This is a genomic window from Mycobacterium sp. 1245111.1, assembly GCF_001673405.1.
In the GTDB taxonomy this organism is placed as follows: domain Bacteria; phylum Actinomycetota; class Actinomycetes; order Mycobacteriales; family Mycobacteriaceae; genus Mycobacterium.
Genome location: NZ_LZLV01000074.1, coordinates 1 through 41,985, shown reverse-complemented (window position 1 = coordinate 41,985; position 41,985 = coordinate 1). Strand labels below are relative to the sequence as shown.

Genomic DNA, 41,985 nt, shown 5'->3' with positions numbered 1-41,985 from the left:
CACGCCTACAAGCGGTTGGTGCTCGGCGGCGAGGCGCCCACCGCGGCGTCGTGGGGTGCCGCGAACCGCTCAGCGCTGGTGCGCATCCCGATGTACAGCCCGCACAAAACGTCGTCGCGGCGCGTCGAGGTGCGCAGCCCCGACTCGGCCTGCAATCCGTATCTGGCGTTCGCGGTGCTGCTGGCCGCCGGGCTGCGCGGGGTGGAGAAGGGCTACGTTCTGGGGCCGCAGGCCGAAGACAACGTCTGGGACCTCACCCCCACCGAGCGCCGCGCGATGGGCTATCGGGAACTGCCCTCCAGTCTCGACGAGGCGTTGCGGGCGATGGAAGGCTCCGAACTTGGCGCAGAAGCGCTGAGCGGTTCGCGGCACCCCACGACGCCGCGGTGGGCGCCTCGCCGCCGAGCACCAACCGCTTGTAGGAGTTGACCCATTGGTTGGTTACGGCGCTGATCTCGCTGGCGTGCTCGAGGATTCCGGCGATGAACGACTTGGCCACGTCGGAGAGCTGTAGCGGGTCGTCGGGGCTGTGGAACGCGTTGACCTCGCCCTCGAACAGGCTCATGTGAGTGTGCATGGCCGAGCCTGGATATTGGCCAAAAGGCTTGGGCATGAACGTCGCCCGCGCACCCTCGTTCAACGCGACCTCTTTGATGAGATAACGGAACGTCATCACGTTGTCGGCCATCGACAGCGCGTCGGCGAAGCGCAGGTCGATCTCCTGCTGGCCGGGCGCGCCTTCGTGGTGGCTGAATTCCACCGAGATGCCCATCGATTCCAGGGCGTCGATCGCGTGGCGCCGAAAGTTGGAAGCGGAGTGCACGGCCTGGTCGAAGTAGCCGGCGTTGTCGGCCGGCACCGGTTCGGTGCCGTCCTCGGGACCGGCTTCGAGCAGAAAGAACTCGATCTCGGGGTGCACGTAGCAGGAGAAGCCCAGGTCGTTCGCTTTACCTAGCTGACGACGCAGCACGTGGCGCGGGTCGGCCCACGATGGCGAGCCGTCCGGCATCTTGACGTCGCAGAACATCCGGGCTGAGTGGTGGTCGCCGCCGGTGGTGGTCCAGGGCAACACCTGGAACGTCGACGGATCGGGATGGGCGACCGTGTCGGACTCGGAGACCCGGGCGAAGCCTTCGATGGACGACCCGTCGAACCCGATGCCCTCTTCGAATGCGCCCTCAAGTTCCGCGGGCGCGATCGCGACAGACTTGAGGAAACCGAGCACGTCGGTAAACCACAGCCGGACGAATCGGATGTCCCGTTCCTCCAGCGTGCGGAGCACGAATTCCTTTTGTCGATCCATACCCCGAACAATATGCATGCAGCGTTAAATTTGTGTTACCAGCGCGGCTTAACACCTTAAGTTTCCTGGCGCGATGCCGTCGACCAAGTAACGGACCACCGCGTTGTCCACACAGTCGTTTCCGTTGAACGTCACGGTGTGTTGGGTGCCTTCGAAAGTGATCAGATCGGCGCCGAGTTGGCGAGCCAGGTTGACGCCGGCTTGGTACGGGGTGGCCGGGTCGTGCGTGGTAGACACGACGATGGCCTTGCCCGGGGCCGCCGGCGCGGCCGGATGCGGCGACGACGTCGCGGGCACCGGCCACAGCGCGCAGAGGTCGCGGGGCGCGTGACCGGTGAACTGTCCGTACGACGAGAACGGCGCGACCTGACGGATCCGCTGATCGGTGTCGGCCCATGTCGCCGGGTCGGTCGGCTCGGGCGCGTCGACGCAGCGAATCGCGTTGAACGCGTCCTGGGAACTGTTGTAGTGCCCCTTGGCGTCGCGGCCGTAGTACTCGTCGGCCAGCACCAACAGGTCGCCGGGATCGGTGCCGCGGCGCAGACCAAGCAGTCCGCTGGTGAGGTATTTCCAGAACTGCGGGGTGTAGAGCGCGTTGATGGTGCCCGTGATCGCGTCGGAATAACCGAGGGGACGGCCCTCGGGGGTGGGCGCGGGCCGGGCCACCAGTGGGTCGATCAGTTGGTGATAGCGGGCAACCCATTGGTTCGGGTCGGTGCCCAGCGGGCAGTCCGCCGAGCGGGCGCAGTCCGCGGCATAGTCGTTGAACGCGGTCTGGAATCCGGCCTGCTGATTGATCAGCGTTTCGATCGGGCCGACGCTCGGGTCGACCGCGCCGTCGAGCACCATCGCCCGGACGTGGTCGCCGAAACGCTCCAGGTACGCGGTCCCCAGTTCGGTGCCGTAGCTGTAGCCCAGGTAGTTGATCTGGTCGTCGCCGAGCGCCTCGCGTATCGCATCCATATCGCGTGCGGCAGAAGCGGTTCCGACGTTCTCGAGGAATGCCGAGCCGTTGCGCGCGACGCAGCGCTGCGCGATCTGCCGGTAGATCTGCTCGATGTGCGCCACACCTGCCGGGCTGAAATCGACCATCGGCTCGCGGCGGTAGGCGTCGAACTCGGCGTCGGTCTGGCAGTGCACGCCGGGTGTGGAATGGCCGACGCCGCGCGGGTCGAAGCCGACGAGATCGAACCGGCGGCTGACTTCGGAGTCGGCCAGGTCCGGTCCCATCGCGGCGACCATGTCGACCGCCGACGCCCCCGGTCCGCCCGGGTTGACCAGCAGCGCCCCGATCCGCGGCCCGGTGGCCGGGATCCGGATCACCGCGAGTTGTACCTGCGCGCCAGTGGGATTCGCGTAGTCGACTGGAACCGCGACCGTCCCGCATTGCGCGCGGGGCACGTCCTTGGGGCTTTTGACAACCTGGCTGCAATTCCCCCAATTCAGTTGCGGCGCCGAGGCCGGCTGCGGCGCGGCCGGGCTGGGCGTCGGACCCGCGTCATATCCCGGCGCCGCTCCGGCCGCCGGCATCGCGACCACCGCGACCGACGTCGTCAGCGTGAGAGAAAACAGCGCAGAGCTCATCCGTCTCATGCGCCACATGGTGGTCAATCGTGACACGCGTCGGCCACAGGCCGTGATCCCATTGGTCACACCTTGATCTCGTTATTGACCGCGGGGTCGTGACATTTCGCTGCCGAAACCGACCACGGGCGGTGCTAGCACCTAGCCCCCTTCGAAGGCACGGTACCGCTGACGAGGTAGGCCGTCGCATAGTCATCGATGCAACTGTTGCCCTGGAACACCACCGTGTGCTGGGTGCCGTCGAAGGTCAGCAGTCCACCCTTCAACTCGCTGGAGAGGTCCACGCCGGCCTGATACGGCGTCGCCGGGTCGTGGGTGGTGGACACCACCAGCGTCGGCGTCAGGCCGGGCACAGAGACGGTGTGCGGCTTGCTCGTTGGCGGCACCGGCCAGAACGCGCACGTGCCGAGTGGGGCGTGGCCGGTGAACTTGCCGTAGTTCATGAACGGCGCGACCTCGCGGGAGCGGCGGTCTTCGTCGATGACCTTGGCGCGATCCTTGACCGCCGGCTGGTCCACGCAGTTCACCGCCACCCGCGCGTCGGTCGAGTTGCTGTAATGGCCGCTCTTGTCGCGACGCATATAGAGGTCGGCCAGTTCGAGCATGACATCACCGCGGTGATGGGACATCTCCGTCAGCGCGCTCGTCAGATGGTGCCAGAACGTCGGCGAATACAGCGCCATGATGGTGCCGATGATCGCGTCGCTATAGCTCAGTCCGCGTGGGTCTTTGGTGCGCATGGGTATGCCGCGCGTCGGGTTGTTCTTGTCGACCATCGGGTAGATCAAATTGTGATACACGTCAACGGCTTTGGCCGGGTCAGTGCCCAGCGGGCAGGTCGGCGATTTCGCGCAGTCTTTCGCGTAGTTGTTGAACGCGTCCTGAAACCCCTTGGCCTGCCGCAAATCTGACTCGACCGGATCGGCATTGGGGTCGATCGCCCCGTCCAGGATCATCGCCCGGATGTTCTTCGGGAAGGCTTCGGCGTAGGCGGCGCCGATGCGGGTGCCATAGGAGTAGCCCAAGAACGTCAACTTGCTGTCGCCCAACGCTTCGCGGATGGTGTCCAGATCACGTGCGACATTGTCGGTTCCGACGTTCGCCAGGAACTTCTTGCCCATCTTGGCGACGCAGCGGGCGACGTATTCCTTGGTCTCCTCTTCGATGTGCGCGACACCGGCCGGGCTGTAGTCGGCTTGCGTTTCGGTGCGCAGTCGGTCGTTGTCGGCGTCGGAATTGCACCAGATCGCCGGCCGCGATGACCCGACTCCGCGCGGGTCGAAGCCGACCAGGTCGAATCGCTCGCGGATTTGCGGCGGCAACGACTGCACCAGCCCGACGGCGGCCTCGATGCCGGACTCACCCGGGCCGCCGGGATTGATCACCAGCGAGCCGATCTTGTCCCGGGTCGCGGGAAAGCGAACGAGCCCCAGCGTGGTCGCGTCGCCATTGCGGTGGCGGTAGTCGACGGGCACCGCAAGTTTGCCGCACTGGACACCGCTCGGCAGCTTCGCCTGGCCGCCACCGCCGGCCACGCGGCACGGGCCCCACTCCACCGGCTGGCCGACTTTTGGTCCATACATCAGTGCGCGCCCCTTGACGACCTGCGTGCAACCGGCCACTGTCACCGCGACCACCGCCATCGCGGTCCAGATCAGCATCGTGCGCGCGATCTTGCCGCGGCGAGGGGTCCCCATGCCAGACATGGTGCCATGCGCCGGCGCAGGCCCCGGGTCGCTGGGCCGTCTACCGTGTCGCGAGCAGCAGTTCTTCCATCCCGACAGCGAAGTCGTCGGCCAGTTCCCACAGGTCGGGCAACAGCTCCGGGCAGGCGATGATCCCGACGTCGAGTTTGCCGGTCAGCGACATCACAGTGATATTGAGACCCGAGCCCTGGAAGATCGGCCCGAGCGGATACATCGCCTTGACCTCGCTGCCCAGGAAATACAGCGGCACCTGCGGACCTGGCACGTTGGAGATCACCAGGTTGTGCACCGGGATGCGCTTGGTGAGGCTGGTCCGGGCGTAGGCCCGCATTGCGACCCCGAATACCGCCGGCGCGGCGAACTGCGACCAGTCCTGCAGAAGCGTCGCTTTGATCGCCGAACTGTGTTGTTTGGCAACCGAATTCGCGGCAGCGATGGCTTTGATCCGCTCGACGGGATCGGCGATGTGGGTTTGCAAGCTGGCGAACATACCCGAAACCTGGTTGCGCCCAGGCCGATCCGACTTGCCGTGCACGGAGACCGGCACCATGGCCACCAGCGGCGAATCGGGCAGTTCGCCACGGTCGAGCAGGAATTGTCGCAGGACACCCGCCACCAGGGCCATCACCACGTCGTTGACCTTGACGTTGAAGTGGTCCTTGACCTTCTTGATGTCGCCGAGGTCCAACTGCGCGTAGGCGATGTTGCGATGCGGGGTGATGGTGTCGTTGAACGCCGTGCGCGGCGCCCCGAACGGAGGCGCCATCGTCTGGCCGCTGCGCGCCCGCATTACGGTCTTGACCACAGTCGATGCGGTGTCCGTCAGCGCGTTGGCAAGGCGTAACGGCCGGGCCGCGAATTTCAGCGCGCCCGTCAGCGCGATCTCGAACTCACTGGCGCCGCCGACACCGTCGACCGGATCCGGAGCGGGCGCATCGGCCTCGGTCGTGCATAACTGCGACATCAGGTTGGCGCCGGTCACGCCATCCACCGCGGCGTGGTGCACCTTGGTCATGACCGCCATGCGGCCGCCCTGCTGCGCGTCGGTGCCGGCCACGCCTTCGATCGCCCACATCTCCCACAGCGGGCGGGTGCGGTTCAGCGGCAACGAGGCGATGTGGCCGGCGATCTCGGCGAGTTCGACCCGTCCGCCCGGCGGCGGCAGACCGATCCGGTGCAGGTGCCGGCTGACGTCAAAATCGTTGTCCTCCACCCACACCGGGTGGTCCAGGTTGAAGGCGCTGTCGGCAAGCTTCTCGCGAAACTCCGGCATTGCTTTCACCCGCAACGCCAGCGCGTCGCGGAGCCGGTCAAAGGTGTACCCGCCGGGCATCGTCGACGTGTCGAGCTCCAGAATCGAGCAGACGTGCAACGGCTGTGCAGGGGTTTCGAGATACAGGAAGCTGGCGTCGAGTCCACTGAGGCGCTGCATCCGCCGATGGTATGTCCGCTGGGCAGGGGCGGTAACGGAATCGCACGATGGGCCCCGATGTGAGGAAGTCCACTTGGACCAGTTGGCCCGAAGTGGCAAACTGGTCGAGTCAGACGAACCCGGGGACCCGGATGGGCCTCGAGGATCGACCAGACCGCAACTAGGGACAATGATGTCTGAACAGACTGTTTATGGTGCCCAATCGTCGAACGCTGCGCCTCGGGCCAAGACCCGCATTCACCACCTGCAGAAAATGAAGGCCGAAGGCCACAAATGGGCGATGCTCACGGCCTACGACTACTCCACCGCCCGTGTTTTCGACGATGCCGGCATCCCGGTGCTCCTGGTCGGTGACTCAGCCGCCAACGTCGTCTATGGCTACGACACCACGGTGCCCGTCTCCGTCGATGAGCTGATCCCCCTGGTGCGCGGCGTCGTGCGGGGCGCACCGCACGCTCTGGTGGTCGCCGATCTCCCGTTCGGCAGCTATGAGGCCGGCCCGGCCGCCGCACTCGACGCCGCGATCCGTTTCATGAAGGAGGCCGGCGCACACGCGGTCAAACTGGAGGGCGGCGAGCGGGTCGCCCCGCAGATCGCGGCGCTGACCGCCGCCGGCATTCCGGTGATGGCACACATCGGCTTCACCCCGCAGAGCGTCAACACCCTGGGCGGTTTCCGGGTGCAGGGCCGCGGTGACGCCGCCGAGCAGACCATCCACGACGCGATCGCCGTGGCCGAAGCCGGCGCGTTCGCGGTGGTGATGGAGATGGTGCCGGCCGAACTGGCCACCCAGATCACCGGCAAGCTGACCATCCCGACGGTGGGAATCGGTGCCGGCCGCAACTGCGACGCCCAGGTGCTGGTGTGGCAGGACATGGCCGGACTCACCAACGGCAAGACGGCCAAGTTCGTCAAGCGGTTCGGCGACGTCGGTGGCGAATTGCACCGCGCGGCAACGCAATACGCCGATGAGGTCGCGTCCGGAAGCTTCCCCGACGAGGAACACAGCTTCTAGCCCCTCTGGTTTAGCCGTCACCCGGACGTGGCACGCTAGCGGCCATGTCCCCCGGCGATCCGTCCCGCTATCTCGAAGTCGAGCGCAAGTTCGACGTCGATGCCTCCACCCAGCCACCGTCATTCGACGGCATCGCAGGCATCACCCGAGTGGAGCACGCGGAGACCCAGACGCTGGACGCGGTGTACTACGACACCTCCGAGCGCGACCTAGCGGCCAATCGAATCACGTTGCGGCGCCGCACCGGTGGGCCCGACGCGGGCTGGCATCTGAAGCTGCCGGCCGGCCCGGACGCGCGCACCGAGGTGCGGGCTCCGCTGGACGACGGCGAGCGGCACGACGTGCCGCCCGAACTGCTCGACGTGGTGCTGGCCATCGTCCGGGACCGGGCCGTGAGCCCGGTGGCGCGGATCAGCACCACCCGGCATGTTCAACTGCTCCACGGCCTCGGCGACGCGGTGGTCGCGGAGTTCTGCGACGACCAGGTCGCCGCGGGCCAGGGCGCCGACGGCAGCATCGGCGGGCTGCGGTGGCGTGAGTGGGAGCTCGAACTCGTCGACGGCGAGACCGATGCCGAGCTGATGGACCATATCTCTGAGCGGCTTTTCGACGTCGGTGCGATGCGGTCCGGAGTCGGCTCCAAGCTGGCGCGGGTGCTGCGCACGTCCCCGAAAGCGCTACCGACCGAGCCGCTGCACCGGGCGATGGCCGAGCAGATCGGTGAACTGCTGGTGTGGGATCGCGCGGTGCGCGCGGAGGCCGACGACGCCGTCCACCAGATGAGGGTGACGGCCCGCAAGATCCGCAGCTTGCTGCAGGCCTCGCCGGATTCCTTCGGGCTCACCGGCGACGCACCGATCATCGACGAGCTGCGGGAGCTGGGCAACGTGCTCGGCGTCGCCCGCGACGCGGAGGTGTTGGCCGAGCGTTATCGCGACGCGCTGGACGATGTGCCGCCGGAACTGGTCCGCGGCCCGATCCGGGAGCGGCTGATCGGCGGCGCCGAACAGCGCTACCGCACCGGGCTTCGACATGCCTTGGCCGCCATGCGTTTACCGCGATACTTCCGTCTGCTCGACGGACTCGACGCGCTGATCGCCGACTCCCCGTCAACCGAGCACCAGCCCGCCGCGGCCACCGTCGCCGCCGCCGGCAAGAAGGTCCGCAAGGCGGCCAAGGCCGCCCGACGGGCCGGCGGCGAAGCCGACCGCAACGACGCGATACACCGAATCCGTAAGCGCGCCAAGCGTCTTCGCTACACCGCAGACGCCGCGGAGGCAACGAAGGTGTCGAAGCGCGCCAAGAAACTGCAATCGCTGCTCGGCGATCACCAGGACAGCGTGGTCAGCCGCGAACACTTGATCGAGCAGGCCGAAGCCGCGCACGACGCGGGCGAGGACACGTTTACCTACGGGCTGCTATACCAGCGGGAAGCCGAGTTGGCGGTCGCGAGCCGACGGCGACTCGAGCCGAAGCTGCGGAAACTCTTCAACGCACTCCGGAAGATTACGTAGTCCGTAGCGGCCGATCTCGATCAAACGCGCGTCACTAATGCCGAAGTGCTGCGCGATTCGCGCAGCACGACGTGTCTCACCTCGCGACGTAGCCGATCGTTATCGCCGGCGGCAGGTCGCGGCGAACTGTCCACAGAACAACAGATTCTGCCAGTTCAGACGATCTGACGCGTGGGTTGCGAATGTGGACTAAGAAGTTCTTAGACACGAGCCTAATTACACGCCGCGGGACACCAAAAGTGCAGGTGGGGGGATTCCTAACAAACTTCACATAGGGCTGAGAAGAGGAGGCCCCGACATGAGTCGCAGCGATCGTGGAGCATTCCGGCGGAGCCGGTCCCCGCTAGGAATGGCATTGGCTGCCAGCGCGGTAATCGCCGCCGCGCTTGTGGTTGCTAACGCTCCCGCCGCCGGCGCGGACGACGAAGTCATCCCATCCGATGACCTGCTCGGCGGCCCGAACCCATTCGAGGACCTGTTCGGAAACAGCGGGATCAACGCCTGGACCGCCTCGGCTGACAGCTTGTTGGCTAGCAACGATCCGACCCTGGCAGCCAACTTGGACACCAGCATCGATAGCTTCCTATTCAACTTCGGTAACCAGGTCGACCCGTTCAGCATCATCGCCTACAGGTTGGACCCGACGCTTCCAATGGACCAGCTGCCGTTCAGCATGGACCCCGCCGGTTTTGGTTACTTCCTCGACAACGGTGTGCCCCTCAATTGGACCGGCGACTTGGCCATCGGCCTGGATTACCTGCTGTATGCCAGCGGCATCGGGGCCACGCTGGACCCGATCATCTTCCAACTGTTCCTCGATCCGATCTTGTACGGCTGATTCCCTGCACAATTCCCCACGAAGGCCCATCGTCGCGTGCCGAGGTGGTGGCCGCGACCGCGTTGTTGTCGCTTTGCGCGCCGACCTGATTTGCCAGTGATTCATAGGGCATTGATCGGAAGGCCCAGGGCTAGACACTTCGAAAACCGCTCTAGCGCAACGGATGCATGCGAGTTGCGAATCGGCCAGCACATCGCCTCAACCTTGGGCGTGCGCAGAGCGACCGTCTACCGCGTGCTCGCTGACCACACGCAGCCGACTAGCTTGCTCCCAATCCGCGGATACCTTGCGTCACCGACGGGGCCACAAATCGCGTCACTAACTCGTATTCGGTCTGCCTGTCCTTGACCGGCCAGTACCACAACGAGAAGGTGGCCCGTATGACCCACTGCACGGCCAAAGGATCACCGATTCCGATCATCTCTGCGGCGATCTTGGCAACGAGCGGTGAGGCCGTCACAGCCCCGCTGTCCTGATCTGGCCGAATGTCTCCCATGATTAGCTTTCCTAGCGGTTCAGCGCGCATGTAGTCCAACCCAACGAGAATGGCCGTGGCGATACGCTCCGTTCCCTCGAGCCCGTCTATGGCGCGATGCATCGAACGGATGATGCGGTCGGCGAAGATTGATATGAGGCGTTCGAAGATCGCCGCCTTTCCGCCTGCCCGCCGGTAGATCGTTGCGGGCGAGCAGTGCAACCTGGCCGCAAGCGCGTCGATAGTGAACGCGTCGAACCCATCGCGCGATACAAGGTCCAAGGCCGCCGACAGAATTCGGTCAAGTGCTTCTGCGTTGCGGTCCGCACCGAGTACCCAGTCCTTTTGAGCCATTACATCGGGCCTTCATTCGCGTGAGACAGAGACGAAATTCGTTCTATCACCGTGAGACGAACTTTCGTGTTTGTCTCACCAAAATGCTCAGGTCGGGCAGAGTTGCTCCGGCAGAGGCCCGAGCTTGGTTCCTGCTAGACCTTGCAACTTCGCTGCGAGCCGTTGACGCCTGCGACGGCCCCACAGACTCTGGGACCTGTCTCTTAGAAAGGTGCGCTCGCATGACCATCGCCCAGACCGCACGCGGTGCCGTTTCGCTGCTGACTCCGCTGTTCGCAGCGGGGCGGTTGAACATCTCTGCTGCGATACAGGTGCGCCGACGCGGATACAGCGCATGGACCGGTGCGGTCAACACCGACTACGACCCGCTGGACCCGGCCACCGCAGCACAGCCCCACGCCGCATACGACGCCCTGCACCGGGGCGGACGCGTGCACTACAACCCTCGACGTGCCACCTGGATACTGCATCGGCTCGACGACGTGCGCGCCGCCTTACGCGATACGGACCAGGTGACCAGTAGCCAAGGGGTGACGCGGATACGGATGGTCGCTGACATGGTCGTTTTCACCGACGACGACGTGCACAGTCGGCTCCGAAAACAGGTCCAGCCCGCCTTCACCAAAGGCGCACTGGACAATTGGCGCGACATCATCGACCGGCTGGCCACCGAAGTCGTAGACAACATGGTCAACAACCCCGGCGATGACGCGGTCAAGCGGCTGACGGTCCCGATGCCGGTGCGTGTGATCGCCGCGATTCTCGGAATCCCGGATTCCGATTATCACGACTTCCACCAGTGGTCCGACCAATGCACCCAGTTCCTCAACATCACACCGACCGTGAACGGCGTTGTCCATGGGGCGCGAGCGATGCGCGCCGCCGTGACACTGCGCCGCTACTTCATGGCGCATCTGGCGGCAGGGGACATCAAGGGTTCCAACACCGTTTTGGGCCGGCTGCTTGAGCACAGCACCGACGGCGAACTCACCGACGATCAACTGTTTTACATCGCCATCACGCTGTTGATTGCCGGTAACGAAACCACCACCAACCTCCTCGGCGGAATGCTCGACACCTACGCGCAATTCCCTGACCAATACGACATGATTCGCGCCAACCCAGAACTCATCCCGCACGCCATCGAAGAGCACCTCCGCTACACCAGTCCCGTTCAGCACATGTACCGCTACACGCGCGCCCCGCACCAAATTGGAGAAGTCATCATTCCAACGGGTTCTCGGCTGCTGGTCTCTGTCGGGGCCGCCAACCGCGATCCGCTGGCCTTCGACGAACCCAACACTTTCCGCGCCGACCGCAACCCGCGCACACACGTCGCGTTCGGCTACGGCCCACACCTATGCCTGGGCGCACCGCTAGCCCGGATGGAAGCCCACGCTGTTCTCCGCGAACTCATCAACCGCGTCTCACGAATCTCCGCTACCGGACCCGCAACGTGGTCCACCAACAGCGCCCTGCGAGGCCCGACACGTCTTCCCCTCGTCCTCCACAAAGTCAGCGGATGAGGAGCAACCGTCCACCATCCGAGTGGTTCGCCGTGCTCGGAGGACTTACCTTCGCCGTGTCCGGTGTCGCGCACTTACTGTGCCCACGCGCGTTCGAATGGGTTAATCGCCGTGCGTTCAAGGACAGCATTCATACCCACGTCATTATCAACGGAATCATCGAAACAGCACTGGGCTTGGCCGTGCTCAATCCTCTTACCCGTCGAGTCGCCTACGCAGCGACCGGTGCCTATCTGACTTACTTCACTGCCAGCCTGCTGCATCGACAGTGGACCCTCCATAACTAGGCCAACTCGAACGCGAACCGGGGCTGGGTCAAGCTCGCTGTCGTGATCTCCGGTGCTGTACGAGCGCGAGCGGTGGGAGGTGCCCATTCACCCGAAGCGGCATTTATGCCAAGTGGAATGTCGTAGGCGGGCGAGTTGACCTGTAAGCCGGATTCTGTACCGCGTCATCGACGCGGCGGCGACCATCCATCTGGACACACCGTCACCGGGTGCCTCGAGCGGTCTACCCGCAGGCTCGGGCGAGCAACCCTCAAACGCCTGCGCGACCGCACCGTAGTGCGGTCTTCTTGACCTTGCTTCGGGTGGGGTTTGCCTAGCCACCCCGGTCACCCGGAATGCTGGTGCGCTCTTACCGCACCGTTTCACCCTTACCACCGCGCAGGTGGCGGTCTGTTTTCTGTGGCACTTTCCCGCGAGTCACCTCGGATTGCCGTTAGCAATCACCCTGCTCTGTGAAGTCCGGACTTTCCTCGACTCGGCGCTACATGAGCCCGAGCCGCGGCCGCCCAGCCAACTCGTCCGCGCTAACACCGTACTCGTTACGGAATGCGCAGGCCAGCGGCTATCTAAGCAGCGTGCAATCCCGATAACGCCACTTCGATTGCGACTTCTATTTCGCTGATCTCCACACGTGCCGTCCACCCCGGCTGCGGAGGCGCCGTAGACCGGTACGCCCTTCCGGTCGGGGTGGTGACTTCGGTTGTGTGCCTGCCAGTTTCGTCAACCTCGGTGCTGACCTGCCAACCGGCAGCTTCTTTGACGTAGTTACAGCGTTCGCACGATCCCACTCCGTTGGCAACATCCGTCGGTCCGCCGCGAGCATGTGGTCGGGCGTGGTCGAGGTGTCGGATCGGCGCGTCGCAATACGGCGTGCGACAGCGCTGATCACGCAACCCGATGAATTCGGCAAGCCCGCGCGGGAACAGCCGAGCCCGTGACTCCATTTTCACCAGCGCGCCGGACTTCGGATGGCAGTAAATCCGTCGCAGTATGGCGCGTGACCGCGGGTCGATTGCTGCTGCCATCACAAGCCCCCGGGCAACCTCTGCGGGAATGGGCCCGTATCCGCTGATGTCCGCTGGGGCGGTGTCGTTGCCCAGCAGAGTGCGGTCCGACAGAACCAGGTTGACCGCAATTGGTGTGGGAATTGCCGCGCTTCGCCCAGTCACGCGCTCGACAAGGGTGTCGGCCATGACTTGGCCGCGGGATCGTCCGTCAAATGTGATGTCGGCCTCCCGTCGCAGTGCCGCGTACACCGAAACGCCCTGGGCTACCGGCAGCAGCGCGGTGAGGTAGGTCATCGTGTCGGGCGCGGGCCGAATGGTCACCGTCCGTTCGGCGTCCGCCTTGGCAGCCCGGTCGACGACCGCGTGTGGGTCAAGCCGATACGCAATGGCTTTGGCCGCCGCCGCCAACCGGGCATCACCCATTCCGTCGAGGTTGGCTGGATCGCAACACAATTCCGCGTCCAGCGCTTGTCGGTCCTCGACATCCAAGCAGGCGCTTTCGCGCACGATCAGGGTGGCGCGCCACTCCGACAACACCCCGGTTTCCAATGCCGCCAACGTATGCGGCATCTCATTCACCAAGGCCTTTGCAAATCCCAGATGCCGATTCCCTCGAACGGGTGAATCCCTTCGCGCAAGCGCGACCTCGCTCGCCACCCCCCGGCCGCGTTTTGCGGCCGGAACCCCGGCGGCTGCCTCGGCGGATCGGCGTGCGACGTCCAACGCGACCGCCGCGCGCGCTTGGGCTGCCGCCGCGGCCGACTTCAACCTTTCGAGCTCGGCAATCCGCGCCACCAGGTCAGACTCGGGTGACCCGTGATCGAGGCTCAAGAGATATTCGAACATGTGTTCGATTGTAGCACTATCCGCAATCATCCCGTCTCACATTCCCGGCATTCCTATCGTCTACTGGTTAGGAGCGAAGGGAGGCTGCGACTGATGCCGGCGAATCGATGGTCGAAGCGGGTCGACAGCGGCGACTGGGACGCGATCGCCGCCACTGTCAACGACTTTGGCGGGGCGTTGCTGCCGCGCTTGCTGGCGCCGTCCGAGGCCCGACGGGTCCGCACGCTGTTCGCCGACGACGCCTTGTTCCGTTCGACCATCGATATGGGCCCGCGTCGCTACGGGTCCGGTCAATACCGCTACTTCAACGCCCCCTACCCCGAGCCGATCGAGCAGCTCAAGCAGGCGCTGTATCCGCGGCTGCTGCCGATCGCGCGGGACTGGTGGGCCAAGCTGGGCCGCGACGCACCCTGGCCCGACACCCTCGACGAGTGGCTGGACATGTGCCATGCCGCGGGCCAGACCCGGTCGACCGCCCTGGTGCTGCGCTACGGCGCCGACGACTGGAATGCGCTGCATCGAGACCTCTACGGCGACTTGGTGTTTCCGCTTCAGGTGGTGATCAACCTCAGCGACCCGCAGACCGAGTTCACCGGCGGCGAATTCATGCTGGTCGAACAGCGGGCGCGGGCCCAGTCACGTGGCACCGCAACCCAATTGCCGCAGGGCCACGGCTACCTGTTCACCACCCGCGATCGCCCGGTACGCTCGGCGCGCGGCTGGTCCGCGGCGCCGGTGCGCCACGGCTTGTCGGTTGTGCGGTCCGGCGAGCGCTATGCGCTCGGGCTGATCTTTCACGACGCGGCCTAAGCACCGATCACTTCGCCCTGTTCCGTCCTGGGAACTGAATCACGGCCCAGCGCAATCGTGGCTGCCGTCATCGCGACGATGGCCGCCACCAGTATCAGGGCTCCGGGGCCCCGGACCACCAGGTGCTCACCGAGTATCACCACACCCAACAACACCGCGACCATGGGTTCACCGACCAACATGACCGGTACCGACGCCTGCAATGCGCCGGCATGAAATGCCGACTGCTGCAACACGGTTACCCCGATGGCCAGCACGATGAGCACATACGGCGCGGGCACCGTCAGTAGTCCACGCCACCCGTGCATGACGAGGTGGTGAACGCTGACTTTCGTCAGGACCGCGATCGTGCCGACCAACACGGCGACGGAGCTGGCCAACAGCATGGCACGCGTTCGACCAATGGTTCGATGAGCCGCCACGACGCAGAGAATCACCACCGGGACCACGACGGCCAGCGCCACGCTCCACGCGGGTACGGGCGGGCGATAGTGGCCCTCGCGCGGCTGTCCCACGAGAACGAAAACGGCGAGCGCCGCGGTCAGCAGCAGCGCCCACACCCAATCCGCGCGACTCACATGCTGTTTGGAAAACCTCGCACCCAGCGGCAGCACGAACAACAGCGCCGACACCAGCAGTGGCTGCACAAGCAACAACGATCCGTGCGCCAACGCCAAAGCCTGAAACCCATATCCGCCGACCGCGACTAGAGTTCCGCCCCACCACGCCGGCTGTCGAATCCACGACGTCACAATTGCGCTCGAGTCGTTCCGGTGGGCCGCCTCGGCTTGGATCGCGCGCTGCCGGATGACAATTCCCACCGCAACGAAGAACGCCGCGAGCAAAGCCGATCCGATCGCCACCGCGTGATGTGCTGTCCACTCCATGAATGCCTACGATCGCTAACCCAGATACCCGGTCTGGTTGACCAGCCGGACCGACGAAGCCCCGTCGGGGTAGAACTCCGCGATGCTCAGCGACGCCAGATCCAGATGGAGCCGGTAGAGAATGCCCGGCCCGGCGTCGAGCGCTTCGCGCAGCAGCATTTTGATCGGGGTCACGTGCGACACCACCAACACCGTGCTGCCGCCGTATTCGGCGACGATGCGATCCCGCGCCCGCGAGACCCGCTTGTCGACGTCATCGAAACTCTCCCCGCCGGGCGGCTCGGTGCTGGTGTCGCGCAGCCAACGCCGGTGCAGTTCGGGGTCCTGCTCGGACGCCTCGGAGAACGTGAGCCCTTCCCATCCACCGAAATCCGTTTCGATCAGGTCGTCGTCGACCACGACGTCGAGGCCCAGGCGTTTGGCGGAGGCGGTCGCCGTGTCGTGACAGCGCTGCAACGGTGAACTGATCACCGCCGCGACCCCGCCGCGCGACCCGACATACCTCGCGGCCGCGTCGGCCTGCTGGCGCCCCAGCGTGGTCAGCGGCGGATTGCCGCGTCCCGAATATCGCCGCTGCACCGACAATTCGGTCTGTCCGTGCCGCAGCAACAGCAGCCGGGTGGCGGCTCCGCGAGCGCCGGTCCATCCTGGCGCCGCCGCTGTCTCGGCCGCAGGTACATCGGTCTGCGCCGACATTTCCGCAGCGGCGTCCATGGCCTCGTTGGCCAACCGGTCGGCGTGGGAGTTCTCGGCCCGCGGGATCCACGTGTAGCTGACCCGGTCGAATCGCGAAGCCAGCGATCGTGCTTGGGCGTTCAGCTCGGCCAGGTCCGGATGCTTGACCTTCCACCGTCCCGACATCTGCTCGATGACCAGCTTGGAATCCATCGACACCGCGACCTCGGTCGCATGCAGATTGGCCGCCTCTTCCAAACCCGCTATCAGGCCGCGGTATTCGGCAACGTTGTTGGTCGCCTGTCCGATTGCCTGTTTGGCTTCGGCCAGCACGATCGACCGGTCCGCACTCCACACCACCGACCCGTAGCCGGCCGGTCCAGGGTTGCCGCGCGATCCCCCGTCGGCCTCGACAACGACCTTCACCGGTTTATCCCCTTGAACCGCAACATGATTGCGCTGCATTCGGGGCAGCGCAGCACTGCGTCTTCCGGGGCCGCAGAGATTCGGGCCAGCTCGCCGCGGTCGATCTCGATGCGGCATGCCCCGCAACGGCCACCCTGCATCAACGCCGCCCCGGGACCGCCGTTGGCCCGTTGTCGTTCGTAGAGCGCGAGCAGGTCGGGAGCCAGCGCGGCGGTGAGCTCGTCGCGTCGCGACGCGTGGACGCGGCGATGGTGATCGATGTCGGCAAGTGTGGTGTCGATCGCCTGTTGCACGGCGGACAGGTCGGCTTGCAGCCCCTCGATGACGGCCTCTTCCGCGGCCCGCTGGGTCTGCAGCTGCTCGCGACGCTCCATCACCTCCAGCAGCGAATCCTCCAGGCTGGACTGGCGACGCTGCAGCGTCTCCAACTCGTGTTGCAAGTCCGACAGTTGCTTGGCATCCGCGACGGACTGCAGCAGCGCGCGGTCCCGGTCTTCGCGTTGGCGGACGCCGTCGATCTCCGACTCGAAACGCGACACCTGAGTGTCCAAGTCTTCCAACGCAATCTGCAACGCGCCCAGCCGGTCGCTGGCAGCCACCTGTTCGGTACGAATCCGCTCGGCGTCGGCGCGCTCGGGCAAATGACCGGCGCGGTGGTCCATCTTGGCCAGCTCGGCGTCCAGCTCGGCGATTTCCAGCAGCGACCGCTGTTGTGCGACTTCGGCTTTCATGCGTCCTCTCCCACGCCGGTGTTGTCGACGTTCCAGGGGTCGGTGCGAATGCGGCACACGTCGACCGACAATCCGGAGCCGAATGCCGACCGCAGCACGTCGGCCGCCTGTTCGCACCACGGGAATTCGCTGGCCCAGTGGGCGACGTCGATCAGCGCAACGTCGGACGCACGGCGATGCTCGTCAGCGGGGTGATGGCGCAGGTCCGCCGTCACATACGCGTGCACGTCGGCCGCGGCGACGGCGCCCAGCAGCGAATCGCCCGCGCCGCCGCACACCGCGACGCGCGATACTGTCGTGTCCGGATCGCCCGCCGCCCGCACCCCCCACGATGTCTGCGGCAGGCCCGTCCGGACCCGGGAGACGAAGGCGCTCAACGACTCTGGCTGTGGTAGCGACCCGATCCGCCCCAGCCCGACATCGCCGGGCAGCGGCGCTAGCGCGATGACGTCGAAGGCCGGCTCCTCGTACGGGTGCGCGGCACGCATCGCCGTCAACACCTGCCGTCGTAGCCGAGAGGGTGCGACGGCTTCGACCCGATCCTCGACCACCCGTTCCACCGCGCCGACGCTGCCGATCGCCGGGTTTGCGCCGTCGTGCGGCAGGAACTGCCCTGTGCCCGTCACGCTCCAACCGCAGTGCGAGTAGTCACCGATCTGGCCGGCGCCGGCCGCAAAGATGGCCTCCCGCAGTGCATCCGAATTCTCCACCGGAACGAAAATCACCCACTTGTCGAGATCATGATGAGCCGGCGCGGGCTCCAGGACCGCCTCGACGGTCAATCCGAGCGCGGCCGCCAACGCATCCGAGACGCCCGGGGACGCGGCGTCTGCGTTGGTGTGTGCGGTGAACAACGAACGGCCAGAGCGGATCAGCCGGTGAATCAACGCACCCTTCGCGGTACTGGCGGCCACGGTGTCCACTCCCCGCAGCAGCAACGGATGGTGGGCCAGCAGCAGGCCGCCGTCGGGAACCGCATCGACCACCTCGGCCGTGGCATCCACCGCGACGGTCACCGAGCTCAGCGCGTCGTCGGGGTCGCCACAGACCAGGCCGACCGAATCCCAGGACTGGGCCAACCCGGGCGGATACGCCGCATTCAGCGCCTCGACGACCGCGCCGAGTCGAACCGTCATCGCCCCACCCCGCTGTCCACGATCGCCTCGACCAGCAGCGGCCACTCAGCCCGCACCGCGGCGCGCAGGTAGCGGCCACCGTCAAGGCCGACGAACGTGTCGCAGCGGCGAACAGCAATTCCTTTGGCGTGCAAGTGCTTTCGCAGCAGCGACGCGTCAGCGACGGTGAACAACACGAACGGCGCGTCGCCGTCGACTGTCTCGATGCCGGCCGAGCGTAAGCCCGCCACCATAGCGGCGCGCATCGCCGTCAGCCGACGGGCGCCCGCCTCTGCCTCGGCGACCGCCTCGGGCGCACAACATGCCGCGATCGCGGTCAACTGCAGGCTGCCGATCGGCCAGTGCGTGCGGGTCGCGGTCAGCCGCGTCAGCACATCCGGCGCGCCTAGCGCGTAACCCACCCGCAGCCCGGCCAGCGACCACGTCTTGGTCAGGCTGCGCAGCACCAGCACATCCGGCAGTGACTCGCCGGCCAGCGATTCCGGCTCCCGTGGGATCGCGTCGGCGAAGGCCTCGTCGACCACCACGATGCGCCCGGGGCGCCGCAGCGACCGGATCTGCTCGCGGGTGTGCAGCACCCCGGTCGGGTTGGTCGGGTTGCCGACCACGACGAGGTCGGCCTCGTCGGGCACCCGCGTGCCGGCGAGGCCGAACGGCGGGTCGAGCACCACGTGCTGGACCGCGACGCCCGCCGACCGCAGCGCGGCGTCCGGCTCGGTGAAGGACGGCGCGATCAGCGCCGCCAGCGTCGGCCGCAGGTTGGCCAGCAGGGCGAATCCTTCGGCGGCTCCGGACAGCAGCGCGACCTCGTCGACGGCGCGGCCGTGCCGGGTGGCGACGGCCGAACGAGCCGCGCGCTCGTCGTCGGCTCCCGGGTATCGCCCCAGGTCGGGTAGGCGGGCGGCCAGCCGGTCCGTCAGCCAGGTAGGTGGCTGGGCATGGCGGATGTTGACGGCGAAGTCGAGCATGCCGGGTTCGGCGGCCTGATCGCCGTGATAGCGCGCCGCAGTGAGCGGAAACGACACGCTCGACTCCAGATTCGCCACATCTGAGACAGTAACGACCGCGCGACGCGGCCGGGTACGGGGACATGGACAATGGGAACGTGACAGGCACGGTCCCGGCAGATTTGGTGATCTTCGACCTCGACGGCACATTGACCGACTCCGCGGAGGGCATCGTGTCCAGCTTCCGCCACGCGCTCGGCGAAATCGGTGCCGCCGTACCCGACGGCGACCTGGCCAGCCAGATCGTCGGACCGCCGATGCTCCGCACATTCGAGGCCTTGAATCTGGGCGAGCACGCCGAGGCCGCAATCGCCGCTTACTACGCCGACTACACCACCCGCGGCTGGGCCATCAACAGCCTCTTCGACGGCATCGGCGCGCTGCTGGCCGACCTGCGGGACGCCGGGGTACGTCTCGCGGTGGCCACCTCGAAGGCCGAGCCCACCGCACAGCGCATCCTGGCCCACTTCGGTCTCGACGAACACTTCGATGTGATCGCCGGCGCCAGTGTCGACGGCACCCGCGCCGCCAAAGCAGACGTGCTCGCGCACGCGTTGGCGCAACTGCAGCCGCTGCCCGAGCGGGTGCTGATGGTGGGCGATCGCCGCCACGACGTCGAAGGTGCCGCAGCGCACGGCATCGACGCAGTGGTCGTCGGCTGGGGTTACGGCCAGTCCGATTTCGCCGACGGACCCAGCGGCGCGGTGCACGTCGCCACGATCGACGAACTGCGGAAGGCCTTGGGTGTCTGATTCGAAACTGCACATCACCTTCGTGTGCACCGGCAACATCTGTCGATCGCCCATGGCGGAGAAGATGTTTGCCCACCAGATCACCGAGCGCGGCCTGGACGACGCCGTGCGGGTCACCAGCGCGGGCACCGCGGGCTGGCACGTCGGCAAGTCGGCCGACGAGCGAGCCAACCGGGTGCTGCGCGCGCACGGCTACCCCACCGATCACAGCGCGGCGCAGGTCGACATCGACCACATCAACGCCGATCTGGTGATCGCGCTGGCCCGCAACCACGTGCCGCTTCTTCAACAACTCGGGGTCGACGCCGATCGGATCCGGATGCTGCGGTCGTTCGACCCCCGCTCGGGGGCATTCGTTCTCGACGTCGACGACCCCTACTACGGCGACAACCACGACTTCGAAGTCACCTTCGCCGCCATCGAGGCGTCGCTACCCGGACTGCACACCTGGGTCGACGAGCGGCTCGCCAAGGACGGGCGCGGCTGATGCGCAGGCTGGCCTTCCTGCTGCGCCCTGGCTGGATTGCGCTGGCCATCGTGGTGATCGCGTTCACCTACTTGTGCTTCAGCGTGCTCGCGCCGTGGCAGCTGGGGAAGAACACCAAGACGTCGCGGGAAAACGACCAGATTCAGCATTCGCTGACCTCTGAGCCGGTACCGTTGAAAACCCTGTTACCACAACAGGATTCATCGGCCCCCGACGGGCAATGGCGCCGCGTGACGGCGACTGGACACTATCTTCCGGACAAGCAGGTGGTGGCGCGGCTGCGGGTCGCCGAGGGTGACCAGGCGATGGAAGTGCTGGCGCCGTTCGTGGTCGACGGCGGCCCGACCGTGCTGGTCGACCGCGGCTATGTGCGGCCGTTGCCCGGCTCGCGGGTGCCACCGATCCCTCTACCACCCGGCGGCGCGGTGACCATTACGGCGCGCCTGCGGGATTCCGAAGGTCCGGTGCTGGACAAAAAGTCGTTCACCCACGACGGTGTGCGCCAGGTGTATTCGATCAACACCAGCCAGATCGCGACGCTGATCGACACCCCGCTGACCGGCTCGTATCTTCAGCTGGTCGACAACCAACCCGGCGGACTGGGCGTCATCGCCCTGCCTCACCTGGACGCGGGCCCCTTCTTGTCCTACGGCATCCAGTGGATCACCTTCGGCGTGATCGCGCCGATTCTGTTGGGCTACTTCGTGTATGCCGAGGTGCAGGCCCGTCGGGCCGAAAAGGCGCACGGCACCAAGCCCGCGGAGACGCCGACCCCGGCGACCGTGCAAGACAAACTCACCGACCGCTACGGACGGCGACGCTGAGACATACCAACACGGCGGCGGCGGCCTGCACCGTCCGCGAAAGCCGCACGGCGCGTTGCACATCGGCAAGCGTCGGCGGCGAACCGTCGCCGAGAGCCGGGCGGATCTGTAGCTCGTAGTGATACTGGGTCGGGCCGCCGAGCTGGACGCCCAACGCGCCGGCGAAAGTCGCTTCGACCACGCCGGCGTTCGGGCTTGGGTGGCGCCCGGCGTCGCGGCGCCACGCCCGCACCGCCCGCACCGGCGAGCCGCCCACCACCGGTGCGCAGACGGCCGCTAGAACCGCTGTCAGCCGGGCCGCGACGTAATTGGCTGTATCGTCCAATCGTGCTGCGGCCCAACCGAATAGAACATAGCGTGGTGACCGGTGTCCGACCATGGCGTCCAGCGTGTTGATAGCTCGGTATCCGAGGACGCCGGGCACGCCGGCCGCGGTCGCCCACAGCAGCGGCGCTACCTGCGCGTCGGCGGTGTTCTCGGCCAACGACTCCACCGTCGCCCGGGTCAGCCCCGCGGCATCCAGCGTCTCCGGGTCGCGTCCACACAGCGACGGCAGCAGCCGGCGGGCGCCGTCCAGGTCATCGTCGCCCAGCAACTCGCCCATCGCTGATCCGATGCGCGCCAGCGATGTTCCGCCGAGCGCGACCCAGGTCGACATCGCGGTCAGTATCACCGACGCGAACGCTCCGCGGCGGTGGGCCCGCCGCTCGATTGCGACACCGAGCAGGCTCACGGCACCGACGAGCAGGGCCACGTAGCCCGCGCCGGCGGCCCGGCTATCGCGGTAGGTGACGCGCTCGAGCGCGCTTGCCGCAGCGCCGAATCCAGCCACCGGGTGACCCGCCCGTGGGTCGCCCAGCACGAGGTCGGCCACGTATCCCAGCAGCACACCGACAACCCGGTTCTGCCGCATGGTGCCAAACACTCCGGCAGCGTCTCACACGTGGTCTACTCGGCTGATGGAGCCCGGCTACCGATGAAGCGACAGCTGACCCGCATCGCTGACCTGCTGAATCCGGCGGCAGTACTGCTTCCGGCGGCCAATGTGATCATGCAGCTGTCCTTGCCGGGGGTTGGCTACGGCGTGCTGGAGAGCCCGGTCGAGAGCGGCAACGTCTACAAGCATCCGTTCAAACGGGCCCGGACCACCGGAACGTATCTGGCCGTAGCGGCGATCGGCACCGAATCTGACCGCGCGCTGATCCGCGCCGCGGTCGACACCGTGCACCGCAAGGTCCGTTCGACGTCGTCGAGTCCGGTGTCCTACAACGCCTTCGATCCCACGCTTCAGCTGTGGGTGGCGGCGTGCCTGTACCGCTACTTCGTCGACCAGCATGAGTACCTGTACGGCCCGCTGGACGCCGCGACCGCCGATGCGGTCTATCGGGACGCCCGCCGCTTGGGCACCACGCTCCAGGTACGCGAATCTATGTGGCCACCGGACCGGGTCGCGTTCGACGACTACTGGAAGCGGTCGCTGGAAGATCTGCGCATCGATCCCCCGGTCCGCGAGCATCTGCGTGGGGTCGCGATGATGGCGTTTCTGCCCTGGCCATTGCGCGCGCTCGTCGGGCCGTTCAATCTGTTTGCGACGACGGGCTTTCTGCCCCCGGAGTTCCGCACTTTGATGCAGTTGGGTTGGTCAGAATCCCAGCAGCGTCGCTTTGAGTGGTTGATTGCTGCCCTGCGGTTGGCCGACCACCTGATTCCACACCAAGCGTGGGTTTTCGGCTATCGGCTCTACCTTTGGGATATGCGCTTTCGCGCCCGCCGAGGATGGCGGGTGGTGTGAGTCCTAGCCGAAGACGGTGAGGGCGACCATGCCGATCACGCCCACGATGGCCAGCCAGAACCACGGCTGCAGGAAGATCGGGCCGGTGTTGGCGTCGAAGTCCTTGGGCAGAACGTCGGAGTCTTTGCGCTCGGAAGCCAGCTGCGAAGTCATGTAGCAAGCTTGCCTAATTAGAGTGCCGAAGTAAATGTGGCGCTCGCCACCCTCGGACAAACGATGAGACGTACGTCACACTTGAAAGGCCCTCACGCGCGCCCGCCGAGGGTACTTGGCCAGAAGGAGATCCCAGTCATGGCTTTTCCGGCACTCAATCACGTCGCGGTGACCGTGCGCGACATGGCGGTCAGCGGCCCCTGGTACCGCCGGCTGTTCGACGCCGACCCTGTGCTCGACGAGCACACGGACGCCGGATTCCGGCACCTGGTGTGGGCCCTCGAGGGCGGGACATTGCTCGGCATTCACCAACACGAGCATCCGGCACCCGACGAGCGGTTCAGCGAGTTCCGGGTCGGCCTCGACCATGTCGGTTTCGGCTGCGCCAGCCGGGCCGACCTCGAAACCTGGATGGAGCGGCTCAACGAGCTCCATATCCAGCACGGCGGAATCGTCGACGCGCCCTACGGTTCGGGTCTGAGTTTCCGCGACCCGGACGGCGTTGCGCTGGAGTTCTTCGCACCTCCGGGGTGACCGAAAAGGACGCCCCACCGGGCGCGCGGATGTGCCAGCATAAACGGATGAGCGCGCGGAAGATCGCCCACTTGGCGGGCGCCGTGATAGTGACGACCATGCTGGCGCCGCTCGGCGCACCAACGCTGTCCGCGACCGCGTCCGCGGCGCCCTGCCCCGACATCGACGTGACGTTCGCACGCGCCACCGGCGAGCCGCCCGGCGTCGGCGTGGTCGGCCAGGAATTCGTCGATGCGCTGCGCACGCACGTCGGTGGCCGATCCATCGCGGTCTACCCGGTCAACTACCCCGCCACCTACGATTTCGTCCCGTCCGTCAACGCGGGCACCGACGATGCGAATGCTCACGTCATGTCGATGGCCGCCAGCTGTCCCAGCACCAAACTGGTGCTCGGCGGATACTCCCAGGGTTCGATGGTGATCGACCAAGTCACTATCGCCCAGTTTCCGATCGCTGGATTCGAGCCCAAAACGGTGCCGGAAGATGTAGCGAATCACGTTGCAGCCCTTGCCTTTTTCGGGAATCCGGCCGACCGGTACCTGCGACAGTCGGTGTCGACGGCCAGCCCGTGGTACGGCGCCAAGACCATCGACCTGTGCGCGCCCGGCGACACGATCTGCGCCACCGACGCGGGCATGTCGATCCCCACGCCCGAGGAGATGAACTCCCCCGCGCATCTCTCCTACCCGCATTCGGGAATGCCGGCTCAGGCGGCAGGTTTCGTCGCAAGTCGCGTCTAGCCGTGCGCGCGGTCGTCATCACCAAGCACGGTCCCCCGTCGGTGCTACAGGTACAGGATCGCCCCGACCCCGGGCCGCCCGCCGCCGGGCAGGTGCGGATCGCGGTGCGCGCGGCCGGCGTGAACTTCGCCGACCATCTTGCGCGCGTCGGCCTCTACCCCGACGCGCCCAAAGTCCCCAGCGTTGTCGGTTACGAGGTGGCCGGCATCATCGAGGCGGTCGGCGACGGCGTCGATTCCACCCGGGTCGGTCAGCGGGTGCTGGCCGGAACCAGATTCGGCGGCTACGCCGAGATCGTCAACACAGCCGCGAACGACACTGTGCCGCTTCCGGATTCGATGAGCTTCGAGCAGGGCGCAGCGGTGCCGGTCAACTACGCGACGGCGTGGGCGGCGCTTCTCGGCTATGGCTCGTTGCGCGCCGGCGAGCAGGTGCTGGTGCATGCCGCGGCCGGCGGGGTCGGCATCGCAGCAATTCAGCTCGCCAAGGCGGCAGGGGCGATCGTCCACGGCACCGCGTCCCCGGGCAAGCACGCTCAGCTTTCGGTCCTCGGCGTCGTCAAGGCCATCGACTATCGCCGCGACGGCTGGTGGAAAGGCCTCGGCCCCTACGACATGGTTCTCGACGGGCTCGGCGGCACGTCGCTCAAGCGATCGTTCAATCTGCTGCGTCCCGGCGGACGCCTTGTCGCATACGGGCTTTCGGCGCTGCAGCAGGGCGAGAAGCGGTCGCTGCTACGGGCGGCTCCGCAGGCGCTGGCCATGCTGCGCGGCCTGAGCCTGATCTCGCAGATCAGCGACTCCAAGACGGTGGTCGGCATCAACATGCTGCGGCTCTGGGACGACCGCGGGACCCTAGAGCCGTGGATCGGCCCGCTCTCGGCGGCGCTGTCGGACGGCACGGCATCTCCGGTCGTACACGCGGCGGTGCCGTTCGCCGACGCGCCCGAGGCACACCGGATTCTCGCCGCGCGAGAGAACGTCGGCAAAGTCGTGCTGGTCCCCTAAGCCGGGATCCTGGCATTTGGCGCCGTTTGCAAACCGTGGCTAGCGGGCATCCCGACCAGTCATAGACATGAATTCACAATCACTTGGGCAGCCCGCACCGACCGCGACAGGCGAAACTGCGCCGAACGTCGTTCAACTCTCCGATGCCGCCCGGACCCGGCGGTCGCGACCCGGGTACGGCCGTGCCGGTAGGGCTCTGATGTTGACGGACACCGAGATTGATCGCGTCGTGCACCGGTTTCTGAACTCTCCCTACTGCAGCGACGACTACGCCGTCTGGCCGTTCGAACGGCGCCTGGAAGGCTTCCTCAAGCATGGCGGTTTGGCCAACCTCGCGGACAACGGCGACGCTTTCGCGATGATCGGCGAACGGGTCATGACATACATCAGTCGCCAACGCCCGCGCGGCCGCGGCTAACGTCAGCGCTTCGTCAGCTCGAAAACCCGAATGTCGCGGTCGGTTCGGTCTCGGTACGCGGTGTAGTTGCTGGCGTAGTCGGCGAAACTTTGGTAAATGCGCTCACTCTCGGGTCCGGTCAACCGCCGGGCGACAACGGGGATCTCGTGTCCGCCCATCGTCACCCATGCGTTGGGATCCGCCAGCAAGTTCGACGACCAAGCCGGATGACGGCTCTGCCCGAAGTTGCTGCCCACCAGGAACAACCGGTCGCCCTCACGCAAATAGGTCAGCGGTATCTCGCGCCGCTGCCCCGTTTTGCTACCGGTGGTCGTGAGCAGCAGTAGCGGCACACCGACCGGACCGAAGATCGTGAAGCGGCCGCGGCTTCGCCGCAGGAGTCGGTGATCCAGCGGCGTCAACTTGCGAACACACCAGGCGCCCACCCTCGAACCGAGAACGGCGGTGATTGGTCGCAACACCAGCCGTCCGGGGTTGCGACCCCACCGGACATCGGGAAACACGTCTTCGCTCATAGCGCGGACTATTCACCACGCCCGAGACCTGTGAGCGACGTTCGGCAGATTCGCCGTTAGGCGCGCCTAAATGGCGTCGAGGCGATGGCCCACCCGGGCAAGGGCCTCGTCGAAGGCCTCCACCTTCTCGCCCCGTCGCTCGTTGGCCGGCTGCGCGGCGCCGCGAGCGCCCTCCGCCTCCACGCGGGCCGCACCCTGGCGCTTCAGCAGGCTGAAGTTCTTCTCGCGGGCGGCCCGCAGACGAGTCTGCAGCTCCTTGAGCTGCTTCTCATCCATGCGCTCCAGCGCTTCGGGATGGCTCTCGCCGATCAACGAGTTTTCCTGCGGCGTCAGGTTCACGTGGTGGTTGCTCACCATTGATTTGTAGCCCGGCCTGGGCGCAGCGGCGCGACGAATCTCGGGACGTCACGGCAGGGCCATCTCGAGTTCACGTTGTCAGCGAGGACCGCGATTTGCGCTCGTTGCCCCATGCACTAATTTTCCAGAGGTGACGTTCTCCGCTGCCCGTGCAGTCGTGCGATGGATCTCTCCCCTTCTCAGTGTGGCCGCCATTGTCGCCACGGGCGTCGTAGCCGATCCACCACCGACCCCTCGCGCGCCGACGGTGCGCTTGGCCGATGCAGCCAACCCGCTGGCCGGTGCCCCCTTCTACGTCAACCCCACCTCGGCGGCAATGCGCGCCGCGCAACATGCCGATCCGCCGAGCCCCGAACTGACCGCGGTCGCCAACACGCCCCAGGCGTACTGGATCGTCCCCGGCTCGTCGGCGTCGACGGTCGCGAAGTACACCGGCGACGCGGCGGCCGCCGGCGCCATTCCGGTCTTGACGATTTACGGAATCCCGCACCGCGACTGTGGCAATTTCGCCGCCGGCGGCATGGGATCGGCCGAGGCATACCGCGGTTGGATCGACACAATCGCATCCCAAGTGGGCGGGTCGAAGGCGGCGATCATCGTCGAACCCGACGCCCTCGCGATGGCCGACTGCCTATCCGGTGGCCAACGCGAAGAACGTTACGACCTGGTCCGCTACGCCGTCGACACGCTGACTCGCAATCCGGCCGCGGCCGTGTACGTCGATGGCGGCCACCTGAAGTGGCACAGCGCCGCGGACATGGCCGACAGGCTCAACAAAGCCGGTGTCGGCCACGCGCGGGGCTTCAGCTTGAATGTCGCGAACTTCTTCACCACCGAAGACGAAATCGGTTACGGCGAAGCGATTTCGGGGCTCACCAACGGATCGCACTACGTGATCGACACGTCGCGTAACGGCGCCGGGCCCGCGCCCGCATCCAAACTCGACTGGTGCAATCCCGACGGCCGGGCACTCGGCACACCGCCGACCGCGGCCACCGCTGGCGCCCACGCCGACGCCTACTTGTGGATCAAGCGTCCCGGTGAATCCGACGGGTCATGCGACAAGGGTGATCCGCCGGCCGGGACGTTCGTGAATCAGTACGCCATCGACTTGGCTCGCCGCGGCGGTCCGGTCGACTTGGCTCGCGCGGGCCACTAGCCCGAAAACGACTGGAGGACAACGAATGTTCGCCGCCCTGAAAGCAGCCGGTATTGCTTCGACCGTGGCCTTGGCCTTGGTGCTGGGCGCGGTTCCCGCGCTGGCGGATCCGCCGCCCGACGATCCAGGGGCGGGCCAGAATCCGGGCCCACCTCCGCCGCCTCCAGGCCCACCTCCGCCGAGGATCTTCCCCGCCAACGGAGCAACGGTGGGTGTGGCCCAGCCGATCATCATCAACTTTCCCGGGCTGGTCGACGATGCCGGGGCCACCGAGAACGCCGTCCACATCACGTCGAACCCACCGGTCGACGGCAAGTTCTACTGGATGAAGCCGACGCAGCTGCGCTGGCGCCCGTTGAGCTTCTGGCCCGCGCACACCACGGTGACCGTCGACGCGGGTGGCACAGTCTCCAGCTTCCAGACGGGTGACACCCTTCTCGCGACCGCTGACGACGCCACGCACCAGTTGACTGTCACCCGAAATGGGGCCGTGGAGAAGACGATTCCCATGTCGATGGGGATGGCATCCGGCGGCCATCAGACGCCGAACGGCACGTACTACGTCCAGGAGAAGATGCCGTCGGTCGTCATGGACTCCTCGACCTACGGTGTGCCGGTCAACTCGACGTACGGCTACAAGACCACGGTCGAACTGGCCGTCCGGTTCGACGACAGCGGCGACTTCGTGCACAGCGCTCCGTGGTCAGTCGACGACCAAGGCAAGCGCGACGTCAGCCACGGCTGCATCAACATCAGCCCGTCCAACGCGAAATGGTTCTTCGACAACTTCAACGCCGGAGATCCCATTGTGGTGACCCACACCAGCGGCGGCACCTACTCCAGGCACGACGGCTCCAACGACTGGCAGCTCTAAAGCCACACTGCACGAAGACTGGTGGGCGCGGACGGTATCGAACCGCCGACCGCTGGTGTGTAAAACCAGAGCTCTACCACTGAGCTACGCGCCCGTGCCGGGCAAAGATACCGTCCGATAGCCCCGGCCCCAAAACGGTCAGGCGTTCAGCGCCGCCAGCGCGTCGACCCACAGCCGCTGGTCACGAGCCTCACCGGATTGCTTCATCTCGGCGAACCGGATGGTTCCGGTCCGGTCGATGACGAACGTGCCGCGGTTGGCGACGCCGGCCTCGTCGTTGAACACGCCGTAGGCCTGGCTGACGGCGCCGTGTGGCCAGAAATCCGCGAGAACCGGGAACAGGAACCCGCTTTGGGTCGCCCACACCTTGTGGGTCGGCGCCGGTCCCACCGAGATGGCCAGCACCGCGCGGCCGTCGTTCTCGAAGTCGGGCAGCTGATCGCGGATCTGATCGAGCTCGCCTTGGCAGATGCCGGTGAAGGCCAGCGGAAAGAACACCAGCAGCACGTCTTTGGCGCCGCGAAAGTCGCTGAGAGTGACGGGTTGTCGGTTCTGGTCGAGCAGCGTGAAGTCCGGTGCGGTGCTACCGACCGGAAGCATCAGCGGCGTGCCGCGCGCGACTTGGGTTGCACCAGCCGGCTGGCGCTCCAGTCGCCGAGGTTGACCGACGACGTCGGCATCAAGCCGGCGGTGGGCGCCGCCTCGGCGATCTCGGCGGGCTGCACGTGACCTGGCTTGCCGGTCTTGGGTGTCAGCACCCAGATCACGCCGTCGTCGGCGAGTGATGCGATCGCGTCCATAAGGGTGTCCACCAGATCGCCGTCTTCGTCGCGCCACCACAGCATGACGATGTCGATTACCTCGTCGGTGTCTTCGTCGAGCAACTCGCCACCGCACGCATCCTCCACGTCGGCGCGGATGTCGTCGTCGGTGTCCTCGTCCCAACCCCACTCCTGGACAACCTGCCCTGGTTGGATGCCCAGTTTGCGGGCAAAGCTCGGGGCGTCATCCGCGGCCACCACCGTGCGACCTCCTTGTCAGTTCCAGCAGCTCGAGCGTCAAAGACGCGGTGTAACGCAATTTATCGTCGCATAGCGCGCAGCGTTGCACATCAGCCGACTCAACCGAACGCCCGGCAACGCTTCACGGCTTCGGACTTGGCATCGTTGAGCTGATTGACCCGTTGGTTGAACTGGTCGGTCCCGGCGTGCGAGCGGATCGCGTTCGCCACCTCGCGGGCGGCGTCGTCGTAACCGTTGAGCGCCTCGCGCAGTTGCTTTGACAGCGGGCCCTTACTATCGCCCTCGACCGCGTCGGCGCTGTGGGTGAGCGCGTCGATGGCGGGCTGTTCGGCCGCCGAGGTGTCGCCGCCGCGGTTGTACGCGGCGACGAAGTCGTTCACCCGGTCGACGGCCTCTTTGCTGCTGATCGCAAACGATTCACACGCCTTGACGACAGCCGCGACGGTGATCGACCGCTGCCGCTGCGACTCCCTGATGCTGGATGTGGCCGCCGAGGCCGAGACCGATGCGGAGACCGATGCGCGATAGGCCGGAGCTATCGCGACGTCGGCGCCCGGGGCCCCCTCGGTGACGGTTGTGCAGCCGACGACGGCGATCAGGACTGCCGCGACACAACCCGCGGCACGCGCAGCGCTGGGCCATCCCGGCCAACCGAGCCATCCGATCCGCACAGGTTACGACGTTACCGGTTGGTGTCGGGACGCGTCGTCGCGCGCCACCATCGCGGCGTTGCGCACCGGCCGAGCCGGGCCCTACGCGCGCCGATATCCGGTGCGGCACGATAGGAGCAACCCCCACCGGGGTCGGAGCACCGAGACAGCACCGAAGACGTCAATCCGCGACGGCTCGACCAGCCACAAGCCCGTCGGCCGCCTACTAAGGAGCAGTGCGTTGACCACCGAGTTCGTCCGCCACGATCTGGCGAAAAACCCAACCGGCGCAAGCGAACCCGACCGCGTGCGGGTGATCCGCGAAGGCGTCGCGTCCTATCTGCCCGACATCGATCCCGAGGAAACCGGCGAGTGGCTGGAATCCTTCGACGAGATGTTGGAGCGCTCCGGCCCGGCGCGCGCCCGCTACCTGATGCTTCGGCTACTGGAGCGGGCCGGCGAGCAGCGAGTCGCGCTGCCGTCGCTGACGTCCACCGATTACGTCAACACGATCCCGACCGAGATGGAGCCATGGTTCCCCGGCGACGAGGACGTCGAACGCCGCTACCGAGCCTGGATCAGATGGAACGCCGCGATCATGGTGCACCGCGCTCAGCGCCCGGGAGTCGGTGTGGGCGGCCACATTTCGACCTATGCGTCGTCGGCGGCGCTCTACGAGGTCGGCTTCAACCATTTCTTCCGGGGCAAGTCACATCCCGGCGGCGGCGACCAGGTGTTCATCCAAGGCCATGCCTCCCCCGGCATCTATGCCCGGGCTTTCCTGGAGGGCCGGCTGACCACCGACCAGCTCGACGGCTTCCGGCAGGAGCACAGCCACCCGGGCGGGGGCCTGCCGTCCTATCCGCACCCGCGGCTGATGCCCGACTTCTGGGAGTTCCCGACTGTGTCGATGGGCCTGGGCCCGATGAATGCGATCTACCAGGCCAGGTTCAACCACTACCTGCATGACCGCGGCCTCAAGGACACCTCCGATCAGCATGTGTGGGCGTTCCTCGGCGACGGCGAGATGGACGAACCGGAGAGCCGCGGGCTGATCCAGGTGGCCGCCAACGAGGGCTTGGACAACCTGACCTTCGTCATCAACTGCAACCTGCAGCGCCTGGATGGCCCGGTTCGCGGTAACGGCAAGATCATTCAGGAACTGGAGTCGTTCTTCCGTGGCGCCGGCTGGAACGTCATCAAGGTGGTGTGGGGCCGCGAGTGGGATGCCCTGCTGCACGCCGATCGCGACGGCGCGCTGGTGAACCTGATGAACACCACACCCGACGGCGACTACCAGACCTACAAGGCCAACGACGGCGCCTACGTGCGTGACCATTTCTTCGGCCGCGACCCGCGCACCAAGGCGCTCGTCGAACCGATGACCGACGCCGAGATCTGGAACCTCAAGCGTGGGGGTCACGACTACCGCAAGGTCTACGCCGCCTACCGGGCCGCCGTCGACCACCATGGTCAGCCGACGGTGATCCTCGCCAAGACCATCAAGGGTTACTCGCTGGGCGCGCACTTCCAGGGCCGCAACGCCACGCACCAGATGAAAAAGCTTGCGCTGCAAGACCTCAAGGACTTCCGCGACGCCATCCGAATCCCGATCAGCGACTCCCAGCTCGAACAGGATCCCTACCTGCCGCCGTACTACCATCCCGGCCCGGAGGCTCCGGAGATCCGCTATCTGCTCGAGCGGCGCCATGCGCTCGGCGGCTTCGTGCCTGAACGGCGCACCAAGACCAAGACGCTGCGGCTGCCGGGGCGCGATATTTACGCCCCGCTGAAGAAGGGGTCGGGCAGCCAGGAAGTCGCCACCACCATGGCGACGGTCCGGACCTTCAAAGAACTGTTGCGCGACAAGGAGATTGGCCCGCGCATCGTGCCGATCATCCCCGACGAGGCCCGTACGTTCGGAATGGACTCGTGGTTCCCGTCGCTCAAGATCTACAACCGCAACGGCCAGCTCTACACCGCCGTCGACGCCGATCTCATGCTGGCCTACAAGGAAAGTGAAGTCGGCCAGATCCTGCACGAGGGCATCAACGAGGCCGGCTCGGTGGCCTCGTTCACCGCGGCTGGGACGTCGTATTCGACGCACAACGAGCCGATGATCCCGATCTACATCTTCTATTCGATGTTCGGCTTCCAGCGGACCGGCGACGGGCTGTGGGCCGCGGCCGACCAGATGACGCGCGGCTTCCTGCTCGGCGCCACGGCCGGACGCACCACGCTGACCGGCGAAGGGCTGCAACACGCCGACGGTCAATCGCTGCTGCTGGCGGCCACCAACCCGGCGGTGCTGTCCTACGACCCCGCCTTCGCCTTCGAGATCGCCTACATCATCGAAGGCGGCCTGGCCCGGATGTACGGCGAGAACCCCGAGAACGTCTTCTACTACCTCACCATCTACAACGAGCCGTACGTGCAGCCCGCCGAGCCGGAGAACTTCGACCCCGAAGGCGTGTTGCGCGGCATCTACCGGTACCGCCCGGCCACCGAGACTCGCACGAACCAGGCCAACATCCTGGCGTCCGGGGTGTCGATGCCCGCGGCGCTGCGGGCCGCCGAGATGCTGGCCGCCGAATGGGACGTCGCCACCGACGTGTGGTCGGTGACCAGCTGGAGCGAACTCAACCGCGACGGCGTGGCGATCCAGCAAGAGCGGCTGCGGCACCCGGACCGGCCCGCCGAGGAGCCGTATGTGACGAAGGCGTTGTCCAAAGCGAGCGGCCCGTTCATCGCGGTCTCGGACTGGATGCGGGCCGTCCCCGAGCAAATCCGGCCGTGGGTGCCGGGCAGCTACGTCACACTCGGCACCGACGGGTTCGGCTTCTCCGACACCCGTCCGGCGGCCCGTCGCTACTTCAACACCGACGCCGAATCGCAGGTCGTCGCGGTGTTGGAGGCGCTGGCGCGCGACGGCGTGATCGATCCGTCGGTGCCGGTGGCGGCCGCGCGGCAGTACCGCATCGACGACGTGCAGGCCGCCCCCGAGCAGACCTCCGACCCCGGGCCGGGGGCCTGACGGCGTACGCGGTTGGCTCGTCGAGCGTGACACTGCAGTCACGCTCCGCGCCCAACGTGACTGCAGCGTCACGTTCGGTTGAGGGCCCGCGCCCCGCCTTGGCGGAAACATCCAGAAAAGCGGCGTAGCTTTTAGGGATGGTCGACAAGCAGTTCTCGACACCCCGGCCGACGCTGGACCTGCTGGACAGCGTCCCGGAGTCGCTGTTGCGCCGGCTCAAGCAGTACTCCGGCCGGTTTTCCAGCGAAGCGGTCAGCGCGATGCAGGACCGGCTGCCGTTCTTCGCCGAGCTGGAAGCGTCCCAGCGGGCCAGCCTGGCGCTGGTTGTGCAAACCGCGGTCGCGAACTTCGTGGAGTGGATGACTGACCCGCACAGCAACGTCAACTACACCGCGAAGGCGTTCGAACTGCTGCCGCAGGACCTGACCCGCCGGATGCCGTTGCGCCACTCGGCGGAGCTGATCCGGGTCACCATGGAATTCTTCGAGGAAGTCGCGCCGCTGCTGGCCCGCTCCGACGAAGAGCTGACCGCGCTGACGGTTGGGATTCTGAAGTACAGCCGCGACCTGGCATTCAGCGCGGCAACGGCCTACGCCGACGCGGCCGAGGCGCGCGGAAGCTGGGACAGCCGGATGGAGGCCACCGTCGTGGACGCCGTGGTGCGCGGCGACACCGGCCCCGAACTGCTGTCTCGCGCAGCTGCCCTGAACTGGGACACCAATGCCCCTGCGACCGTGGTGGTGGGCACGCCGGCGCCGGAGCGGGAAACCCACGCCAGCCAGGACGTGCGTGACATCGCCACGCGCCACGGTCGCGCCGCGCTCACCGACGTGCACGGCACCTACCTGGTGGCGATCGTCTCCGGCCAGCTGACACCGACCGACAAGGTGTTCGGCGCCCTGCTGAATGCCTTCTCCGACGGTCCAGTGGTGATCGGGCCGACGGCGCCGATGCTGACGGCGGCCTACCACAGCGCCAGCGAGGCGATCTCCGGCATGAACGCGGTGGCCGGCTGGCGGGGCGCGCCGCGGCCCGTCCTGGCCCGCGAACTGCTGCCCGAACGGGCGCTGATGGGCGACTCGGCGGCCATCGCGGCCTTGCACACCGACGTCATGCGACCGCTCGGCGACGCCGGTCCGACGCTCACCGAGACCCTGGACGCCTACCTCGATTGTGGCGGCGCCATCGAAGCTTGTGCCCGCAAGTTGTTCGTTCATCCAAACACCGTGCGGTACCGGCTGCGCCGCATCGCCGACTTCACCGGCCGCGATCCGACCGTGCCGCGCGACGCGTATGTCCTACGGATCGCCGCGACGGTCGGACACCTCGCATACCAGGCGCAGCAGTCCAGCGCTGTCGGCAACATCGTGACACCCGTCACCCCGCCGGTGGAAAAGGACCTGGTCGCGCCGTCGGGGACCGCCCCAGCCGGGTGACAGATTGCGGCACGATATCGAACACGTCGCATCACGTGCCGTTTTGTGGAGTTTCCACAAAAACATAAGACAAGGTTCATAATCCTTTACACGGCGCGAAGACGTGTTCACAGTGTTCCCTTAATAACGTGATTGCGTTGCTGGCGCCCGGCCAAGGGTCGCAGACCGAGGGGATGCTGTCGCCGTGGCTGGAGTTGCCCGGCGCCGCGGACCGACTGTCGTCATGGTCGACGGCCAGTGGACTGGACCTCGCCAGGCTGGGCACCACCGCCTCCACCGAGGAGATCACCGACACCGCGATCGCCCAGCCGCTGATCGTCGCGGCCACGCTGCTCGCGTACCAGGAGCTGACGACGCGCGGTCTGCTCGCCGACAAAGAGGTCATCGTGGCCGGCCACTCGGTCGGTGAAATCGCCGCCTACGCGATCGCCGGGGTGCTCTCCGCTGACGACGCCGTCGCGCTGGCCGCCACCCGCGGCGCCGAGATGGCCAAGGCCTGCGCCAACGAGCCGACCGGAATGTCGGCGGTGCTCGGCGGCGACGAGGCCGCGGTGCTCGCGCGCCTGGAACAACTCGACCTGATTGCGGCCAACCGCAACGCCGCCGGCCAGATCGTGGCCGCCGGCCGGCTGAGCGCGCTGGACAAGCTCGCCGAAGACCCGCCGGAGAAGGCCCGCGTTCGCGCGCTGGGCGTGGCCGGCGCCTTCCACACCGAGTTCATGGCTTCGGCTCTCGACGGTTACGCCGCGGCCGCGCAAAACGTCGCGACCGCCGAGCCGACCGCAGTGTTGCTGTCCAATCGCGACGGCCAGCCGGTGAGTTCGGCCGCCGATGCGATGGAAAAGCTTGTTGCACAACTGACCCGGCCGGTGCGCTGGGACCTGTGCTCCGAGACGCTGCGTCAGCGCAGCGTGACCGCGATTGTCGAATTCCCGCCGGCGGGAGCCCTATCCGGCATCGCCAAGCGTGAACTCCGCGGGACCCCGACGCACCCCGTCAAAGCCCCCGCAGACCTGGACGGTTTGGCAAGCCTGTAAGCACTTGGCAAATAAGCCAAATCGCTGAGCCCTTCCGCCATCACAACCGCATACAGCACGTAAATCAGCAGTACACAACATATTACGAAGGGAAACACAACGTGTCCGTCAGCCAGGAAGAAATCATCGCCGGTATCGCCGAGATCATCGAAGAGGTCACCGGTATCGAGCCCTCGGAGATCACCCCGGAGAAGTCGTTCGTCGACGACCTGGACATCGACTCGCTGTCGATGGTGGAGATCGCCGTGCAGACCGAAGACAAGTACGGCGTGAAGATCCCGGACGAGGACCTCGCCGGTCTGCGCACCGTCGGTGACGTCGTGAACTACATCCAGAAGCTGGAAGAAGAGAACCCCGAGGCCGCTCAGGCGCTGCGCGCCAAGTTCGAGGCAGAGGCTGAGAGCAAGTGACAAAACCTTCCACTGCTAACGGCGGTTACCCCAATGTTGTGGTAACCGCCGTCGAGGCGACGACGTCGATCGCGCCTGATATCGAAAGCACGTGGAAGGGTCTGCTCGCCGGGGAATCCGGCATCCGCGTGCTCGAGGACGAGTTCGTCACCAAGTGGGACCTGCCGGTGAAAATCGGCGGCCACCTCAAAGATCCTGTCGACGACCACATGGGCCGACTGGACCTGCGACGCATGTCCTACGTCCAGCGACTGGCCAAGCACCTCAGCGGTCAGCTCTGGGAGTCAGCCGGCAGCCCCGAGGTCGACCCTGACCGCTTCGCGGTCGTGATCGGCACCGGACTGGGCGGCGCCGAGAAGATCGTCGAGACCTATGACCTGATGAACGAGGGCGGGCCCCGCAAGGTGTCCCCGCTCGCCGTGCAGATGATCATGCCCAACGGCGCCGCCGCCGTCGTCGGCCTGCAACTCGGCGCCCGCGCCGGGGTGCTCACGCCGGTGTCAGCCTGTTCGTCGGGCTCAGAGGCCATCGCGCACGCGTGGCGGCAGATCGTCATGGGCGACGCGGACTTCGCGGTCTGTGGTGGCGTCGAGGGCAACATCGAGGCACTGCCGATCGCGGCGTTCTCGATGATGCGCGCGATGTCGACCAACAACGACAACCCAGAGGGCGCCTCTCGGCCGTTCGACAAGAACCGTGACGGGTTCGTGTTCGGCGAAGCCGGCGCGATGATGATCATCGAGACCGAAGAGCACGCCAAGGCCCGTGGCGCCAAGCCACTGGCCAGGTTGATGGGTGCCGGCATCACGTCGGACGCGTTCCACATGGTGGCCCCGGCCGCCGACGGTGTCCGCGCCGGGCGTGCGATGACCCGCTCGTTGGAGTTGGCGGGCTTGTCCCCCAAGGACATCGACCACATCAACGCGCACGCGACGGCCACCCCGATCGGCGACACCGCTGAGGCCAACGCCATCCGGGAAGCCGGATGCCCGGAGGCCGCGGTCTACGCGCCCAAGGGAGCGCTGGGTCACTCGATCGGCGCGGTCGGCGCACTGGAATCCATCCTGACGGTGCTCGCACTGCGCGATGGCGTAATTCCGCCGACACTTAACTACACCACCCCCGATCCCGAGATCGACCTCGACGTCGTCGCGGGCGAGCCACGTTATGGCGAGTACCAGTACGCCATCAACAACTCGTTCGGTTTCGGCGGCCACAACGTCGCGTTGGCCTTCGGGCGGTACTGACACCAAGAAAGGCACATTCGTAGGGCCCATGACCACTTCGTCAAAGTTGGCTACGGGGAACGGTTTCCCCGACATCGTCGTTACCGGCGTCGCGATGACGACCGCTCTCGCAACCGATGCCGAGACCACGTGGAAGATGCTGCTGGACGGCCAAAGCGGGATCCGCACCCTCGATGATCCATTCGTCGAGGAGTTCGACCTTCCGGTCCGCATCGGGGGGCATCTCCTCGAGGAGTTCGACAGCCAGTTGAACCGCGTCGAGGCCCGCCGGATGGGTTATCTGCAGAAGATGGCCACGGTGTTGAACCGGCGGGTGTGGGAAAACGCCGGTTCACCCGAGGTCGACGCCAATCGGTTGGCGGTGTCGATCGGCACCGGCATCGGGTCCAGCGAGGAGTTGATCTTCGCCTACGACGCGATGCGCGAAAAGGGTTTGCGAGCGGTCTCTCCGCTGGTCGTGCAGATGTACATGCCGAACGCCGCGGCCGCGACGGTCGGGCTGCAGCACCAGGCCAAGGCCGGTGTGATGACCTCGATCTCGGCATGTGCGTCCGGTTCGGAAGGTATCGCCCGCGCTTGGCAGCAGCTCGCCCTCGGCGAAGCCGACATCGCGATCTGCGGTGGCGTGGAGACGAAGATCGAGGCGGTGCCGATCGCGGGCTTCGCCCAGATGCGAATTGTGTTGTCCACCAGCAACGATGACCCAGCGGGTGCCTGTCGGCCGTTCGACAAGGACCGCAACGGATTCGTGTTCGGCGAAGCCGGCGCGCTGATGGTCATCGAGACTGAGGAGCACGCAAAGGCCCGCGGCGCAAACATTCTGGCCCGCCTGATGGGCGCGAGCGTCACCTCGGATGGCTTCCACATGGTGGCGCCCGATCCCAACGGTGAGCGTGCGGGTCATGCGATCACCCGCTCGATCGAGCTGGCCGGGCTCAAGCCGTCCGACATCGACCACATCAATGCCCACGCCACCGGTACCTCGGTCGGCGACGTGGCCGAAGGCAAGGCCATCAACCGGGCCCTCGGGCCAGGCGGCGGCAACGCGGCGGTATACGCCCCCAAGGGCGCGCTCGGTCACTCCGTCGGCGCGGTCGGTGCCGTGGAGTCGATCCTGACCGTGCAGGCCCTGCGCGACCAGGTCATCCCGCCGACGCTGAACCTGAAGAACCTCGACCCTGAGATCGACCTCGACGTGGTGGCGGACAAGCCGCGGACGGGCGACTTCAAGTACGCCGTCAACAATTCGTTCGGCTTCGGCGGGCACAACGTGGCACTCACCTTCGGCCGGTACTGACCTAACAGCACTTCAGACGAGGAGACCTGCGATGACGACCCTGGCCCCTGAGGCGATCGACGAGTCGCTCGACCCGCGTGACCCACTGCTGCGCCTGAGCAGGTTCTTCGACAACGGGAGCATCGAGCTGCTGCACGAGCGTGACCGCTCCGGCGTGCTCGCCGCGGGCGGAACCGTCAACGGCGTGCGCACCATCGCATTTGCCACCGACGGCACCGTCATGGGTGGCGCGATGGGGCTCGAGGGCTGCACGCACATCGTCAACGCCTACGACACCGCCATCGAGGAGCAAAGCCCGATCGTGGGCATCTGGCACTCCGGCGGCGCCCGGTTGGCAGAGGGCGTAAAGGCCCTGCACGCAGTGGGTTTGGTGTTCGAGGCGATGATCCGGGCTTCCGGTTACGTCCCACAGATCTCGGTCGTGGTGGGCTTCGCCGCCGGCGGTGCCGCCTACGGGCCGGCGCTGACCGACGTCGTCATCATGGCGCCGGAGGGCCGGGTGTTCGTCACCGGACCCGACGTCGTCCGCAGCGTCACCGGTGAAGACGTCGACATGGCGTCGCTGGGCGGACCGGACACCCACCACAAGAAGTCCGGGGTGTGCCACATCGTCGCCGACGACGAGGACGACGCCTATGAGCGCGGTCGCCGATTGGTCGGATTGTTCTGCCAGCAGGGTCATTTCGACCGCAGTAAAGCCGAGGCGCACGAGACCGACCTGCACGCTCTCCTACCGGATTCGCCGCGACGGGCTTACGACGTCCACCCGCTGGTCAACGCGCTGCTCGACGACGACGCTCCGTTCGACGAGTTTCAGGCCAAGTGGGCGCCCTCGATGGTGGTCGGTCTGGGCCGGTTGTCCGGACGCTCGGTGGGCGTGCTGGCCAACAACCCATTGCGGCTGGGTGGTTGCTTGAACTCCGAAAGCGCCGAGAAAGCAGCACGTTTCGTGCGGCTCTGCGACGCGTTCGGTATCCCGCTGATCGTGGTCGTCGACGTGCCCGGCTATCTGCCCGGTGTGGACCAGGAATGGGGCGGAGTCGTCCGCCGCGGGGCCAAGCTGCTGCACGCTTTCGGCGAGGCCACCGTTCCGCGAGTCACGCTGGTGACCCGAAAGATCTACGGCGGGGCCTACATTGCGATGAACTCGCGTTCGTTGGGCGCTACCAAGGTGTTCGCGTGGCCGGACGCCGAGGTTGCGGTGATGGGCGCCAAGGCGGCCGTCGGCATTCTGCACAAGAAGAAGCTGGCCGCCGCGCCCGACCATGAGCGCGAGGCGTTGCACGAGGAGCTTGCCGCCGAGCACGAGCGGATCGCCGGTGGCGTCGACAATGCCATCGAGATCGGTGTGGTCGACGAGAAGATCGACCCGGCCCACACCCGCGGCAAGATCACCGAGGCGCTGGCCGAAGCGCCGGCACGGCGCGGGCGGCACAAGAACATCCCGCTGTAAAGCTCAGCGCGTGGTGTAGCCGCCGTTGGCGAAGATGGTCTGCCCGGTCACCCAATGGCCGTCGCCCGCCAGGAATACCACCAGCGGCGCGATGTCCTCGATGAGTGTCAGCCGGTTGCCCATCGCCTGCGACTTGTGGAACGTGACGCGCTCGGGCGTCTCCTCGCCGTAAAAGAATGGCGTGTCCATCGGACCGGGTGCGACGTTGTTCACCGAAATACCGCGCACACCAAACTCTTTGGCGGCCGCCCGGGTGAAGTGCTCGACCGGGCTCTTCGCGCCAGCGTAGGTGGAGTACCCGTCGGTGAACGCGGCAAGCAGCGCAGTCACGATGGTGACCACCGATCCCCCGTCGTTTAGGCGTTTACCTGCCTGCTGCAGAAAGAAGTATGCGGCTTTGGAGTTGATGTCGAACATCGAGTCGTACTCTGCTTCGGTCGTTTCGACGATGGGCTTGCGCAGTACCTTGCCGACCGTGTTGATCGCGATGTCGACGGCGCCGAAGGCATCCACCGCCGCGTCGAAGAGTTTAGTGACGTTGTCCGGCTTGGTCAGGTCGCCCTGGACTTTGATCGCTTTGACGCCCGCGCCTTGCACCGCGGCGACGGTCTTGTCGGCGTCCGCCTCGGTGGATGCGCTGTTGTAATGCACCGCGACGTTGACGCCTTTGTCGGCCAGCGTGGTACTGATCAAACCGCCCAGGTTCTTGGCTCCGGCGGCCACCACGGCCGATTTACCAGTCAGGTTGCTCATGGCACGGCACTCCCCTCTTTCGTGTCGACACGAATCTAGGTGGCGCCGGGACAAATGAGAAACAGTGATTGTCGACGTTTCGACAAGCATGATTTGTGGATAGAGTCGGCGGATGCCTGCCTCACTGGTCGACGACGGCCTCTCGGACCTGCGCCGCCTACGGCACTTCATCGCCGTCGTCGATGCCTCCGGCTTCACCCGCGCGGCCGCACAGTTGCACCTGTCCCAGCAGGCGCTGAGCAGTTCGGTGCAACAGCTCGAGAAGCAAGTCGGCGCAACGTTGTTGGTGCGCACCGGCCGCAGGATCGCACCGACCCGGGCCGGGCAGACGCTGCTCGAAGAGGGCCGCACGTTGCTCGCGGCTGCGCGTACGATCGCGGCGCACACTCGGGCGGCGGCCAGTGAGGAGCCCGATGAGTTCGTGGTGGGGCACTCCCCGGCGATCGACAACAACGAGGTCTACGCGATGCTGGCA

At 66.4% G+C, this 41,985-nt stretch carries 42 protein-coding genes, 1 tRNA gene, 1 other RNA gene and 2 pseudogenes; 25 read left to right on the top strand and 21 right to left on the bottom strand.

Going from position 1 to position 41,985, the window contains the following annotated elements; translation table 11 throughout:
* Positions 1-18: 18 nt before the first annotated feature.
* Positions 19-300: pseudogene (locus tag A5658_RS27515) on the top strand (glutamine synthetase); the annotation flags it as partial.
* On the opposite strand, the pseudogene A5658_RS12030 reads toward A5658_RS27515, so the two are convergent.
* From A5658_RS12030 to A5658_RS12015, 4 genes and pseudogenes are all read right to left on the bottom strand, one after another.
* A pseudogene (locus A5658_RS12030) lies at positions 281-1,303 on the bottom strand (glutamine synthetase family protein); the annotation flags it as partial. The pseudogenes A5658_RS27515 and A5658_RS12030 sit on opposite strands and share 20 nt — an antisense overlap.
* Positions 1,304-1,351: 48 nt before the next feature.
* Positions 1,352-2,905 carry an alpha/beta hydrolase gene (locus A5658_RS12025; protein ID WP_067334643.1) on the bottom strand — a complete coding sequence of 518 codons (1,554 nt, stop codon included), beginning with the start codon at positions 2,903-2,905 and terminating at the stop codon, positions 1,352-1,354.
* A 116-nt stretch (positions 2,906-3,021) separates the two neighbouring features.
* Positions 3,022-4,584 carry an alpha/beta hydrolase gene (locus A5658_RS12020; RefSeq protein WP_067334640.1) on the bottom strand — a complete coding sequence of 521 codons (1,563 nt, stop codon included), beginning with the start codon at positions 4,582-4,584 and terminating at the stop codon, positions 3,022-3,024.
* Between the two features lie 49 nt (positions 4,585-4,633).
* Positions 4,634-6,025 carry a wax ester/triacylglycerol synthase family O-acyltransferase gene (locus tag A5658_RS12015; RefSeq protein ID WP_067334637.1) on the bottom strand — a complete coding sequence of 464 codons (1,392 nt, stop codon included), beginning with the start codon at positions 6,023-6,025 and terminating at the stop codon, positions 4,634-4,636.
* A gap of 172 nt (positions 6,026-6,197) precedes the next feature.
* On the opposite strand from A5658_RS12015, the gene panB reads away from it, so the two are divergent.
* The 3 genes from panB to A5658_RS12000 all read left to right on the top strand — a co-directional run bounded on the left by panB (position 6,198) and on the right by A5658_RS12000 (position 9,392).
* The gene (gene panB / locus A5658_RS12010) at positions 6,198-7,040 is read left to right on the top strand and encodes a 3-methyl-2-oxobutanoate hydroxymethyltransferase (protein ID WP_067334660.1); all 843 of its coding nucleotides are present in this window, start codon (positions 6,198-6,200) and stop codon (positions 7,038-7,040) included.
* Between the two features lie 44 nt (positions 7,041-7,084).
* Positions 7,085-8,554: a CYTH and CHAD domain-containing protein gene (locus tag A5658_RS12005; RefSeq protein ID WP_067334633.1), complete on the top strand. Its 1,470-nt coding sequence runs from the start codon at positions 7,085-7,087 to the stop codon at positions 8,552-8,554.
* A gap of 298 nt (positions 8,555-8,852) precedes the next feature.
* The gene (locus tag A5658_RS12000; RefSeq protein ID WP_156751403.1) at positions 8,853-9,392 is read left to right on the top strand and encodes a hypothetical protein; all 540 of its coding nucleotides are present in this window, start codon (positions 8,853-8,855) and stop codon (positions 9,390-9,392) included.
* Between the two features lie 259 nt (positions 9,393-9,651).
* Here A5658_RS12000 and A5658_RS11995 read toward each other — a convergent pair whose 3' ends face one another.
* Positions 9,652-10,221, bottom strand: a complete 570-nt coding sequence (locus A5658_RS11995; protein ID WP_067334626.1) for a TetR/AcrR family transcriptional regulator — start codon at positions 10,219-10,221, stop codon at positions 9,652-9,654.
* Positions 10,222-10,442: 221 nt separating this feature from the next.
* On the opposite strand from A5658_RS11995, the gene A5658_RS11990 reads away from it, so the two are divergent.
* Together A5658_RS11990 and A5658_RS11985 are read left to right on the top strand one after the other, a co-directional pair.
* Positions 10,443-11,747 carry a cytochrome P450 gene (locus A5658_RS11990; RefSeq protein WP_067334623.1) on the top strand — a complete coding sequence of 435 codons (1,305 nt, stop codon included), beginning with the start codon at positions 10,443-10,445 and terminating at the stop codon, positions 11,745-11,747.
* The gene (locus A5658_RS11985; RefSeq protein ID WP_067334619.1) at positions 11,744-12,034 is read left to right on the top strand and encodes a hypothetical protein; all 291 of its coding nucleotides are present in this window, start codon (positions 11,744-11,746) and stop codon (positions 12,032-12,034) included. The genes A5658_RS11990 and A5658_RS11985 overlap by 4 nt, the downstream gene beginning before the upstream one ends.
* Positions 12,035-12,161: 127 nt before the next feature.
* Here A5658_RS11985 and rnpB read toward each other — a convergent pair.
* Both rnpB and A5658_RS11975 read right to left on the bottom strand, forming a co-directional pair.
* Positions 12,162-12,552, bottom strand: an RNA gene (rnpB, locus tag A5658_RS11980) — RNase P RNA component class A.
* A 48-nt stretch (positions 12,553-12,600) separates the two neighbouring features.
* The gene (locus tag A5658_RS11975) at positions 12,601-13,887 is read right to left on the bottom strand and encodes a DUF222 domain-containing protein (RefSeq protein ID WP_067334616.1); all 1,287 of its coding nucleotides are present in this window, start codon (positions 13,885-13,887) and stop codon (positions 12,601-12,603) included.
* A 93-nt stretch (positions 13,888-13,980) separates the two neighbouring features.
* Here A5658_RS11975 and A5658_RS11970 point away from each other — a divergent pair, with 93 nt between their 5' ends.
* The gene (locus tag A5658_RS11970; protein ID WP_067334613.1) at positions 13,981-14,697 is read left to right on the top strand and encodes a 2OG-Fe(II) oxygenase; all 717 of its coding nucleotides are present in this window, start codon (positions 13,981-13,983) and stop codon (positions 14,695-14,697) included.
* Here the strand turns inward: A5658_RS11970 and A5658_RS11965 are convergent.
* Genes A5658_RS11965 through cobC form a run of 5 tightly spaced genes read right to left on the bottom strand, consistent with a single transcriptional unit; the run spans position 14,694 to position 19,598 of the window.
* Complete coding sequence (locus A5658_RS11965) at positions 14,694-15,584, bottom strand: DMT family transporter (RefSeq protein ID WP_067334610.1); 891 nt, start codon at positions 15,582-15,584, stop codon at positions 14,694-14,696. The genes A5658_RS11970 and A5658_RS11965 overlap by 4 nt on opposite strands.
* Before the next feature lie 15 nt (positions 15,585-15,599).
* On the bottom strand, positions 15,600-16,685 hold the full coding sequence (locus tag A5658_RS11960) for a bifunctional RNase H/acid phosphatase (protein WP_067334607.1): 1,086 nt from the start codon (positions 16,683-16,685) through the stop codon (positions 15,600-15,602).
* Positions 16,682-17,416, bottom strand: coding sequence for a zinc ribbon domain-containing protein (locus tag A5658_RS11955; RefSeq protein ID WP_067334604.1), 735 nt, complete (start codon positions 17,414-17,416; stop codon positions 16,682-16,684). The genes A5658_RS11960 and A5658_RS11955 overlap by 4 nt, the downstream gene beginning before the upstream one ends.
* Positions 17,413-18,552, bottom strand: coding sequence for a Nif3-like dinuclear metal center hexameric protein (locus A5658_RS11950; protein WP_067334601.1), 1,140 nt, complete (start codon positions 18,550-18,552; stop codon positions 17,413-17,415). The genes A5658_RS11955 and A5658_RS11950 overlap by 4 nt, the downstream gene beginning before the upstream one ends.
* A complete protein-coding gene (gene cobC / locus A5658_RS11945; protein ID WP_231997291.1) occupies positions 18,549-19,598 on the bottom strand; it encodes an Rv2231c family pyridoxal phosphate-dependent protein CobC in 1,050 nt (349 codons plus the stop codon). Before cobC ends, A5658_RS11950 begins: the two co-directional genes overlap by 4 nt.
* A gap of 59 nt (positions 19,599-19,657) precedes the next feature.
* On the opposite strand from cobC, the gene A5658_RS11940 reads away from it, so the two are divergent.
* The 3 genes from A5658_RS11940 to A5658_RS11930 are packed head-to-tail and all read left to right on the top strand — an operon-like array spanning position 19,658 to position 21,622.
* On the top strand, positions 19,658-20,311 hold the full coding sequence (locus tag A5658_RS11940; RefSeq protein WP_231997290.1) for an HAD-IA family hydrolase: 654 nt from the start codon (positions 19,658-19,660) through the stop codon (positions 20,309-20,311).
* A complete protein-coding gene (locus A5658_RS11935) occupies positions 20,304-20,798 on the top strand; it encodes a low molecular weight protein-tyrosine-phosphatase (RefSeq protein ID WP_067334594.1) in 495 nt (164 codons plus the stop codon). Before A5658_RS11940 ends, A5658_RS11935 begins: the two co-directional genes overlap by 8 nt.
* Positions 20,798-21,622 carry an SURF1 family protein gene (locus A5658_RS11930; protein WP_067334590.1) on the top strand — a complete coding sequence of 275 codons (825 nt, stop codon included), beginning with the start codon at positions 20,798-20,800 and terminating at the stop codon, positions 21,620-21,622. Before A5658_RS11935 ends, A5658_RS11930 begins: the two co-directional genes overlap by 1 nt.
* On the opposite strand, the gene A5658_RS11925 is transcribed toward A5658_RS11930, so the two are convergent.
* Positions 21,594-22,535, bottom strand: a complete 942-nt coding sequence (locus A5658_RS11925; RefSeq protein WP_067334653.1) for a cobalamin biosynthesis protein — start codon at positions 22,533-22,535, stop codon at positions 21,594-21,596. The two genes, A5658_RS11930 and A5658_RS11925, sit on opposite strands and share 29 nt — an antisense overlap.
* Before the next feature lie 63 nt (positions 22,536-22,598).
* Between A5658_RS11925 and A5658_RS11920 the strand changes: the two genes are divergently transcribed.
* A complete protein-coding gene (locus A5658_RS11920) occupies positions 22,599-23,414 on the top strand; it encodes an oxygenase MpaB family protein (protein WP_067334587.1) in 816 nt (271 codons plus the stop codon).
* A 3-nt stretch (positions 23,415-23,417) separates the two neighbouring features.
* On the opposite strand, the gene A5658_RS28065 is transcribed toward A5658_RS11920, so the two are convergent.
* Positions 23,418-23,567, bottom strand: a complete 150-nt coding sequence (locus A5658_RS28065) for a hypothetical protein (RefSeq protein ID WP_156751402.1) — start codon at positions 23,565-23,567, stop codon at positions 23,418-23,420.
* Between the two features lie 138 nt (positions 23,568-23,705).
* On the opposite strand from A5658_RS28065, the gene A5658_RS11915 reads away from it, so the two are divergent.
* The 4 genes from A5658_RS11915 to A5658_RS11900 all read left to right on the top strand — a co-directional run bounded on the left by A5658_RS11915 (position 23,706) and on the right by A5658_RS11900 (position 26,266).
* A complete protein-coding gene (locus tag A5658_RS11915; protein WP_067334583.1) occupies positions 23,706-24,101 on the top strand; it encodes a VOC family protein in 396 nt (131 codons plus the stop codon).
* Between the two features lie 47 nt (positions 24,102-24,148).
* Positions 24,149-24,841: a cutinase family protein gene (locus tag A5658_RS11910; protein ID WP_082993109.1), complete on the top strand. Its 693-nt coding sequence runs from the start codon at positions 24,149-24,151 to the stop codon at positions 24,839-24,841.
* 2 nt (positions 24,842-24,843) lie between these two features.
* Complete coding sequence (locus A5658_RS11905; protein WP_067334579.1) at positions 24,844-25,848, top strand: zinc-binding dehydrogenase; 1,005 nt, start codon at positions 24,844-24,846, stop codon at positions 25,846-25,848.
* 202 nt (positions 25,849-26,050) lie between these two features.
* The gene (locus A5658_RS11900) at positions 26,051-26,266 is read left to right on the top strand and encodes a hypothetical protein (RefSeq protein WP_231997288.1); all 216 of its coding nucleotides are present in this window, start codon (positions 26,051-26,053) and stop codon (positions 26,264-26,266) included.
* 2 nt (positions 26,267-26,268) lie between these two features.
* Here the strand turns inward: A5658_RS11900 and A5658_RS11895 are convergent, their stop codons facing one another.
* Positions 26,269-26,781, bottom strand: coding sequence for a nitroreductase/quinone reductase family protein (locus A5658_RS11895; RefSeq protein WP_067334573.1), 513 nt, complete (start codon positions 26,779-26,781; stop codon positions 26,269-26,271).
* A 66-nt stretch (positions 26,782-26,847) separates the two neighbouring features.
* Positions 26,848-27,138 carry a hypothetical protein gene (locus A5658_RS11890; protein WP_082993108.1) on the bottom strand — a complete coding sequence of 97 codons (291 nt, stop codon included), beginning with the start codon at positions 27,136-27,138 and terminating at the stop codon, positions 26,848-26,850.
* Positions 27,139-27,268: 130 nt separating this feature from the next.
* Here A5658_RS11890 and A5658_RS11885 point away from each other — a divergent pair, with 130 nt between their 5' ends.
* Together A5658_RS11885 and A5658_RS11880 are read left to right on the top strand one after the other, a co-directional pair.
* Entirely contained in the window at positions 27,269-28,297 is a 1,029-nt protein-coding gene (locus A5658_RS11885; RefSeq protein ID WP_067334570.1) for a glycoside hydrolase family 6 protein, read from the top strand.
* 25 nt (positions 28,298-28,322) lie between these two features.
* Positions 28,323-29,171, top strand: a complete 849-nt coding sequence (locus A5658_RS11880; RefSeq protein ID WP_067334567.1) for an Ig-like domain-containing protein — start codon at positions 28,323-28,325, stop codon at positions 29,169-29,171.
* A 19-nt stretch (positions 29,172-29,190) separates the two neighbouring features.
* Here the strand turns inward: A5658_RS11880 and A5658_RS11875 are convergent.
* The 4 genes from A5658_RS11875 to A5658_RS11860 all read right to left on the bottom strand — a co-directional run bounded on the left by A5658_RS11875 (position 29,191) and on the right by A5658_RS11860 (position 30,864).
* Positions 29,191-29,265, bottom strand: a tRNA-Val gene (locus tag A5658_RS11875).
* Positions 29,266-29,309: 44 nt separating this feature from the next.
* On the bottom strand, positions 29,310-29,771 hold the full coding sequence (locus tag A5658_RS11870) for a peroxiredoxin (protein WP_067334564.1): 462 nt from the start codon (positions 29,769-29,771) through the stop codon (positions 29,310-29,312).
* Positions 29,771-30,193, bottom strand: coding sequence for a DUF3052 domain-containing protein (locus A5658_RS11865; protein ID WP_067334561.1), 423 nt, complete (start codon positions 30,191-30,193; stop codon positions 29,771-29,773). Before A5658_RS11865 ends, A5658_RS11870 begins: the two co-directional genes overlap by 1 nt.
* Before the next feature lie 98 nt (positions 30,194-30,291).
* On the bottom strand, positions 30,292-30,864 hold the full coding sequence (locus A5658_RS11860; protein WP_067334558.1) for a hypothetical protein: 573 nt from the start codon (positions 30,862-30,864) through the stop codon (positions 30,292-30,294).
* Positions 30,865-31,084: 220 nt separating this feature from the next.
* On the opposite strand from A5658_RS11860, the gene aceE reads away from it, so the two are divergent.
* From aceE to A5658_RS11825, 7 genes are all read left to right on the top strand, one after another.
* Positions 31,085-33,877, top strand: a complete 2,793-nt coding sequence (gene aceE / locus A5658_RS11855; protein WP_067334554.1) for a pyruvate dehydrogenase (acetyl-transferring), homodimeric type — start codon at positions 31,085-31,087, stop codon at positions 33,875-33,877.
* Positions 33,878-34,014: 137 nt separating this feature from the next.
* On the top strand, positions 34,015-35,313 hold the full coding sequence (locus A5658_RS11850) for a CdaR family transcriptional regulator (RefSeq protein WP_067334551.1): 1,299 nt from the start codon (positions 34,015-34,017) through the stop codon (positions 35,311-35,313).
* A gap of 128 nt (positions 35,314-35,441) precedes the next feature.
* Complete coding sequence (locus A5658_RS11845; protein WP_067334548.1) at positions 35,442-36,350, top strand: ACP S-malonyltransferase; 909 nt, start codon at positions 35,442-35,444, stop codon at positions 36,348-36,350.
* Between the two features lie 101 nt (positions 36,351-36,451).
* Positions 36,452-36,760, top strand: coding sequence for a meromycolate extension acyl carrier protein AcpM (acpM, locus tag A5658_RS11840; RefSeq protein WP_067334544.1), 309 nt, complete (start codon positions 36,452-36,454; stop codon positions 36,758-36,760).
* Positions 36,757-38,007: a 3-oxoacyl-ACP synthase KasA gene (gene kasA / locus A5658_RS11835; protein WP_067334541.1), complete on the top strand. Its 1,251-nt coding sequence runs from the start codon at positions 36,757-36,759 to the stop codon at positions 38,005-38,007. The genes acpM and kasA overlap by 4 nt, the downstream gene beginning before the upstream one ends.
* Before the next feature lie 28 nt (positions 38,008-38,035).
* Positions 38,036-39,304: a 3-oxoacyl-ACP synthase KasB gene (kasB, locus tag A5658_RS11830; RefSeq protein ID WP_067334537.1), complete on the top strand. Its 1,269-nt coding sequence runs from the start codon at positions 38,036-38,038 to the stop codon at positions 39,302-39,304.
* 31 nt (positions 39,305-39,335) lie between these two features.
* Positions 39,336-40,757, top strand: a complete 1,422-nt coding sequence (locus A5658_RS11825; protein WP_067334534.1) for an acyl-CoA carboxylase subunit beta — start codon at positions 39,336-39,338, stop codon at positions 40,755-40,757.
* A gap of 3 nt (positions 40,758-40,760) precedes the next feature.
* Here the strand turns inward: A5658_RS11825 and A5658_RS11820 are convergent, their stop codons facing one another.
* Positions 40,761-41,510, bottom strand: a complete 750-nt coding sequence (locus A5658_RS11820) for an SDR family oxidoreductase (RefSeq protein WP_067334530.1) — start codon at positions 41,508-41,510, stop codon at positions 40,761-40,763.
* 112 nt (positions 41,511-41,622) lie between these two features.
* Here A5658_RS11820 and A5658_RS11815 point away from each other — a divergent pair.
* A partial coding sequence (locus tag A5658_RS11815) for a LysR family transcriptional regulator (RefSeq protein WP_156751401.1) occupies positions 41,623-41,985 on the top strand: 363 nt, incomplete at its 3' end.

What these genes read in the sequence shown, in the direction of transcription:
- A5658_RS12025 (WP_067334643.1), bottom strand. Translation starts at nt 2,905, where the DNA reads ATGTGGCGCATGAGACGGATGAGCTCTGCGCTGTTTTCTCTCACGCTG.
- A5658_RS12020 (WP_067334640.1), bottom strand. Translation starts at nt 4,584, where the DNA reads ATGGGGACCCCTCGCCGCGGCAAGATCGCGCGCACGATGCTGATCTGG.
- A5658_RS12015 (WP_067334637.1), bottom strand. Translation starts at nt 6,025, where the DNA reads ATGCAGCGCCTCAGTGGACTCGACGCCAGCTTCCTGTATCTCGAAACC.
- panB (WP_067334660.1), top strand. Translation starts at nt 6,198, where the DNA reads ATGTCTGAACAGACTGTTTATGGTGCCCAATCGTCGAACGCTGCGCCT.
- A5658_RS12005 (WP_067334633.1), top strand. Translation starts at nt 7,085, where the DNA reads ATGTCCCCCGGCGATCCGTCCCGCTATCTCGAAGTCGAGCGCAAGTTC.
- A5658_RS12000 (WP_156751403.1), top strand. Translation starts at nt 8,853, where the DNA reads ATGAGTCGCAGCGATCGTGGAGCATTCCGGCGGAGCCGGTCCCCGCTA.
- A5658_RS11995 (WP_067334626.1), bottom strand. Translation starts at nt 10,221, where the DNA reads ATGGCTCAAAAGGACTGGGTACTCGGTGCGGACCGCAACGCAGAAGCA.
- A5658_RS11990 (WP_067334623.1), top strand. Translation starts at nt 10,443, where the DNA reads ATGACCATCGCCCAGACCGCACGCGGTGCCGTTTCGCTGCTGACTCCG.
- A5658_RS11985 (WP_067334619.1), top strand. Translation starts at nt 11,744, where the DNA reads ATGAGGAGCAACCGTCCACCATCCGAGTGGTTCGCCGTGCTCGGAGGA.
- A5658_RS11975 (WP_067334616.1), bottom strand. Translation starts at nt 13,887, where the DNA reads ATGTTCGAATATCTCTTGAGCCTCGATCACGGGTCACCCGAGTCTGAC.
- A5658_RS11970 (WP_067334613.1), top strand. Translation starts at nt 13,981, where the DNA reads ATGCCGGCGAATCGATGGTCGAAGCGGGTCGACAGCGGCGACTGGGAC.
- A5658_RS11965 (WP_067334610.1), bottom strand. Translation starts at nt 15,584, where the DNA reads ATGGAGTGGACAGCACATCACGCGGTGGCGATCGGATCGGCTTTGCTC.
- A5658_RS11955 (WP_067334604.1), bottom strand. Translation starts at nt 17,416, where the DNA reads ATGAAAGCCGAAGTCGCACAACAGCGGTCGCTGCTGGAAATCGCCGAG.
- A5658_RS11950 (WP_067334601.1), bottom strand. Translation starts at nt 18,552, where the DNA reads ATGACGGTTCGACTCGGCGCGGTCGTCGAGGCGCTGAATGCGGCGTAT.
- A5658_RS11930 (WP_067334590.1), top strand. Translation starts at nt 20,798, where the DNA reads ATGCGCAGGCTGGCCTTCCTGCTGCGCCCTGGCTGGATTGCGCTGGCC.
- A5658_RS11925 (WP_067334653.1), bottom strand. Translation starts at nt 22,535, where the DNA reads ATGCGGCAGAACCGGGTTGTCGGTGTGCTGCTGGGATACGTGGCCGAC.
- A5658_RS11920 (WP_067334587.1), top strand. Translation starts at nt 22,599, where the DNA reads ATGAAGCGACAGCTGACCCGCATCGCTGACCTGCTGAATCCGGCGGCA.
- A5658_RS28065 (WP_156751402.1), bottom strand. Translation starts at nt 23,567, where the DNA reads ATGACTTCGCAGCTGGCTTCCGAGCGCAAAGACTCCGACGTTCTGCCC.
- A5658_RS11915 (WP_067334583.1), top strand. Translation starts at nt 23,706, where the DNA reads ATGGCTTTTCCGGCACTCAATCACGTCGCGGTGACCGTGCGCGACATG.
- A5658_RS11910 (WP_082993109.1), top strand. Translation starts at nt 24,149, where the DNA reads ATGAGCGCGCGGAAGATCGCCCACTTGGCGGGCGCCGTGATAGTGACG.
- A5658_RS11895 (WP_067334573.1), bottom strand. Translation starts at nt 26,781, where the DNA reads ATGAGCGAAGACGTGTTTCCCGATGTCCGGTGGGGTCGCAACCCCGGA.
- A5658_RS11890 (WP_082993108.1), bottom strand. Translation starts at nt 27,138, where the DNA reads ATGGTGAGCAACCACCACGTGAACCTGACGCCGCAGGAAAACTCGTTG.
- A5658_RS11880 (WP_067334567.1), top strand. Translation starts at nt 28,323, where the DNA reads ATGTTCGCCGCCCTGAAAGCAGCCGGTATTGCTTCGACCGTGGCCTTG.
- A5658_RS11870 (WP_067334564.1), bottom strand. Translation starts at nt 29,771, where the DNA reads ATGCTTCCGGTCGGTAGCACCGCACCGGACTTCACGCTGCTCGACCAG.
- A5658_RS11850 (WP_067334551.1), top strand. Translation starts at nt 34,015, where the DNA reads ATGGTCGACAAGCAGTTCTCGACACCCCGGCCGACGCTGGACCTGCTG.
- kasB (WP_067334537.1), top strand. Translation starts at nt 38,036, where the DNA reads ATGACCACTTCGTCAAAGTTGGCTACGGGGAACGGTTTCCCCGACATC.
- A5658_RS11825 (WP_067334534.1), top strand. Translation starts at nt 39,336, where the DNA reads ATGACGACCCTGGCCCCTGAGGCGATCGACGAGTCGCTCGACCCGCGT.
- A5658_RS11820 (WP_067334530.1), bottom strand. Translation starts at nt 41,510, where the DNA reads ATGAGCAACCTGACTGGTAAATCGGCCGTGGTGGCCGCCGGAGCCAAG.